At 71.6% G+C, this 55,819-nt stretch carries 53 protein-coding genes and 3 pseudogenes (2 of these 56 running past the window's edge); 31 read left to right on the top strand and 25 right to left on the bottom strand.

Annotation, left to right across the window (positions count from 1 at the left end):
• The 3 genes from CIB93_RS11230 to CIB93_RS11220 all read left to right on the top strand — a co-directional run.
• Window positions 1–879, top strand: the 3' portion of a protein-coding gene (locus CIB93_RS11230; RefSeq protein WP_179500060.1) for an asparagine synthase-related protein. 594 nt of this gene lie to the left of the window's left edge; 879 of the gene's 1,473 nt are visible here — the last part of the coding sequence; its start codon lies beyond the left edge, outside the window; its stop codon occupies window positions 877–879.
• A 26-nt stretch (window positions 880–905) separates the two neighbouring features.
• On the top strand, window positions 906–1,616 hold the full coding sequence (locus tag CIB93_RS11225; RefSeq protein WP_096626630.1) for a bifunctional 2-polyprenyl-6-hydroxyphenol methylase/3-demethylubiquinol 3-O-methyltransferase UbiG: 711 nt from the start codon (window positions 906–908) through the stop codon (window positions 1,614–1,616).
• 161 nt (window positions 1,617–1,777) lie between these two features.
• Window positions 1,778–2,329: a YcxB family protein gene (locus CIB93_RS11220; protein WP_096626629.1), complete on the top strand. Its 552-nt coding sequence runs from the start codon at window positions 1,778–1,780 to the stop codon at window positions 2,327–2,329.
• On the opposite strand, the gene CIB93_RS11215 is transcribed toward CIB93_RS11220, so the two are convergent.
• Both CIB93_RS11215 and CIB93_RS11210 read right to left on the bottom strand, forming a co-directional pair.
• Complete coding sequence (locus CIB93_RS11215; protein WP_096626628.1) at window positions 2,316–3,530, bottom strand: NAD(P)/FAD-dependent oxidoreductase; 1,215 nt, start codon at window positions 3,528–3,530, stop codon at window positions 2,316–2,318. The two genes, CIB93_RS11220 and CIB93_RS11215, sit on opposite strands and share 14 nt — an antisense overlap.
• Before the next feature lie 94 nt (window positions 3,531–3,624).
• On the bottom strand, window positions 3,625–4,569 hold the full coding sequence (locus tag CIB93_RS11210; RefSeq protein WP_096626627.1) for an RNA polymerase sigma-70 factor: 945 nt from the start codon (window positions 4,567–4,569) through the stop codon (window positions 3,625–3,627).
• Between the two features lie 86 nt (window positions 4,570–4,655).
• On the opposite strand from CIB93_RS11210, the gene CIB93_RS11205 reads away from it, so the two are divergent.
• The 5 genes and pseudogenes from CIB93_RS11205 to CIB93_RS38795 all read left to right on the top strand — a co-directional run.
• Window positions 4,656–5,546, top strand: a complete 891-nt coding sequence (locus CIB93_RS11205; RefSeq protein WP_096626626.1) for a DUF2797 domain-containing protein — start codon at window positions 4,656–4,658, stop codon at window positions 5,544–5,546.
• Window positions 5,547–5,568: 22 nt separating this feature from the next.
• The gene (locus CIB93_RS11200) at window positions 5,569–6,441 is read left to right on the top strand and encodes an amidohydrolase family protein (protein ID WP_096626625.1); all 873 of its coding nucleotides are present in this window, start codon (window positions 5,569–5,571) and stop codon (window positions 6,439–6,441) included.
• A 92-nt stretch (window positions 6,442–6,533) separates the two neighbouring features.
• Entirely contained in the window at window positions 6,534–7,280 is a 747-nt protein-coding gene (locus CIB93_RS11195) for a response regulator transcription factor (protein ID WP_096626624.1), read from the top strand.
• Window positions 7,281–7,353: 73 nt separating this feature from the next.
• Window positions 7,354–7,701, top strand: coding sequence for a sensor histidine kinase (locus CIB93_RS39590; protein ID WP_373558736.1), 348 nt, complete (start codon window positions 7,354–7,356; stop codon window positions 7,699–7,701).
• Window positions 7,698–7,935 (top strand): annotated as a pseudogene (locus CIB93_RS38795) (glycosyltransferase family 2 protein); the annotation flags it as partial. The gene CIB93_RS39590 and the pseudogene CIB93_RS38795, both read left to right, overlap by 4 nt.
• A gap of 269 nt (window positions 7,936–8,204) precedes the next feature.
• Here the strand turns inward: CIB93_RS38795 and CIB93_RS11180 are convergent.
• On the bottom strand, window positions 8,205–9,686 hold the full coding sequence (locus CIB93_RS11180) for an MFS transporter (protein ID WP_096626623.1): 1,482 nt from the start codon (window positions 9,684–9,686) through the stop codon (window positions 8,205–8,207).
• 625 nt (window positions 9,687–10,311) lie between these two features.
• On the opposite strand from CIB93_RS11180, the gene CIB93_RS11175 reads away from it, so the two are divergent.
• Entirely contained in the window at window positions 10,312–11,415 is a 1,104-nt protein-coding gene (locus CIB93_RS11175; RefSeq protein ID WP_096626622.1) for a DNA alkylation repair protein, read from the top strand.
• 60 nt (window positions 11,416–11,475) lie between these two features.
• Here CIB93_RS11175 and CIB93_RS11170 read toward each other — a convergent pair whose 3' ends face one another.
• Window positions 11,476–11,895, bottom strand: a complete 420-nt coding sequence (locus tag CIB93_RS11170; protein WP_096626621.1) for a hypothetical protein — start codon at window positions 11,893–11,895, stop codon at window positions 11,476–11,478.
• An 8-nt stretch (window positions 11,896–11,903) separates the two neighbouring features.
• On the opposite strand from CIB93_RS11170, the pseudogene CIB93_RS11165 reads away from it, so the two are divergent.
• A pseudogene (locus CIB93_RS11165) lies at window positions 11,904–12,230 on the top strand (glycosyl transferase); the annotation flags it as partial.
• Window positions 12,231–12,253: 23 nt separating this feature from the next.
• Here the strand turns inward: CIB93_RS11165 and CIB93_RS11160 are convergent.
• Entirely contained in the window at window positions 12,254–13,441 is a 1,188-nt protein-coding gene (locus tag CIB93_RS11160) for a serine hydrolase (RefSeq protein ID WP_096626620.1), read from the bottom strand.
• A gap of 116 nt (window positions 13,442–13,557) precedes the next feature.
• Window positions 13,558–14,415 (bottom strand): endonuclease/exonuclease/phosphatase family protein, encoded by an 858-nt coding sequence (locus CIB93_RS11155; RefSeq protein ID WP_096626619.1) that lies wholly within the window; start codon window positions 14,413–14,415, stop codon window positions 13,558–13,560.
• 222 nt (window positions 14,416–14,637) lie between these two features.
• Between CIB93_RS11155 and CIB93_RS11150 the strand changes: the two genes are divergently transcribed.
• A complete protein-coding gene (locus tag CIB93_RS11150) occupies window positions 14,638–16,218 on the top strand; it encodes an MFS transporter (RefSeq protein WP_096626618.1) in 1,581 nt (526 codons plus the stop codon).
• Window positions 16,219–16,303: 85 nt separating this feature from the next.
• Window positions 16,304–17,092, top strand: a complete 789-nt coding sequence (locus tag CIB93_RS11145) for a TetR/AcrR family transcriptional regulator (protein ID WP_096626617.1) — start codon at window positions 16,304–16,306, stop codon at window positions 17,090–17,092.
• Here CIB93_RS11145 and CIB93_RS11140 read toward each other — a convergent pair.
• The 3 genes and pseudogenes from CIB93_RS11140 to CIB93_RS11130 form a co-directional block, all read right to left on the bottom strand.
• A complete protein-coding gene (locus CIB93_RS11140; RefSeq protein WP_096626643.1) occupies window positions 17,086–18,030 on the bottom strand; it encodes an NAD(P)-dependent oxidoreductase in 945 nt (314 codons plus the stop codon). The genes CIB93_RS11145 and CIB93_RS11140 overlap by 7 nt on opposite strands.
• A 152-nt stretch (window positions 18,031–18,182) precedes the next feature.
• Window positions 18,183–19,847 (bottom strand): annotated as a pseudogene (locus CIB93_RS11135) (MDR family MFS transporter); the annotation flags it as partial.
• A 31-nt stretch (window positions 19,848–19,878) separates the two neighbouring features.
• Window positions 19,879–20,385: a MarR family winged helix-turn-helix transcriptional regulator gene (locus tag CIB93_RS11130; protein ID WP_096626616.1), complete on the bottom strand. Its 507-nt coding sequence runs from the start codon at window positions 20,383–20,385 to the stop codon at window positions 19,879–19,881.
• A 228-nt stretch (window positions 20,386–20,613) separates the two neighbouring features.
• On the opposite strand from CIB93_RS11130, the gene CIB93_RS11125 reads away from it, so the two are divergent.
• Window positions 20,614–20,829, top strand: coding sequence for a hypothetical protein (locus tag CIB93_RS11125; RefSeq protein WP_096626615.1), 216 nt, complete (start codon window positions 20,614–20,616; stop codon window positions 20,827–20,829).
• A gap of 84 nt (window positions 20,830–20,913) precedes the next feature.
• Here the strand turns inward: CIB93_RS11125 and CIB93_RS11120 are convergent, their stop codons facing one another.
• The 5 genes from CIB93_RS11120 to CIB93_RS37835 form a co-directional block, all read right to left on the bottom strand.
• A complete protein-coding gene (locus tag CIB93_RS11120; protein ID WP_096626614.1) occupies window positions 20,914–21,795 on the bottom strand; it encodes a hypothetical protein in 882 nt (293 codons plus the stop codon).
• Between the two features lie 75 nt (window positions 21,796–21,870).
• On the bottom strand, window positions 21,871–22,737 hold the full coding sequence (locus tag CIB93_RS11115; RefSeq protein ID WP_096626612.1) for an RNA polymerase sigma factor SigF: 867 nt from the start codon (window positions 22,735–22,737) through the stop codon (window positions 21,871–21,873).
• 234 nt (window positions 22,738–22,971) lie between these two features.
• Entirely contained in the window at window positions 22,972–23,817 is an 846-nt protein-coding gene (locus CIB93_RS11110) for an RNA polymerase sigma factor SigF (protein WP_373558735.1), read from the bottom strand.
• A gap of 222 nt (window positions 23,818–24,039) precedes the next feature.
• Complete coding sequence (locus tag CIB93_RS11105) at window positions 24,040–24,333, bottom strand: Dabb family protein (RefSeq protein ID WP_096626608.1); 294 nt, start codon at window positions 24,331–24,333, stop codon at window positions 24,040–24,042.
• A gap of 43 nt (window positions 24,334–24,376) precedes the next feature.
• Window positions 24,377–24,541, bottom strand: coding sequence for a hypothetical protein (locus CIB93_RS37835; RefSeq protein ID WP_179500057.1), 165 nt, complete (start codon window positions 24,539–24,541; stop codon window positions 24,377–24,379).
• A gap of 495 nt (window positions 24,542–25,036) precedes the next feature.
• Here CIB93_RS37835 and CIB93_RS11100 point away from each other — a divergent pair, with 495 nt between their 5' ends.
• Window positions 25,037–25,783 carry a formylglycine-generating enzyme family protein gene (locus CIB93_RS11100; RefSeq protein ID WP_096626606.1) on the top strand — a complete coding sequence of 249 codons (747 nt, stop codon included), beginning with the start codon at window positions 25,037–25,039 and terminating at the stop codon, window positions 25,781–25,783.
• Between the two features lie 23 nt (window positions 25,784–25,806).
• On the opposite strand, the gene CIB93_RS11095 is transcribed toward CIB93_RS11100, so the two are convergent.
• Entirely contained in the window at window positions 25,807–27,321 is a 1,515-nt protein-coding gene (locus CIB93_RS11095) for a glycoside hydrolase family 3 protein (RefSeq protein ID WP_096626604.1), read from the bottom strand.
• A gap of 295 nt (window positions 27,322–27,616) precedes the next feature.
• Between CIB93_RS11095 and CIB93_RS11090 the strand changes: the two genes are divergently transcribed.
• The 3 genes from CIB93_RS11090 to CIB93_RS11080 are packed head-to-tail and all read left to right on the top strand — an operon-like array spanning window position 27,617 to window position 30,952.
• The gene (locus tag CIB93_RS11090; protein ID WP_096626602.1) at window positions 27,617–29,008 is read left to right on the top strand and encodes an MFS transporter; all 1,392 of its coding nucleotides are present in this window, start codon (window positions 27,617–27,619) and stop codon (window positions 29,006–29,008) included.
• Window positions 28,995–29,990 carry a zinc-binding dehydrogenase gene (locus tag CIB93_RS11085; protein ID WP_096626600.1) on the top strand — a complete coding sequence of 332 codons (996 nt, stop codon included), beginning with the start codon at window positions 28,995–28,997 and terminating at the stop codon, window positions 29,988–29,990. Before CIB93_RS11090 ends, CIB93_RS11085 begins: the two co-directional genes overlap by 14 nt.
• The gene (locus CIB93_RS11080; protein ID WP_096626598.1) at window positions 29,987–30,952 is read left to right on the top strand and encodes a Gfo/Idh/MocA family protein; all 966 of its coding nucleotides are present in this window, start codon (window positions 29,987–29,989) and stop codon (window positions 30,950–30,952) included. Before CIB93_RS11085 ends, CIB93_RS11080 begins: the two co-directional genes overlap by 4 nt.
• Here CIB93_RS11080 and CIB93_RS11075 read toward each other — a convergent pair.
• The 7 genes from CIB93_RS11075 to CIB93_RS11045 all read right to left on the bottom strand — a co-directional run bounded on the left by CIB93_RS11075 (window position 30,933) and on the right by CIB93_RS11045 (window position 39,924).
• Window positions 30,933–32,114 (bottom strand): glycosyltransferase family 2 protein, encoded by a 1,182-nt coding sequence (locus CIB93_RS11075; RefSeq protein ID WP_096626596.1) that lies wholly within the window; start codon window positions 32,112–32,114, stop codon window positions 30,933–30,935. The genes CIB93_RS11080 and CIB93_RS11075 overlap by 20 nt on opposite strands.
• Window positions 32,115–32,143: 29 nt before the next feature.
• The gene (locus CIB93_RS11070) at window positions 32,144–33,013 is read right to left on the bottom strand and encodes a phytanoyl-CoA dioxygenase family protein (protein ID WP_096626594.1); all 870 of its coding nucleotides are present in this window, start codon (window positions 33,011–33,013) and stop codon (window positions 32,144–32,146) included.
• Between the two features lie 63 nt (window positions 33,014–33,076).
• Window positions 33,077–34,213 (bottom strand): hypothetical protein, encoded by a 1,137-nt coding sequence (locus CIB93_RS11065; protein WP_096626592.1) that lies wholly within the window; start codon window positions 34,211–34,213, stop codon window positions 33,077–33,079.
• The gene (locus CIB93_RS11060; protein WP_096626590.1) at window positions 34,210–35,427 is read right to left on the bottom strand and encodes a hypothetical protein; all 1,218 of its coding nucleotides are present in this window, start codon (window positions 35,425–35,427) and stop codon (window positions 34,210–34,212) included. The genes CIB93_RS11065 and CIB93_RS11060 overlap by 4 nt, the downstream gene beginning before the upstream one ends.
• Window positions 35,424–37,508 carry a DegT/DnrJ/EryC1/StrS family aminotransferase gene (locus CIB93_RS11055; RefSeq protein WP_096626588.1) on the bottom strand — a complete coding sequence of 695 codons (2,085 nt, stop codon included), beginning with the start codon at window positions 37,506–37,508 and terminating at the stop codon, window positions 35,424–35,426. The genes CIB93_RS11060 and CIB93_RS11055 overlap by 4 nt, the downstream gene beginning before the upstream one ends.
• Window positions 37,509–37,596: 88 nt before the next feature.
• Window positions 37,597–38,697 carry a radical SAM protein gene (locus CIB93_RS11050; protein WP_096626586.1) on the bottom strand — a complete coding sequence of 367 codons (1,101 nt, stop codon included), beginning with the start codon at window positions 38,695–38,697 and terminating at the stop codon, window positions 37,597–37,599.
• 207 nt (window positions 38,698–38,904) lie between these two features.
• On the bottom strand, window positions 38,905–39,924 hold the full coding sequence (locus CIB93_RS11045; protein WP_257002140.1) for a helix-turn-helix transcriptional regulator: 1,020 nt from the start codon (window positions 39,922–39,924) through the stop codon (window positions 38,905–38,907).
• Between the two features lie 316 nt (window positions 39,925–40,240).
• Between CIB93_RS11045 and ribA the strand changes: the two genes are divergently transcribed.
• From ribA to CIB93_RS11020, 5 genes are read left to right on the top strand one after another with little or no spacing between them, the layout of a single operon-like run.
• Window positions 40,241–40,885, top strand: a complete 645-nt coding sequence (ribA, locus tag CIB93_RS11040) for a GTP cyclohydrolase II (RefSeq protein ID WP_096626584.1) — start codon at window positions 40,241–40,243, stop codon at window positions 40,883–40,885.
• 49 nt (window positions 40,886–40,934) lie between these two features.
• Entirely contained in the window at window positions 40,935–42,011 is a 1,077-nt protein-coding gene (gene ribD, locus CIB93_RS11035) for a bifunctional diaminohydroxyphosphoribosylaminopyrimidine deaminase/5-amino-6-(5-phosphoribosylamino)uracil reductase RibD (RefSeq protein ID WP_096626582.1), read from the top strand.
• Window positions 42,008–43,213, top strand: a complete 1,206-nt coding sequence (locus CIB93_RS11030; protein WP_096626580.1) for a glycosyltransferase family 2 protein — start codon at window positions 42,008–42,010, stop codon at window positions 43,211–43,213. The genes ribD and CIB93_RS11030 overlap by 4 nt, the downstream gene beginning before the upstream one ends.
• Window positions 43,210–44,517, top strand: coding sequence for an MFS transporter (locus CIB93_RS11025; RefSeq protein WP_096626578.1), 1,308 nt, complete (start codon window positions 43,210–43,212; stop codon window positions 44,515–44,517). Before CIB93_RS11030 ends, CIB93_RS11025 begins: the two co-directional genes overlap by 4 nt.
• Entirely contained in the window at window positions 44,514–45,707 is a 1,194-nt protein-coding gene (locus tag CIB93_RS11020; RefSeq protein WP_096626576.1) for a hypothetical protein, read from the top strand. The genes CIB93_RS11025 and CIB93_RS11020 overlap by 4 nt, the downstream gene beginning before the upstream one ends.
• Here CIB93_RS11020 and CIB93_RS38790 read toward each other — a convergent pair.
• The gene (locus tag CIB93_RS38790) at window positions 45,704–45,838 is read right to left on the bottom strand and encodes a hypothetical protein (RefSeq protein WP_257002139.1); all 135 of its coding nucleotides are present in this window, start codon (window positions 45,836–45,838) and stop codon (window positions 45,704–45,706) included. The two genes, CIB93_RS11020 and CIB93_RS38790, sit on opposite strands and share 4 nt — an antisense overlap.
• Between CIB93_RS38790 and CIB93_RS11015 the strand changes: the two genes are divergently transcribed.
• From CIB93_RS11015 to CIB93_RS10975, 9 genes are all read left to right on the top strand, one after another.
• Entirely contained in the window at window positions 45,837–47,729 is a 1,893-nt protein-coding gene (locus CIB93_RS11015; protein ID WP_096626574.1) for a WD40 repeat domain-containing protein, read from the top strand. The two genes, CIB93_RS38790 and CIB93_RS11015, sit on opposite strands and share 2 nt — an antisense overlap.
• A complete protein-coding gene (locus tag CIB93_RS11010) occupies window positions 47,726–48,715 on the top strand; it encodes a clavaminate synthase family protein (protein WP_096626573.1) in 990 nt (329 codons plus the stop codon). Before CIB93_RS11015 ends, CIB93_RS11010 begins: the two co-directional genes overlap by 4 nt.
• Window positions 48,716–48,798: 83 nt before the next feature.
• A complete protein-coding gene (locus CIB93_RS11005; protein ID WP_257002138.1) occupies window positions 48,799–49,335 on the top strand; it encodes a hypothetical protein in 537 nt (178 codons plus the stop codon).
• Window positions 49,332–49,910 carry a hypothetical protein gene (locus tag CIB93_RS11000; protein ID WP_096626569.1) on the top strand — a complete coding sequence of 193 codons (579 nt, stop codon included), beginning with the start codon at window positions 49,332–49,334 and terminating at the stop codon, window positions 49,908–49,910. Before CIB93_RS11005 ends, CIB93_RS11000 begins: the two co-directional genes overlap by 4 nt.
• 50 nt (window positions 49,911–49,960) lie before the next feature.
• Entirely contained in the window at window positions 49,961–50,980 is a 1,020-nt protein-coding gene (locus CIB93_RS10995) for a phytanoyl-CoA dioxygenase family protein (RefSeq protein ID WP_096626567.1), read from the top strand.
• A complete protein-coding gene (locus CIB93_RS10990) occupies window positions 50,980–52,314 on the top strand; it encodes a DUF6271 family protein (RefSeq protein WP_096626565.1) in 1,335 nt (444 codons plus the stop codon). Before CIB93_RS10995 ends, CIB93_RS10990 begins: the two co-directional genes overlap by 1 nt.
• 20 nt (window positions 52,315–52,334) lie before the next feature.
• The gene (locus CIB93_RS10985) at window positions 52,335–53,489 is read left to right on the top strand and encodes a type III PLP-dependent enzyme (RefSeq protein ID WP_306454809.1); all 1,155 of its coding nucleotides are present in this window, start codon (window positions 52,335–52,337) and stop codon (window positions 53,487–53,489) included.
• A gap of 4 nt (window positions 53,490–53,493) precedes the next feature.
• Window positions 53,494–54,033, top strand: a complete 540-nt coding sequence (locus tag CIB93_RS10980; protein WP_096626561.1) for a GNAT family N-acetyltransferase — start codon at window positions 53,494–53,496, stop codon at window positions 54,031–54,033.
• Window positions 54,033–55,214 carry an MFS transporter gene (locus CIB93_RS10975; protein WP_373558733.1) on the top strand — a complete coding sequence of 394 codons (1,182 nt, stop codon included), beginning with the start codon at window positions 54,033–54,035 and terminating at the stop codon, window positions 55,212–55,214. Before CIB93_RS10980 ends, CIB93_RS10975 begins: the two co-directional genes overlap by 1 nt.
• Before the next feature lie 95 nt (window positions 55,215–55,309).
• Here the strand turns inward: CIB93_RS10975 and CIB93_RS10970 are convergent, their stop codons facing one another.
• Window positions 55,310–55,582 (bottom strand): hypothetical protein, encoded by a 273-nt coding sequence (locus CIB93_RS10970; RefSeq protein ID WP_096626559.1) that lies wholly within the window; start codon window positions 55,580–55,582, stop codon window positions 55,310–55,312.
• Window positions 55,575–55,819, bottom strand: partial view of a hypothetical protein gene (locus tag CIB93_RS37420; protein ID WP_143660023.1) — the 3' portion only. The gene runs 46 nt beyond the window's last position; the window shows 245 of its 291 coding nt (coding positions 47–291); the start codon falls outside the window, past its right edge — the gene reads right to left on this strand; it ends in the stop codon at window positions 55,575–55,577. The genes CIB93_RS10970 and CIB93_RS37420 overlap by 8 nt, the downstream gene beginning before the upstream one ends.

The following is a 55,819-nucleotide window of genomic DNA, read 5'->3' as shown; positions in this document are numbered from 1 at the left end:
GGCGTCGAAATCTCGGGCGGCGCGGACTCCGGGAACGTCGCCCTGGCCGTGAAGGCAGCGCGCTTTGCGCAGGTGCACAGCTTCGGCCTGCTGGTCGGAGGAAGCACCGACAGACAGCAGGGCGAGCGCAGCCAGGCGTACGCGGATCACTGCGGCTTCCGGGACACGGCCATTCCCGCCATGCAGCACCCGCCGTTCTGCCCCGGCGGCGTGCGCGCTCTGCGCCGACCGCACGATCCAGCGGGGGCGTTCTACCAGGAAGCCTTCGACGTCGTACGAGCCCAGGCAGCCGCCCGACGGTGCGAGGTCATGTTCACCGGCAGCGGAGGGGACGAGGTCAACGCCCACCACTCCAGGAGAGATGTGGAACTGCCGACCCCGGAGCCCGTTCCGTGGCTGGGTCCGAAGGCGGTCCGCGCCTTGGCCGAGGTGAACGAGCACCTGGCGCCCATCCCCGTCCTGCCCGTGCCGACCCTGATGGCGTTCGGGAAGCACAATCCCGGTTTCCTGCGCGCCGGCGTCTGGCCGGTGAGCCCGCTGGTACACCCACGGATCGTCCGGTTCATGGAGCAGCTTCCGCACGAGTGCAAGCGAGGCAAGGCGCTGTTCCGGGAGCGGATCAGGCGAGCGGGGCTGCCGGAGTCGGTGGCGTCGCCGACCGAACCGGAGAACTTCCTGGCCGTCCTGGAGAAGGGGCTGCGTTCCTACGGCTTGCCCGTGCTGGACGACATGCTGAAGGAGTCCGTCCTGGTCGATCTCGGCTACGTTGACGGCAAGGCACTCGCTCAGGCCCGCAAGGACGCCGATGCCGCTTTGACCGTCCCTGATCTGTTGTGCGATGTCCTCGCCCTTGAGGTCGGACTGCGAAGCCTCATGTGACCAGCCACCACACGGAAGCGGAACCAGTGGACGCGACGAACCTCCTCTACCGGGACCCGGCCCTGTACGACGTGATCCAGTCCGACAGCACCGGCGCAGGGATGTGTCAGACCCTGATCGAGACGCACCGGCCGGACGCCCGGACGCTGGTCGACTTCGGATGCGGCACCGGCAGGGACCTGGAGATCCTGTCCAAGCGCTACGAGTGCACCGGCCTGGACCTCCAGCCCGGCATGGTCGACTACGCCCGCCAGGTCCGGCCGGAGCTGGACATCCGCATCGGAGACATGCGCACCACCCGACTGCGGCGGCGCATGGACGTGGTGGCCTGCATGGGCAACAGCCTTGCCTACGTCCACGACAACAACGAGATCACCCAGGTCTTCGCTACCTTCGCGGCCCATGCCCAACGGGGCAGCCTGCTGATCCTCTGTTCCCCCGTCGCCCCCATCACGGGAGCCGATCCGATGACTGTCACGGTCGACACTCCGAGAGGCCCGGCGACTGTCACGATCCGCCACGAGTGGGACCTGCGGACGCAGATCAACACCGTGCACCGGCACTGGGCGCTCCCCTCAGGGGACGAGGCCCAGGACGAGATCCGCAGACGCGTCCTCTTCCCGCGCGAGCTCGAACAGTACGCGGGATGCGTCGGCTTCGAGATCCTGGACATGACCGACGGTTCCAGCGCCGGCCTCACGGGGCCGACCGCGTACACGGTCGCCAGGTACACCTGACTTCTTCAACGGACGGCGAGACGCAGAGCAGGGCGCCTTCGTGCGGATCACCACACCGGACCCGAGCCGTCGGCGGTGTGATGGATTCATGAGACCTGAGCACTGTGTGACCAGGAACCACATCTTCGCCCGCTGGGTGCCTCTGGCTAGGGTTTCTGCCTATGGACACCATGGGTGGGGATCTGTCCGAGAGCGCCACGGGACGCGGGACGGCTGTCGAGTTCGTCTACCGGCCGACGGCCGCGGACTTCGAGGAGGCGCTTCGGGCGCGTGCGCGCAGGACATGGGCGGGGCGTTCCCAGGTGTTGATGGGGTTGCTGGCGGTTCCCGCCACCGCGTGCGTCCTCGCGCTGTTCTTCGACACCGCGCCTGCCGTATGGGGCGTCACGGTGGTGCTCTCCCTGATCTTCGCGTCCGTGGGTGTCGTGATGGCGCTGCGCGCCGAGGCGCGGCGGATGTTCAGTGTCGTGGAGCCGTTCGGGCGGTGCCGCATGGTCGCCGACGAGGGCGGCGCGGTCAGTACCGGCGAGCGGATGTCGTTCACCTGCGAGTGGTCGGTGTACCGGGGCTACCTGGAGACCTCACGGCTCTTCGTCCTGTTCGGTGGTGAGCGCTCGGCCGGGGTCGCGGTGTTGCCCAAGCGGGGCGCCGAGGGCCCTGAGGATGTGGAGCGCCTCAGGGCGATCCTCGACCGGAACCTCAAGCGGCTGTAGCGGCCGCCGTCGCTCCCGCCGGCTCCTGCACGACCCGGCGGCGTCGGGCCGGCAGGCCGAAGGTGGGGTTCGCCACGCCCCAGGCCGCGCCCTTGCAGACCAGTTCCTTGTAGAGGGCGGCCGGGCGGCCGGTCAGGGCCGCGCTGACGGACCGGTCGTCGGCGGTGACGTACTGGATCAGGCCTTCCCTGCGGCCCAGGGAGATGCACTGGTTGAAGTAGCGGAGCGGGATGCTCGGGATCTTGGTGCCGGTCAGGCGGGCCGCGATGGCGTCGGCGGCCTGCCAGGCGGTGGGGACGCCGCTGGCGCAGGACATGCGCAGGGGCTTGTCGCCGGGGCCCGCTGCCAGGGCCGCGTCGCCGATGGCGTACACGTCCGGGTGCGAGACCGAGCGCATCGTGGCGTCGACGAGGATCTGGCCGGTGCCGGACGTCTCCAGAGCGGTGGCCTTCGCGACGGGGTGGACCGCGAAGCCCGCGGTCCAGACGGTGACCGCGGCCGGGATGTCCTGGTCGGTGGTCGTGACGTGGGTGGCGGTGACCTCCGTGACCGGGGTGTTCTCGTGCACGGTGATGCCGAGGCCGTCGAAGACCTTTCGCAGGTGGCGGGCGCCCTTGGGGGAGAGCCAGTCGCCCAGTCCGCCGCGGGCGGCGAGGGCGACGTCGAGGTCCGGGCGGGCCTCGGCGATCTCCGTCGCCGCCTCCACGCCCGTGAGGCCGCCGCCGACGACGACCACCGCCTCTCCGGGGGCCAGGGCGGCCAGGCGGGCGCGCAGGCGCAGGGCTCCGGGGCGGCCGGCGATGTCGTGGGCGTGCTCGGCGGTGCCGGGGACGCCGTGGGTGTTCCAGCCGCTGCCGAGGGCGTAGACGAGGGTGTCGTACTCCAGGTCCTCCCGCTTCCCGGGGTCGTTCGTGTCGGTGACGGACACCGTCCTGCGGTCGACGTCGACTCCGGTGACCCTCGCGAGCCGCAGGGCGACTCCCGTACCGGCGAACATCTTGCTGAAGGGCCGGGCCTTGAGGTCCTGGCCGACCGCCAGTTGGTGCATCCGGACGCGCTCGGCGAAGTCGGGCCCGTCGTTGACGAGGGTGATGGAGACGTCCTCGCGGTGCAGCCGCCTGGCGAGGCGCCCGGCGGCGCTCGCTCCGGTGTAACCGGCTCCGATGACGATGACGCGGTGCCGACGCTGGTTCTGGTGCATGTCCTGGCTCCTGTCTCACGCGGTTTCGCCCCTTGAACCGGGCAGCCCGCTGTTTCCTGACAGGAGGGTGGAGTGACGCGTGTCACATTCGGTGTCAGAGGGTGTGGAGCAGGGTCTCTCCGTGGTCGGCGGCCGCCCACCGCACGTTCGCGCGTTCCAGCTTGTCGGGGTTGACCTGGCTGCGGATGGCGGTGATGCCGTCGGCGGTCATCTCCAGGAGCAGCACGCCGATGATCCGCTCCCCGACCACCACCACGACGGCCGGTGCGCCGTTGGCGGTCGAGAGGTGGACCTCCGCGGAGCCGCCGAGGAGATTGCGCAGGGCCTGGTTGGGGTGGAACAGGCTCCGCATGAACGTCGCGACCGCGCGCGCGCCCTCGAACGGCTTGGCGCGGGCCGGTACCTTCCCGCCACCGTCGCCGATCGCGACCACGTCCGCGGCGAGCAGTTCGACGAGCGGTTCGGTCCGGCCGCTGGTGGCGGCCGTGAGGAACTCCTCGGCGATCCGCCGGGCGGCGGCCTCGTCGATCTCGGTGCGGGTCCGGCCCTCCGCGACGTGCTTCCTGGCGCGGTGGGAGATCTGCTGGCACGCGGACTCGGTGATGTCGAGGATCTCCGCGATCTTGCGGTGCGGGTAGGCGAAGGCCTCCCGCAGTACGTACACCACCCGTTCATTGGGCGACAGCCGCTCCATGAGGGTGAGGACCGCGTATGAGACGGATTCGCGCTGCTCGACGGTGTCGGCGGGGCCGAGCATCGGGTCCCCGGCGAGCAGCGGCTCGGGCAGCCACTGGCCCACGTACGTCTCGCGCCGGGCGCGCGCCGAGGTGAGCTGGTTGAGGCAGAGGTTGGTGAGGACCTTCGTCAGCCAGGCCTCGGGGACCTCGATGCGGTCGACGTCGGCGGCCTGCCAGCGCAGGAACGTGTCCTGCACGGCGTCCTCGGCGTCGCTCGCGGAGCCGAGCAGCCGGTAGGCGATGGCCTCCAGACGGGGCATGGAGGCCTTGAACCGGTCCACCTGGTCCTGGGTCAGCGCCATGGCCCGGATCCTAGCTGGCGGCGACGCCGTAGCATCGCCGGGCCGGTGCGGCCGGCGGTGTCAGGCCCTAGGGGAGCGGAGTCCGGGTGTCCGGTGGTGGGTGGCGGTGCGATGGGGTGCGGTGGCCGGGGGAGGCTCCTGAGCTGGGGTGGCGGCGGGGGCGTGAGCGGCGGGTGAGCGTGCTCGCGTACGGGGGCGGGCTCGGGTTCCGGGCTGTCGGGGAGCGGCGGTGTGCGGGGGCCCGGGGGAACGAGTGCCCGCTGGGGTCCGTGGTGGCCGGGCGGAGCACCGGGGGGCGGTGCGCCGAGTGTGCGCGGCTGGACCGGGCGCATTCGGTGGCGGCCGACACGATGCCGGACGACCCGCGGACGTACCGCGTCTATCTCGCCTGGTTCGGTCCCGGCCTGGTCAAGGTCGGGATCACCGGGGAGGAGCGGGGTGCCGCCCGGCTGCGGGAGCAGGGGGCCGTCGCGTTCAGCTGGCTGGGGCGCGGGCCGCTGATGGCCGCCCGGCGGACCGAAGAGGTGCTGCGGGCCGCCCTCGGGGTGCCGGACCGGATTCCGTACGCCCGGAAGCGGGCCGTGCGGGGGAAGTTGCCGGGGGCGGAGGAGAGGGCCGACGCGGTGGCGGAGCTGTACGCGCGCGCCGTCGGGCTCCAAGGGCGTGGCTGGCCCGAGTCGTTGGAGCCATTGCCGCTGGAAGTCGTCGACCAGGTGGAGGTGTTCGGGATCAGGCGAGGGGGCGGTCCTCTTCGGGCCGTGCGGGAGCTCGTCGACGGAGGTGTCGTCGCCGGGCGGCTCGTCGCTGCCGCCGGGCCTGATCTCCACCTCGCGGTGGGCGGGGGTGACGCCGTCGTCGTCCTCGACACTCGGCTGTTCACCGGGTGGGAGCTTTCCGGCGTCCCCGATGCGGCCGCGATCGTCAGTGTCCCCCTTGTCGACATCGGGGGCGGCGGTGTGCAGGGTGGGTTGTTCTGAACGACGGCGAGGGAGCCTGTGCGTGGACGACGGTAGCGAGGACGTGGTGCGGTTCCGGGAGCGGCTCGGGCTGCCCGGGATCATCGACGTGCACACCCACTTCATGCCCGAACAGGTCCTGCGCAAGGTGTGGGCCTACTTCGACGCCGTCGGGCCGCTGACGGGGCTGGAGTGGCCGATCGCCTACCGGTACGAGGAGGAGCGGCGGCTCGCCGTGCTGCGCTCGTTCGGGGTGCTCCGGTTCACCGCGATGCTCTATCCGCACAAGCCCGGCATGGCCCGCTGGCTGAACGGCTGGGCCGCGGGCTTCGCCGCCCGGACGCCCGACTGCCTGCACACCGCGACCCTCTTCCCGGAGGACGGCGTCGAGGTGTACGTGAAGGAGGCCGTCGAGGCGGGGGCCCGGGTGTTCAAGTCGCACCTCCAGGTCGGTGCGTACGACGCCAACGACCCTTTGCTGGAACCCGTTTGGGGGCTGCTCGCCGAGGCCGGGATTCCGGTGGTGATGCACTGCGGGTCCGGGCCCGCCCCGGGTGCGTACACCGGGCCCGAGCCGGTCGGGCGGCTGCTCGCGCGCCATCCGCGGCTGCGGCTGATCGTCGCGCACATGGGGATGCCGGAGTACCGGGAGTTCCTCGCGCTGGCGGAGCGCCACCCCGAGGTGCGGCTCGATACGACCATGGCGTTCACCGACTTCGGTGAAGGGCTGAGCCCCTTTCCGGCGGCGGAGCGGGGGCGGCTCGCCGACCTCGGGGACCGCATCCTGCTGGGGACCGACTTCCCGAACATCCCGTACCCGTACGTCCATCAGCTGGACGCGCTGGAGCGGCTCGGGCTGGGCGACGAGTGGTTGAGGGCGGTCTGTCACGGGAACGCCGCCGCGTTGTTCCCGTGACAGTCCCGTTCCTGTGACACCCGCCGCCGTTTCTCAGGGAAATCACAGAAACGGGTCAGGGTTCTCTCACCGGCGCCTCACAGAGTGGGCCCATGACGACGACGACCTCGCCCCAGGGGCGTACCGAACTGCTCCGGCCGGACCGTACCCCCGTGCGGGTCCTGGTCGTGGACGACGAAGCTCCGCTCACCGAGCTGCTCTCGATGGCCCTGCGGTACGAGGGGTGGGAGGTGCGCAGCGCCGGGGACGGGGCCGCCGCCGTCCGGGCCGCCCGCGACTTCCGTCCGGACGCGGTGATCCTGGACGTGATGCTCCCCGACATGGACGGGCTCTCCGTGCTGGGCCGGCTGCGCCGCGAGTACGCCGATGTGCCGGTGCTCTTCCTGACCGCCAGGGACGCCGTCGAGGACCGGATCGCCGGGCTCACGGCGGGCGGTGACGACTGTGTGACCAAACCCTTCAGCCTGGAGGAGGTCGTGGCCCGGCTGCGCGGGCTCATCCGCCGCTCGGGCTCGGCGCTCGCCGCCGGGCGGAGCGAGTCGACGCTCGTCGTCGGGGACCTGGTGCTCGACGAGGACAGCCACGAGGTGAGCCGGGGCGGGGACGCGATCCACGTCACGGCCACCGAGTTCGAGCTGCTGCGCTTCCTGATGCGCAACCCGCGCCGGGTGCTCAGCAAGGCGCAGATCCTGGACCGGGTCTGGAACTACGACTTCGGCGGCCAGGCCAACGTGGTCGAGCTCTACATCTCCTACCTCCGCAAGAAGATCGACGCCGGGCGGACGCCGATGATCCACACCCGGCGCGGGGCGGGGTATCTGATCAAGCCCGGTGCGTAGCGGGCGCGCGGGCGGGACGCCGGTCGGCTCGGACCGGTGAGGGGCCGGCCCGGGCGCCCGGCACCGCTGGCGGCTGGAGCTGCCCGACGAGCCCGTCACCGTACGCGCCGATCCCGCCCGGCTCCAGCAGGTCCTGGTCAACCTGCTGGCCAACGCCCGCACCCACACCCCGCCGGAGACCACGGTGACCGTGTCAGTCGGGCGGCCCGCCCGCGCCGGTGAGCCGGTCTGCCTGGAGGTGCGTGACGACGGGCCCGGGATTCCGGACGCCCTGCTGCCGCACGTCTTCGAGGCCGGGCCGTACGGTGTTCGCGGTCGAGCTGCCCGCCGACCGGGCGTGCGGTCGGCCCGAGAACTCACAGCGCGGGGACAGGCCCAGCACACCGGTGTGACAGCGCGGTTGGCGAACGCCGGAGCATGACGACCGACAGCCTCCGGAGCGGGCCCCTCGCAGACGGCAGCCGAGAGCGGAGCGGAGGCCTGCCGCTGCGGGAGCACCTGCCCGTCGGCCCGGACCCCGCCGCCTGCGGCGTTCCCGTGCTCGATGTCGCGGTCCCCGTCTTCGACGAGGAGGACCTGCGTCCTGCGCCTCCACGATCATCTCTCCCGCACCTTTCCGTACGCCTTCCGCATCACCGTCGCCGACGACTTCTCTGTCAAGTCCTGGGTGTTGAACGAACCCGCCTCAGTTTCAGACTCTCCTATTCAGTCGTGACCAGCGTCGATGACTCCGACCTGACGTCAGCATTGCCGCCGTTGGCGGGACGTCGAAGGTGACCCGGCCTGGCAGGCCGTCCATGACCCGGAAAGTCGGCGGTGTGCTGCGGCTCGGTGCCGAGCACGGGGGAACTGCTGATTCAAGAGGACATGCGGGCCAGGGGCTGCGGCACCCGGTGCTGGGTACCGCAGCCCCTGGGATGTGACTCAGTCGGTCTGGCTGTTTGCTCGCTTGGGCAGGCAGAACATCAGGGCCCACATCAGGGCGAGGAGGCTGCCGACCCACCACAGCACGGTGACGAACGCGTCGCGGTTGACCGCGCCGTCGCGAGAGCCGCCGGTGATGGCGAAGAACACCACGGCGGTCAGCGCGGTGCCCAGCGCGATGCCCAGGTGAATGGCGGTGTTGAACAAGCCCGAGGCCGAACCGGCGTCCTCGTGCGGGACCCTGGCCAGCGACAAATCGGCGAGCGGGCCGGAGACCATACCCAGACCGAAGCCGATCAGCACCACCGGAGCGGTCATCGCCAGCAGGGTCAGATCGGCCTGGTGGCCGGCGATCTGAAGGCCGTAGGCGACCATCGCAGCGGTCGCGACGAGGGCTCCGGCCTGCGGCAGACGGCGAGCGAAACGTCCGGCGGTCTTCGCCGCGACCGTCGCGCCGCCCAGTTCTCCCACGGAGAGCAGCACGAAGGCCACGGCCGCCTCAAGCGGGCTCATGCCGAGACCGCGCTGCAAGTACAGCGTCCAGGTCATGAAGAACAGCCCGCACAGCAGGCCGTGCAGCAGGTCCGCGGCCATGCCCCCGGAGAACTGCCTGACCCGGAAGAGGGCCAGGGTCACCAGCGGGGCGTTGCCCTGCCTGCGCAGCTGGTGACGCAGGAAGACACCGAGGACGAGGACGCCGGCGGCGAGCATGGCGAAGCACCACAGCGGCCATCGGTGGGCGTGGCCCTCGGTGAGCGGGAAGAGGATCAGGACGATGGCCAGGCCGGACAGCAGCATCCCGACCAAGTCGAGCCGGTCGGCCTTGCGGACGGTCGACTCGGGGATGAATACGCGTCCGAGGAGGAGTACGGCCAGCCCGACGGGCACATTGACCAGGAAGATCGGCCGCCAGGACAGCCCGAACAGGTCGGCCTGGGTGAGCACGCCGCCCAGGACCGGGCCCAGGACGTTGGCGATGGCCAGGACAGCCCCGTACAAGCCGAACGCCTTGCTGCGGCTCTGGCCTTCGAAGGCGACGTGCATGGTCGCCAGGACCTGCGGGATCATCACCGCCACGCCGACGCCCTGGAGCAGGCGGGCACCGATCAGCACGCCCGGGCCGGTCGCCAGACCGCACAGCAGCGAGGCGGTGGTGAACACGACGGTGCCGACCAGCAGGATCCTGCGCCGGCCGTGGATGTCACCGAGTCGTCCGCCGGTGATCAGCCCGACAGCGACGGGCAGGGAATAGGCGGTGGTCAGCCACTGCACCGCGACCGGTCCGGCGCCGGTCGACTCCTGGATCGCGGGTAGGGCGGTCAGCACGACCGACTGGTCGAGCATGTTCATCATCTCGGCGGTCAGCAGCACCAAGAGGGCGATCCAGGCCCCCATGGCCATCTTCGAGAGTCCAGGTGACGGGTGGGTCGGGGGCTGGGTGGTGGTGTGCTCTGGCTCGTTGTCGAGCGCGGAGGAAGACAAAACGGGAACTCCTGATCCAAAGGAATCGAGGAGCTCTGCCGACAGCCGCACCGGGGCCAGAGAACACGGAACCCGGGGCAGACAGCAGAGCTGCACCCGGGAAGGAAAACTGCGGGGAACGGTGACGCAACTCAGGCCAGCGCGACGTCCGCCCCCGGACACGTGCGACAACACAGCACGCGGGGAACACGGACGACTACATGGCCTGGTTGATAGGACGTCACCCCAAGATCGACACACAGAAGGAACAGGAAATCCGGTCACTGCCACCGAAACCTCGGCACAGGAACCCGCCCACGTTACGACACCCCGGGCCCCGGCGCACATCAGATAGCGGCCCGCGCTCGCCGGTCCGACCGGCGCAAGGCCGAACCGCCGCTGTCGGAAACGATCCTTCGTCCAGCATCGCAAGCCGCGCGAAGCGGGGAGCCGTCGCAGCGCAGAGCGCCTGAGGCGCCGACCGTGTCAGTGGTCAGTGGCAGACTCGAAACCATGATGCCCAGGTCGAGATTCACACCGCTCCCGGACGAACAGTGGGAGTGCATCGAGCCCCTCCGCCCGCCGGCCGAGAGCCGTACGGGGCGAGCGGTCGGGGGCCTCGACGTGACCGTGGGCGGGCGTTGAGATGGCCGATTTGAAGGATGAACTGTCGCCGGAGCTCATCGGGCGTCTCGCGCGTGACCTCGCGGGTGGCTCGACCTCGTTCGACCGGACGGCGTTCGAGCAGCTCGCGGGCACCGGTATCGGTGACCTGGAGCTGAAGGCCCGTATCGACTGGATCGCCCGTGCCCTCGCGGCGACGATGCCGACGTCCCCCGAAGAAGCCGACCGGGTGATCCGTGGTGCCCTGGACAGCGGGGGTCTTACGGGGTGGGCTTCCATGCCCGTCAACGCATACGTCGCCTCGGCGCTGCTGGACCGGCCCGATGTCGCGCTGCCGCTGCTGGCCGCGCTCACTTCTCGCTACACCGCCGAGTTCGCCATCCGCCCGTTCGTCGAAGCCCACTACGAGGTCACGATGGACCAGCTCAGGGCATGGACCACCGACCCGGACGAACACGTTCGGCGGCTCGTCTCGGAGGGCACGCGCCCGCGGTTGCCCTGGGCGTCACAGCTCTCACGGTTCATCGCCGACCCCGCTCCCTCGCTGGCGCTCCTGGAGCCTCTCGTCAACGACGAATCACTCTACGTGCGCCGTTCCGTGGCGAACCACCTCAACGACATCAGCAAGGACCACCCCGACCTCGTCCTCGTCACCGCCCGGCGATGGCTGCGTCGCAGCACGCAGGGCGATTTCGTCGTACGCCACGGCCTGCGGACACTCGTCAAGCGAGGACACCCACAGGCTCTCGCGGTTCTCGGCTTCGATCACCATGCTCCGATCGAGATCACGGACCTCGCCTGCTCGCCCGCCACCATCTCCATCGGGGAGGCGACCACCGTCACCTTCACGCTGCACGCCACTGACCCGACGAGAGCGGCGATCGACTACATAGTCCACTACCAAGGGGTTCGCGGCCCCAAAGCAGGCAAGGTGTTCAAGCTGACCGCCCGGGACCTCCCCGCAGGCCAGGCGGTCCCCTTCTCACGCCGGCACCGGTTCGCGAGCCTCTCGGTCCGCACGATCCACCCCGGCCCGCACCGCATCGAAGTCCAGGCCAACGGACGCATCCTCGGCGCGACCGAAGTCCACGTCACCGCCGCCGAAACACCGCAAGGCCCAGCCTGAACCTGCTGAACGATGGTGCTGCGGGAGACGCCGAGGAGCTTCGCGATCGAGGTGACGCTGTCATTCGCGCTGCTGAGGCGGTGGTACCGGCGTGGGGAGCATGCGGATCGTGCCGGGTCGGCTCAGTCCACGGAGTTGCTGATTCTCCAGTTGTGCGAGGTGCAGGGCCCCGACGAGGGCTTCGACGTCGGCTTTCAGCTGCTGGACCTCGGCGGCGTCCGAGGCGCGTAGTTCCTTCAGTTTCGCGATCTGCTTGCGCAGTCGCTTCTCGCTGTCGGGGGCATCGCCACGTGTGCGGATCTGTTCGTAGAACTGGTTCTTGAGGTCGGTGTGGTGTTGGGTGAGGGCGTTTCGGGGAACGTCGGACTCGACGGCGAGGGCGACGATGGTCAGGGCTCCGTTGGAGCGTTCCGGACAGCCGGTGAGGATGCGGTGGCCGGCCGCGCGGATGCGGTCGCGTTCATCAGGGGCGGGTGTCACGAGCCGGTCTCCCGGCGAAGGGGGCGGGCGACTACACCTGGGCCGCCGCGGCCATCGGCGCGCAGAACGCCACCAGCTACCAACTGGCCACCGGGGAACCGGTGATGGCGATCGGCGGCTTCAACGGGAGCGACCCGTCACCGACGCTTGACCGGTTCAAGAAGTACGCGGAGGAAGGGCAGATCCACTACTTCGTCCAGGGCGGCGGTATGGGCGGCGGAACGGGTAGGGACGGCGGGGCCTCGTCCCTGATCTCCTCCTGGGTGACGGAGAACTTCACCGAGGTCACCGTCGGCAGCTCCACCTTCTACGACCTGACGCGGCCGCTCGGTTGACGGCGGGGCGTACGCGGTCGGGCTCAGAACCCGGCCGCGTACGTCCAGAAGTCCCGCATCACCCCGGGTGCGGTGGGTCCGCTCATCTCCATCTGGGAGAGCAGGACGGCGACCGTGCCCGTGGCGGGGATGACGTGGGCCGTGGTTCCGGTGCCGCCGACCCAGCCGTAGCGGCCCAGGACGTTCCACGGGGCCGTGATCTCGACGTCCACCGCGCCGCCGAATCCCCAGCCCTGGCCCTCCGTGAACAGGCCGCTCGCGGCGCGCTGCTCCGGGGTCAGGTGGTCGGTGAGCATCTGGCGGACCGACTCGGCGGTCAGCACCCGGCGGCCGTCGTCCGCCAGGCCCCCGGCGAGCAGCATCCGTCCGAAGGCGCACCAGTCGTCGGCGGTCGAGACGAGGCCCCCGGCGCCGGACGGGAAGGCGGGCGGGCCGCTCCACTGCCCGTCGGGGCCGTCCACCAGCTCGGGCGCGCCCGGCTTCCCGTCCGGCCCCGCCGCCCCGGCCCGGTAATAGCTGGTGAACCGGTCCAGCGCGGCGGGCTCCACGGCGAACCCGGTGTCCGTCATCCCGAGGGGGCCGAAGAGCCGCTCCGCCAGGTAGGCGGGCAGCGGGCGGTCGGCGACCCGGGCGATGAGGACCCCGAGGATGTCGGCGCACGTGTTGTAGAGCCAGCCGTCGCCCGGCTGGTGGAGCAGCGGGATACGGGACAGCGCGGTCATCCAGGCGTCCGGCGCGGGTACGGCCTGCGGCTGCGGAGGGCCCTGTTTCAGCTCGGCGAACAGCGGGGCGACGGCCGGGAGCGAGAAGTCGGACGGGAAGCCGTACCCGGCGCGGAAGGTCAGCAGGTCCAGGAGGGTGATCGGGCGGACCGCCGACACCACGTCGTCGACCGGGCTCCGCGGGGTCCGCACGACCAGCGGCGAGGACAGCTCGGGCAGCCACGCCGCGACCGGGTCCGCGGGGGCGATCAGGCCGTCCTCGACGAGCGTCATGGCGGCAGCCGCCACGATCGGCTTGGTGGTCGAGGCGATGCGGAAGAGCGAGTCCCGCCGTATCGGCGCGGAACCGGCGAGGCCCGCCGTACCGGCTGCCACGACCTCGACCCGTTCGCCCCGGGCGACCAGGGCCACCGCGCCCGGCATCGCTCCCTCGGCGATGTGGGCGTCGAGAAGTGCCCGCAGATCGCGCGGTTTGTTCGGGGGGTTCATGACCGGTTGTCCTCCGGGTGCGGTGCGGTGCGGTGCGGCATGGGCTTTGTGGGCTCTGTGGGCTTTGTGGGCTGTCGGGCAGGTGGGCAGGTGGGGACTCGGCGGTCCTCAGGAACTCATCGCTCCGTCCTCCGCAGCACCAGGTCCGCCACCACCGGCCGGTGGTCCGAGGCCACGCTCTCCGGCACCCACGTGCGCCGCACCTGGGCAGCGCTCGACACCGTCACGTAGTCGATCCGCTTGACCGGGTCCCGCGCGGGGAAGGTCGGCGCGCCCGGGTCGGCGTCCGTCAGCTCCCTCCACAGCGGGGCCAGCTCCGGGGCGCCCGGCTCCGCGTTGAGGTCGCCGAGGAGGATGCGCGGGCCCCGGTCCTCGGCCATGATCCGCCGGGTGTCGGCGACCTGGGCGACGCGTACGGCGGGGTCCGGGCGGTGGTCGAGGTGGGTCGCGTACACGTGGACGGGCAGGCCCCGCACCCGCACGACGACCTCGCCGAACCCCGGGGCCGGGGCCGGGACCGGGTTCGGGTCCTGGGTCGAGAGGCGGGTGATCTCGTGGTTCTCGGCGGCCAGGACGGGGTGCCGGGAGAGGATCGCCACCCCGTACTCCGCGCGCGGGCCGCCCGGCTCGGCCGGGTCAAGGCTGTAGATCGGCGCGAAGGACACGTACATGTTCAGCCGCCGGGCCAGCTCGCCCGCGAGGTCACGCCACCGGCTGCGTGCTCCCCAGTGCCGATCGACTTCCTGAAGTCCGATCACATCCGCGTCAAGCGACCGTAGTTCGGCCACCTGGCCGTCCAGGTCGAAGACGTGGTCCATGGTCGCCCCGGCGTGGATGTTGTACGTGGCGACGCGCAGCGGCACGGCGTCGGGGACGGTCTCGGATGCGGCGGCCGGTGTCTGCGTGAGTGTCGTGCCCAACAGCGCTGCCGCCGCCAGGAGTTGCGTCGTACGGCGACGGGGGCGGGATGACATGGCTCTCCAACCGGCCGGAAAATCGCGCACTTTGTCAGGTCTGAGTCGGAAACCGTAACCGCTCGGCCGCCCCGGGACCCGCCGGCGCGGCGGCGTGGCGGCGCGAAGATTCGACTTGTACGCCGTATAAGGACTGCTCTACGGTGTACACCGACCACGTCCTATACACCGTAGAGCCGCAGAGCCGTGGGGCCGCAGCCCCCCGGAGCTCAAGGAGCCCGCATGACGACGCCCGCCGCCGCACAGCGGCACGACCTCGCCCCCCAGGGGCACCCGCAGCGCTGGCTGATCCTCGGCGTCATCTGCCTGGCCCAGCTCACCGTGCTGCTCGACAACACCGTCCTCAACGTCGCGATCCCCTCCCTCACCACGGAACTCGACGCCTCCACCGCCGATGTGCAGTGGATGATCAACGCCTACTCGCTCGTCCAGTCCGGGCTGCTGCTCACGGCGGGCAGCTCCGCGGACCGCTACGGGCGCAAGAGGATGCTGATCGTGGGCCTCGCCCTGTTCGGCGTCGGGTCGCTGGTGGCGGGGCTCGCACAGTCCTCGGGTCGGCTCATCGCGGCCCGCGCCGGGATGGGCGTCGGCGGTGCGCTGCTGCTCACCACAACGCTCGCCGTCGTGGTGCAGATCTTCGACGACACCGAGCGGGTCAAGGCGATCGGGATCTGGTCGACGGTGAACTCCCTCGGCTTCGCGGCGGGTCCGCTGTTCGGCGGGTTCGTCCTCGACCACTTCTGGTGGGGCGCGATCTTCCTCATCAACATTCCGGTCGCCCTGATCGCTCTGGCCGCCGTCGTCCGGCTCGTACCGGAATGGAAGAACGCCCGGGGGGAGCGGCCCGACCTGCTGGGCGCGCTGCTCTCCACGATCGGCATGACCGCGGTCGTGTTCGCGATCATCTCCGGTCCGGAGCACGGCTGGGCGTCCGGCCGGGTGCTGCTGACGGCGTTCCTCGGGGTCGCGGTGCTCGCCGGGTTCGTGCTGTGGGAGCTGCGCATCCCGCACCCGATGCTCGATATGCACTTCTTCCGGAACCAGAAGTTCATCGGCGCGGTTGCGGGGGCGATCCTGGTCGCCTTCGGGATGGGAGGTTCGCTCTTCCTGCTCACCCAGCACCTCCAGTTCGTGCTCGGCTACGGGCCGTTGGAGGCCGGTCTGCGGACCGCCCCGATGGCGCTCACCGTGGTCGCCCTCAATCTGACGGGGCTGGGCGCCCGCCTGGTCGGCAGGCTGGGCACGCCCACCGTCATCGCGGCGGGGATGACCTCCCTGGCGGCCGGTCTCGCGGCCGTCGCGGTGCTCGGGCGCGGCGGATACGGCGGGATGCTGCTCGGGCTGGTCGTGATGGGGGCGGGGATCGCGCTGGCGATGCCCGCGATGGCCAACGCCATCATGAGCGCCATTCCGCCGGAGAAGGCCGGGGTCGGCGCGGGGGTCAACGGCACGCTCGCGGAGTTCGGCAACGGGCTCGGGGTCGCGGTGCTCGGCGCGGTGATGAACGCCCGGTTCGCCGCCCTCGTACCGGCCGCCGTCGGCGCGGGCTCACTGCCCGCCGCCCTGGCGTCCGCCGACGGCCCGGGCGAGCGCGAGCTGATCAAGGACGCCTTCGCCTCGGGCCTGGAGGTGAGCCAGCTGGCCGGTGCGGTCGCGGTGCTGGCGGGCGGCCTGCTCGCCGCGCTGCTGCTGCGCCGGGCCGCGCGGGCGGAGGCGGCGGCGGCGAAGACGGATGCGGTGGAGGCGGTTGACCAGGTGGAAAAGGCCGGGGACCGGGCAGGATCGACGGGACCGGCGGCATAGCATCGGATGGGACGCGCGTACCGGACCGTGAGCATCCGGTGCGCCGTCCCTCCGGCAGGCCCGCGCAAGACGAGGAGAGTGCGCCATGGTGTCCGCGTCCGACGGTGTGAAGAATCCCGCGCGGACCAGCGTCTGGCTGGACCGGCGGACGCCCTCGCGCTCCCGCAGGTCCGAGTCGCCGGCCGGCCTGGACCGCAACCGGATCACCGAGGCGTCGGTACGGCTGCTGGACGCCGAGGGCCTCGCCAGGTTCTCGATGCGCCGGCTCGCCGCCGAGCTGGACGTCACCGCGATGTCCCTCTACTGGTACGTCGACACCAAGGACGACCTCCTGGAGCTGGCGCTGGACTCGGTGTACGCCGAGATCACCCCGCCCGCGGAGGACGCCGACTGGCGGGTGCGGCTGCGTGAGTTCGCCCGCAGCTACCGCGAACTGCTCGTCCGCCACATCTGGATCTCCCCGCTGGCCGGGACCTTCCTCAACATCGGCCCGAACTCGATGCTGTGCTCGTACGCCGTCCAGGACATCATCCGGGCCACCGGCCTCCCGCTGGAGCGGCAGACGGGCGCGCTCTCGGCGGTCTCCCAGTTCGTGTACGGGTTCGGCACCGTCGAGGGCCACTTCAAGGCGCGGTGCGACGCGACCGGGATGACGCAGGACCAGTACCACCAGCAGGCGATGGGCACGATCCGGTCGCTGCCCCACCTGCGGCAGATCGTCGAGGCGTCCGACGCCCTGATGGCGGCCCGGGGCGGGGACACCGTCGAGGAGATGCGCGAGCGGGACTTCGTCTTCGCGCTGGACCTGCTGATCGCGGGCATCGAGGCGATGTGCGACCGGGCCTCCGCCGCGCCGGGGGAGGCCGCTCAGTAGCCGCGCCCCACGTCCACCGCCGCCTCAGGGCGGCGGCCAGCCGCCACGGCCTGCCAGCACGCGGCGAAGTCCACGGCCACGTCCTCGTCGGCGGTGATCCCCGCGGAGTGCGAGGTGATCACCGTACGGGGCAGCCGCCAGACCGGGTCGCCGGGTGCGGCCGGTTCCTCGGGCAGCACGTCCAGCACGGCCCCCCGTACCCCGCCGCCCCGCAGCGCCTCCTCCAGCGCCCCCAGGTCCACCGTCGCGCCCCGCCCCACACCGAGGAACGTCGCACCCCGCACCGCGCCGAACCGGTCGGCCCCGAAGAAGCCCTCCGTCGCCTCGGTCAACGGGAGCGTGGAGACCACCCACCGCGCCGCGCCCAGCGCCTCCCGGTCCGCGTCGGCCCCGATCACCCGGTCGAAGCACGCCGCGGGCCGCGGCGTGCGGGCGACGCCCACCGTGTGCACCCCGCAGGCCTGCAACAGCCGTCCGACGGCCGTACCGATCCGGCCGGTGCCGTAGATCAGCGCGGTCTGCCCGGCGGCGAGCTCCGAGGGGAGCCGCTGCCACTGCGCGCGGGCGTGCTGGGCGGTGAACTCCGGTACGGACTGGCACTCGGCGAGCACCCAGGCCAGGACGTACTGGGCGATCCGCTCGCCCATCCGGCCCACGGTCCGGGTCAGCAGTGCCCCGGCGGGCCAGTGCCCAGCCGAAAGGAGGGAGTCCGTACCGGCGTTGACGCTGCGGAACCACAGCAGCCGCTCCGTCCGCAGCGCCTTGGGCAGTGCGTCCCCCACGCACAGCAGCGGGGCGCCGGGCGGTGGCGGTACGTCGGTCAGGGGCTCCGCGCTCCGGCCGGTGATCCGCTCCAACTCCCCCACCAGGGAAGCGTTCAGGGCGGGCGCGACCAGGAGGCGCGCCCGCGCGAGGGCCCGGTGGGCGTCCCCCGTCACCGGGAACCCGTCCGCCCGGGCAGCGTCTCGCCCCGCACCGCCTGGATGTCCGGCCGGGACCAGCTCGCCGAAGGCGGACTCACCGGTCGGGCCGGGCGTCCCGGTGGCCGGTGCATCGCCCTGGACGCCGGTCACCGACCATCACGCCCTCCGGCGGGGACCGCTGCCTCCGCCCCGACGGGGGTGTCCGCGGTGACCGGCTCCTCGTCCGCCGTGTTCGTCTTCAGGGCGACCTCCTTGATGAAGATCGTCACGATGAAGGCGACGAGCGCGCACGGGGCGGCGTACAGGAAGACGTCGCCCACGCCGTGGCCGTACGCGGCCTCCATGACCAGGCGGAGCGGCTCGGGCAGCTTGTCCAGGTCGGGGATGCCCCCGCCGCCCGTACCGCCGTGGCCGAACGCCGCACCCTCGGGGCCGAGTTCGGCCAGGCCGTCCTTGACGTAGTGGGTGACCCGGTTGCCGAGGACCGCGCCGAGCGCCGAGACGCCGATCGCGCCGCCGAGGGAGCGGAAGAAGGTGACCACCGAACTCGCGGAGCCGAGATCCTCGGGGGCGACCTGGTTCTGTGTGGCGAGGACCAGGTTCTGCATCATCATGCCGATGCCGAGACCCATGACGAACATGTAGACGGCGACCTGCCAGTAGGCGGTGTCGTACCGGATCGTGCCGAGCATCCCGAGCCCCGCCGTGACCAGGAAGCCACCGCTGACCAGCCAGGCCTTCCAGCGGCCCGTCTTGGTGATGACCTGGCCGGAGATCGTCGACGAGAGGAAGAGGCCCGCGATCATCGGGATCGTCATGACACCGGACATCGTCGGCGACTTGCCGCGCGCCAGCTGGAAGTACTGGCTGAAGAAGACCGTGCCCGCGAACATCGCGATGCCGACGAACAGCGAGGCGACCGAGGCCAGGGTGATGGTGCGGTTGCGGAACAGGCGCAGCGGAATGATCGGCTCACTGGCCCGCGACTCGATGAGCACGAAGATCAGGCCGAGCAGCACCGAGCCCGCGACCATCACGTACGTCTGCCAGGACAGCCAGTCGTACTTGTCGCCCGCGAAGGTCACCCAGACCAGCAGCAGTGAGACGGCGGCGCTGATGAAGAACGCGCCCGACCAGTCGACCTTGACCTCGCGCTTGACGACCGGGAGCTTCAGGGTCTTCTGGAGCACGATCAGGGCGATGATCGCGAACGGCACGCCCACGTAGAAGCACCAGCGCCAGCCCATCCAGCTGGTGTCGGTGATGACACCGCCGAGCAGCGGGCCGCCGACGGTGGCGACGGCGAACACCGCGCCCAGGTAGCCGCTGTAGCGGCCGCGCTCGCGCGGGGCGATCATCGCGGCCATCACGATCTGCGCGAGGGCGGAGAGACCGCCGACGCCGATGCCCTGGACGACCCGGCAGGCGATGAGCATGCCGCTGCTGGTCGAGAGCCCGGCGACGACCGAGCCCAGCACGTAGATGATCAGGGCTATCTGGACCAGCAGCTTCTTGCTGAAGAGGTCCGAGAGCTTGCCCCAGAGCGGGGTGGTGGCGGTCATGGCCAGCAGTGAGGCCGTGACGACCCAGGTGTAGGCGCTCTGGCCGCCGCCGAGGTCGGAGATGATCTCCGGCAGGGCGTTGGAGACGACCGTCGACGACAGGATCGCGACGAACATGCCGAGCAGCAGCCCGGTCAGCGCTTCCATGATCTGCCGGTGCGTCATCGGCGTGCTGTCGGGGGCGCCGGAGCCGCTGTGACCTCCGCGGCCGCCATGGCCTCCGTGCTTGGCGTGGCCGCCCCGCACACCGGTCGGTGTGGTCGTAGCCATTGAGTTCCTTATCCGTGCGTATTCGCTTCTGTTACACAGGTGTACGGGTGTGAGTGCCGGTACGGGTGCGGCACCCTCCGGTGTGGCTTCCGGGGGCGCAGCCGTCCGACCCGCGGCAGGCGAAGCTGTCGCGCAGCCGGGACAGCAGCGCGTTCAGCTGTCCGACGTCGTCGTCGGACCAGTCCGCGAGGTTCCGGGCGAACATCTCGGTGACCCGTCCGCTCAGCTCGTCGAGCTGCGCGCGCCCGTCGGGGGTCAGCCGCAGGATGCGGGACCGCTTGTCCGCCGGGTCCGGGGACCGTTCGATCCAGCCGTGCTCGGCCACATGGGCCACATGGCGGCTGGTCACCGACATGTCCACGGCCAGCAGCTCGGCGAGCCTGCTGATCCGCATCTCGCCGTGCCGGTCCAGGAGCGTCAGTACGGCGGCGGAACCGCCGGGACACTCGGGGGGCAGGGCGCGGGTGAGCCCCCGTTTGACGGCCCCGACGGCGCTGAGCTGCCGGGCCAGTTCCTCGTAACTACTCCGTGCGGCCACTGGAGCCCCCAACGCGTCGGCGCATAGGTGGTTGGCGCATATGTTGTTGCTTAGGGCAACCATAGAAGCCGTTGGTTGCTACAGGCAAACGAAAACGGGCTTGCAGAAGTAAAGGAACGCAAAAGCCTCCGTAGGCTGTGGGTCAAGGCCCGGCGGGGCCCTGCTGGACGGCTCCGGAGCGGCCCCGGGGGTTGGGCCGGAGGCCCGGGTTCGCTAGGGTCCTGCCCCATGGCACACAACCCCCACGCCCCCCAGCCGGGCCCCGAGGGCAACCACGACCCGGCGGGCAGCACGCAGATGTTCCGCGCTTTTGTCGACGAGGGGGAGCCGCAGCAGCGCCAGCGGCCCGCGGCGACCTCGGCCGGGCCGAGAGCCGGGGTGATCGCGGCCGTGATCGCGGCCGTCCTCGTCCTCGGCGCGGTGGCCTGGCTCGCACTGGGCTGACGAACCGTCCGGCTCGCACTGGGCTGAGCAACCGTTCGGCCTACGGGCCCCGGGCCGCGCGTACGCGTGACCCGGGGCCCGCGGTCATTTCCAGACGGCGGACACGTCCTGGGTCTCGACGCGCATCCCCAGGGGGACCCGCCAGGAATCCACGCACACGGTGTACGTCTCCGTCCGCGCCGCACCCGCGCCGATGGGGGCGGGCAGCGGCTGGGCCGTCCTGATCGTCGCCCAGTCGACACCGAGCGCGCCGATGATGTGCGTCGCGAAGGTGACGGTCCCTGAACGCGCCGGGGAGCCACCGGTGTTGCGGAACTCCACGGTCACCTTCTCGCACCACCGCCGGTCCGCCGCCGCGCGCTGCGGGGCGCTCAGCTTCAGCACGGCCGGGCCCGGGGGCGGGGCCGGGGGCGTCGGGGCGGGAGTGCTGGGCGTACCGGGCCCGGAGGGCCGACCGCCGCTGCCGCCACCCGGTTCGGGCGTCCTCGGCGGCGCCGGGGCGTCGGGCCGTCCGGCGGACGGTGACCCGGAACCGCCGCCGGAGGGCTTCGCGCTCGGCCGCCCGGCGGAAGCGCCCCCCTGGCCGCCGGGTGTCCGCGTGCTCTCACCGCCGCCGCTGTCGGGGCCGCCCTGAGCGCCCGCCTCCGGCGACGGGGGCGAGGCCCGGCCCTTACCGGAACCCGGGCCGTCGCCCGGCCCCTCTCCGGGGCGTCCCGCGCCCCGGCCGCCGTCTCCGTCGAGCGGGGTCAGCGCGACCTCCCCCGAGGGCTGCCCGGACCCCTCGGGCGGCCGCTTACCGCCCTCGGCCGCCGCGCCCACGGCCACGTAGCCCTCGTTCCCGTCCGGGCCGCCCGCGCAGGCGGTCAGCGCACCGCCCAGACACAGCGCGGCCGCCGAGGCGACGATCGCGCTGCCCCGGCGGCCGGTGAAGCCGAACGCCTGACGTGCCTGACGAGTCTTACGCATATGACGGCGCATCGCGCCAGTGTGGCTGACGGTCCGTCAAATATGAACCCTCATGAACAGGATCGGTCCACGGGCTCAGTCGGCGATGAGTCCTTCCCTGAGCTGCGCGAGCGTACGGGTCAGCAGCCGGGAGACGTGCATCTGGGAGATGCCGACCTCCTCGCCGATCTGCGACTGCGTCATGTTCGCGAAGAACCGCAGCATGATGATCTGGCGCTCGCGCGGGGCCAGTTTGGCCAGCAGCGGCTTCAGCGACTCGCGGTACTCCACGCCCTCCAGCGCCGAGTCCTCGTACCCGAGGCGGTCGGCGAGTGAGCCCTCGCCGCCGTCGTCCTCGGGCGAGGGGGAGTCGAGCGAGGAGGCGGTGTACGCGTTGCCGACGGCGAGACCGTCGACCACGTCCTCCTCGGAGACCCCGAGCGCGCGGGCGAGCTCCGGGACGGTCGGCGAGCGGTCGAGCTTCTGGGCGAGCTCGTCGCTGGTCTTGGTCAGCGCGAGCCGCAGCTCCTGGAGGCGCCGGGGGACCCGGACCGACCAGGAGGTGTCGCGGAAGAAGCGCTTGATCTCGCCGACGACGGTGGGCATCGCGAACGTGGGGAACTCCACGCCCCGTTCGCAGTCGAACCGGTCGATCGCCTTGATCAGGCCGATCGTGCCGACCTGGACGATGTCCTCCATCGGTTCGTTGCGGCTCCGGAACCGCGCCGCGGCGTAACGCACCAGCGGGAGGTTGAGCTCGATCAGTGTGTCCCGCACGTAGGTCCGCTCCGGGCTGTCCGTTCCCTCGGGACCCGAGGCGGGACCGAGCGCGGCGAGCCGCAGGAACAGGGAGCGGGAGAGAGTGCGGGTGTCGATGGCTTCCGGCGAGCTGGTGAGCACGGCGGGTGCCGGCACGCTCTTCGTGAGCGTGAGCACCTTCGAGCTGCCCTGTTCTGCGGACATGCCACCCCCTTGAGGTCGCGGACGGTCGCGGTGGCCGCGACCATCGGAGGAACGCAGCCTCCACCTGAATACCGGAGGCGGGGCTGCGGCAAACGCGCTTCGAGCAGAATGTCACATGTCGGCAACGCGCTGTAGTGACATGTCGACAAGTCAGCGCCGAATCCGCCCTGGAAACAGGGGGTGCAGGGCTTTTGTGCCGTCAGAACTTCTCTCTGGACGGTCTACCCGTTCCGGTTACGCCTCGATCCTGTTTGCGGATCTCAGTCGGGCGAAACTTCGGGCCAGGAGCCTTGACACGTGCATCTGCGAGACGCCCAGCTCCGCGCTGATCTGGGACTGCGTCAAGTTGCTGTAGTAGCGCAGGAGAAGGATGCGCTGCTCGCGCTCGGGGAGCTGGACGAGGAGGTGGCGTACGAGGTCGCGGTGCTCGACGCCCGCGAGCGCGGGGTCCTCGTAGCCGAGCCGGTCGAGGAGGCCGGGCAGTCCGTCGCCCTCCTGGGCCGCCTCCAGCGAGGTCGCGTGGTAGGAGCGTCCGGCCTCGATGCAGGCCAGTACCTCGTCCTCGGAGATCTTCAGCCGCTCGGCGATCTCGCCGGTGGTCGGGGAGCGGCCGTGAGCGGTCGTCAGGTCCTCGGTGGCGCCGGTGACCTGGACCCAGAGCTCGTGCAGCCGACGGGGGACGTGGACGGTGCGCACGTTGTCGCGAAAGTAACGTTTGATCTCGCCGACGACGGTGGGCATCGCGAAGGTGGGGAACTGGACCCCGCGCTCCGGATCGAACCGGTCGATCGCGTTGATCAGGCCGATGGTGCCGACCTGGATGACGTCCTCCATCGGTTCGTTGCGGCTGCGGAACCGCGCCGCGGCGTACCGGACGAGGGGGAGGTTGGCCTCGATGAGGGCGGCCCGGACCCGGCGGTGTTCCGGGGTGCCCGGCTCCAGGTCCTTGAGCTGGCCGAAGAGGACCTGGGTGAGCGCCCGGGTGTCCGCGCCGCGGGCTCTGGCGGGGGTGACGGAGGGATCCGGGGTCTCGGTCTGGACGTCCTGGAGGTCCTCGGTCTGGACGTTCTGGGGAGGCACTTGAGGCGCTGTACTGGCCGGCACGGTGACGCCACCCCTTTGCGGTCAACTACGGTCAACTCATCCGTCAAAAGCGGTCATAGCATCACAAGACATGTCCACTGTGTGCAAGCACCGCAAAACACCGTGTTGACCCCGTAAACCAATTAATCGCACGACAAAACCCCCCGCCTGAACGGCGAGGGGTCGACGCGGCCGGGGCGGGCCGGGGGCGGGGAGCGGTCAGAAGGGGTAGTCCGCGATCACCCAAGTGGCGAATTCCCGCCACTGTCCCGCGGCCGCCTGGTGGGCCGGGTGCTCGATGTAGCGCTTGAGGGCGTCCTCGTCGGCGACGGCGGAGTTGATGGCGTAGTCGTACGCGATCGGCCGGTCGGTGATGTTCCAGGCGCACTCCCAGAACTCCAGCTCGGGGATCTGTCCCGCCAGCTCGCGGAAGGCCCGGTCGCCGACGACCACCCGCGGGTCGTCGCGCTCGACGCCCTCGTTGAGCTTGAAAAGGACCAGGTGGCGGATCATGGCTATCCCTATTCCCGCTTCTTCTCTACGTGGGCTGCTTGAGCTACTTGACCAGTTCGGTCATGAAGTCGCCGACGCTCTGGGCGGCGCTGGAAACGCCCTCGAACCCTACCCCCACGAGCTCGGCGGACCGCTTGGGTGAGGTGATGATCGTGTACAGCACGAAGACCACCAGTATGTAGAGCGCGATCTTCTTCGCTTGCGCCACTTGTCCTTGCCTCCCCGTAGACCCCGCCGGTGCCCCGCCCGCAGCCCTGTGCGATCGGGCGATTGTATCCGCACGTTTGGCCGTATCCCGTGGCCGCTTCCCGCCGTCGGCCCGATCACTGACGCGGCCTTTAAGGACCTACGGCCCGGCCATCGAGGCCTTTTGCCCGCCCGTACGGCCCGGTGGTGCGCGGCAGGATGGATACCGAGCCCGACGGACCGGCAGGAACCGGAGGGCCGGAACGGGGCCTCTCTGCGGGTCCCCGCCGCGCGATACCCCCTGACCGCGGCGGGGGCCGGCAGGCCCTGTTCCCGCCGGGGGAAGCGGCTTGTCCCCCCGATGCCGCTTCCCCCGACCTACTCGCCGGGACCCGGGCACCTCCTCGTGCCCGGGTCCTGGTTCTCCGGTCCCTGTGGGTCTCCGCCCCTGGGCCGATGACTCCTGGGCGCATACCGGCGATCATGGTGGCCTCACTGGCCTGGCCGAGGAGGAACGATGCAGATCGCACCGGTGGACTGGGTGGAGATTCCGGCCGGAGTGCTCCGGCGGGGCACCCCGGCCGATGACATCGCGCTGGTGGCCGAGCGCTATGCCGGCACCCGGGTGCCGGAGGCGTGGTACCGCAAGGAGGCTCCGAGCGCCGAGCTCCGCGTCCCCGCCTTCCGGATCGCCCGTACCCAGGTCACCGCCGGTCAGTGGGCCCTCTTCGCCGCCGCCACCGGCAGGCCCGCTCCCCGGGGCCCCGAGGACCATCCGGTCATCGGCGTGAGCTGGGACGAGGCGAGCGCCTACTGCCGCTGGCTGGGCGAGCGGACCGGTGACCCGGGCGTCCGGCTGCCCACGGAGGACGAGTGGGAGCGGGCCGCACGCGGGGACGACGGCCGGGAGTTCCCCTGGGGCGACGAGTACCGCACGGGGCTGGCCAACCTGGTGGACCTCGGCCTCGGCACGACCACCCCGGTCGGCTCGTTCCCCGAGGGGGCCAGCCCCTTCGGCGTCCTGGACATGGCGGGCAACGCCGACGAGTGGACCTCCACGCTGTACGCCCCCTACCCCGGCGCCCCCGCGGACGTGCCGCAGGTCGAGGACTGGGCCTTCGACCCCCACATCACCCGCGGCGGCGCGTTCCGCCACGACGTGGACCTGGCCCGCTGCGCCCGCCGCCACGGCGCCTACGAGAAGGACCTGGCCACCATCGGAGTCGGTTTCCGCCTGGCGGCGTCGGCCCGCGTCGCCGGGTAGCCCCGGCCCTAGGGCCGCCCCGGTCAGCCCGCGCCGGCCAGGAGTTCGGCGGCGGCGATGCCGGAGACCCGGGTCGCGCCGTGCGTCGTCACGTGCACGGCCCCCGGGCGGTCGCCGCCGGGCACGCCCATCTCGACGACCAGCGCGTCCGGGCGGTGGCGCAGGAGACCGGTCAGGGCCTGCGACATCCAGCCGTAGCGGGCCGCGTCGCGCACCACGACGACCAGCGCGCGTCCGGTGGCGGGTGCGAGCGCGGCCCGGTCCAGCAGGTCCTTCTCGCTCCGGAGTTCCGACTCGCCGAGGCGTACGGACGTGGTGCCGGGCCGCAGCGCGCGCAGCGGCCCGGCCACGCCCCACGGGGTGGAGCCGTCGATGGCGAGGTTCGTCACGGGGGACAGCTCGACCACGTGGGCGTCCCCCACGAGCGGGAAATCGGCCCGGGCGTCCTGGTTGCGGTGGACGGTGACCGCGCGCCGGGCGGCCACCAGGCCGATGCCGGCGGTCCGGCCGTCGGGGGCGGCGTCCCGGGCCAGCTTGGCGGACCAGGCGGCGAAGTCCTGTACGCGGGAGGCCGCTTCGGTCAGCCGCTCCTCGGGAATGGTGCCGTCCAGGACGGCGCGCACGATCGCGTCGGCCAGCTCGACGGTGGTGGACTCCTCGGCGCTCTCGCCGCCGACGCACACCGCGTCGCAGCCCCCGGCCACGGCCTTCACGGTCGCGCCCGCGATGCCGTAGCGGTCGGAGACGGCGCCCATCTCGATGCCGTCGGTCACGACCAGGCCGGTGAAGCCGAGTTCGTCGCGGAGCAGGTCGTTGATGATCTTCTGGCTGAGGGTGGCGGGCAGCTCGCCGTCGTACGCCGGGGTGAGCATGTGCGCGGTCATGACCGTGCGGACACCCGCTTCCATGGCCGCGATGAACGGCGGCAGGGCGGTCCGGGCGATCACGGAGGCGTCCGCCCCGGCCCGCGGCAGACCGTGGTGGGAGTCGACGTTGGTGTCGCCGTGGCCGGGGAAGTGCTTGGCGCAGGCGGCGACACCGGCGGACTGGAGGCCGCGGATCCAGGCGGCGGTGTGGCGGGAGACGACCTCGGTGCGCGGGCCGAAGGAGCGGACGCCGATCACCGGGTTCATCGGGTTGGAGTTCACGTCGGCGCTGGGCGCGTAGTTCAGCGAGACGCCGACCTCGCGCAGAGCCCGGCCGATGTCGCGGGCGACCTGCTCGGTGAGGTCGATGTCGTCGATGGCGCCGAGGGCGAGGTTGCCGGGCCAGGAGGAGCCGTCGCGCGCTTCGAGGCGGGTGACGTCGCCCGCCTCCTCGTCGATGGCGACGATCAGGTCGGGGTTCTCGGCGCGCAGCGACGCGGTGAGCGCGGCGACCTGCTCGGGCGTCTCGATGTTGCGCCCGAACAGGACGACGGAGCCGAGGCCTTCGCCGACCCTGCGGAGCAGCCAGTCCGGTGCGGTGGTCCCGACGAAGCCCGGCTGGAGCACGGAGTTGGCCAGCCTCATGAGGGCGGGGTGGCTGTTCTCTGCCATGAAGATCCTCAAGCTCGGGCACGATGCGGGGCCGAGGGAAATGCGTACCCCCGCGGCAATGGTGCAGGATGAAGGGGATGTTGGCCTATACCAATCTTCAGTGTCAAGGCAACCGTTCGCCGAAGCGGCGGCTGACCCGCGGGTTTCCCCTTCCCGTCCACACTGCCTGATGGGTCGTCATGTCCTTTTGCGCTGTTGATCGATACGGGTTGACGCCATCGGGGGCCTGTGCAAGCCTCCCGGTGCTCCACTTCAGGCGACGGGGGACGATCATGCAAGCCGCCACGGAAACGTCATGACCGCACCGGCCCCGCCCGGGGTGTTCTCCCGCCCCTACCGGGCCCGCACGCTCGCGGTGAGCAGCACCTTCGTCCTGGTCGCGTTCGCCGGTCTGGCGCTGAGCACGGTGATGCCGATCGCTGTGCAGGATCTGGACGGACTCGGCCTGTATTCACTGGCGTTCGGCGGATTCCTCACCACCGGCATCGTGGGGACCGTGCTCGCGGGCGGCTGGTCCGACCGCCGGGGTCCCGCTCCCGCGCTCTGCGCCGGGCTGGCCCTCTTCTCCGGCGGTGCGCTGGTCTCCGGCCTCGCGGAATCGATCGTTCCCTTTCTGCTGGGGCGGTACGTGCAGGGTCTCGGCGGCGGTGCGGTCACCGTCGCGCTGTACGTGGTCGTGGGGCGCGCCTATCCGTCGGCGCTGCGGCCCCGGATGTTCTCGCTGATCACCGCGTGCTGGATCGTTCCCTCCATGGTGGGCCCGCCGATCGCCGGGGCGGTCGCCCAACGCCTCTCCTGGCACTGGGTGTTCCACGGCATCGCGGTCCTGGGGCTGCTCTCCCTGGCGCTGCTGGCCGGTCCGCTGGGGCGGCTGCGGCCCGCCGGGGACGAGGACGGCGAGAAGCCGGGCGGGCTGCGCGCGATGCCCGCACTGGCCGTCGCCCTGGGGGCGGGGCTGTTGCAGTACGCCGGGTCCCAGTCGGGCCTGCACCGTCTGGTCGCGGTGGCCGCCGGGCTGGTCCTGCTGGTGGTGTGGCTGCGCCCGCTGCTGCCCGCGCGCACGCTGCGGGCGGGGCGCGGCATCCCGTCGCTGGTGCTGCTGCGCGGCGTCTCGGCCGGGGTGTACTTCACCGTCGAGACCTACATCCCGCTGATGCTGGTCAACGAACGCCAGTGGTCGCCGGGTGCCGCCGGGATGTCGCTCACCGGGGCGGCCCTCACCTGGTTCGCCGCCTCCTGGCTCCAGGGGCACCCCCGGCTGCCCTGGCCGCGCGAGCGGGTCGTCCTGGCCGGCGCGCTGATCCACGCGGCGGGCGCGGCCGTGACCCTGAGCGGGGCGCTGCGGGCGATGCCCGCGGTGACCGTCGCCGTCGGGCTCCTGGTCGCCGGGTTCGGCATGGGGCTCCTGCTGCCCGGCGTCGGCGTCCTCACGCTCGAACACTCTCCCGTCGACGAGCAGGGCCGGAACTCGGCCTCGCTCCAGTTGTCCGACAGTCTGTCCAGCGTGCTGCTCGTGGGCCTGTGCGGGGCGCTGTTCAACGCGGCGCACGTGAGCGCGGGCCAGGACGCGACAGCCTTCGCGGCGGTCTTCGGCACCGCCCTCGCGGTCGCCGCCGCGGCCGTTCCGATCGCCCGCAGAATCGCGGTGCCGCACACGGAGGAGAAGAAGAACCATGCGACGGTATGAGCTCGTCGGCAGGCGCGACATCCGCCTGGTCACCGATGCCCCGGTGCCGGTGCCGGGGCCGCTGGAGGTCCTGGTACGGGTGCGGGCCTGCACGGTCTGCAACCGCAGTGACCTGGCGTACTACCACTACTACGGGGAGCGCGAGCACTGTGCCCAGGGCTGTTTCGGCCATGAGGTCGCCGGGGTCGTCGAGGCGGTCGGCCCCGGCGTCACCCGCGTGGCACCGGGGCGGCGCGTCTTCGTCCGCACCCCGCTGACCACCGGGTACGCCGACTTCGCGCTGGCCCGCGAGATAGCCGTGGGGCTCCTCCCGGACGAGGTGCCCTTCGAGCAGGGCGCGATCCTGCAACTGCTGCCCCTGGCCGTCCACGCCACCCGGGGGGTGCGGCTCGGGGACCGGGTCGCGGTCATCGGCCAGGGCCCGGTCGGCCTGATGGCGCTGCGGATGGCGGCGCTGCGCGGGGCCTCCCGCATCACCGCCGTCGACCTGGACGACTGGCGCCTGGACCGGTCGGCCCTCCTCGGCGCTGACACCACCCGCCGGGTCGACGGCAGCGCCGCCGCGCTGCGGGAGGTCGCGGACGGTGTCGACGTGGCGATCGACGCGGTGGGCACGCCGACGACGCTCAACGCCTGCGTCGACCTCGTACGGCAGAACGGGCTCGTGGTGATGCTCGGCACCCACCACGTGGACACCCACGTCACCCTCGACCTGGTCACCTGGGAGCGCAAGGGGCTGCGGGTCCACAGCTCCGCCGAGCCCCTCGACACCGCACGGGCGGAAGCCCTCGCCACCGCCGAACGGCTCGTACGGTCCAGGGAGCTGTACCTCCCGGAGCTCCTGACGCACACCTACCCGCTGGAGGACCTGCCCAAGGCGATGGAGCAGCTGTCTGCCAGCCGCGCGCTCTACCCGGACGGCGAGCAGGCCCCGTACGACGGTCCGCCGCACCGCACGCTGAAGGTAGCGGTCGTTCCGTGAGGTGGGGCATCGCCGGGCACGGTGATGTCGTGTCCCGGCGGGTGCTGCCCGCGCTGCGCGCGGCGGGCCAGGAGCCGGTGTTCCTGTGGGGGCGGGACGCCGGGCGCGCGGCCGCGGCCGCCCGGCGGTGGGGGGTCGCCGCGTCCGGCAGCGACCCCCGGGGCCTGCTGGCGGGCCTGGACGCGGTGTACGTCGCCACGCCCGTGGACCGCCATGTGCCGCTGGCTGCCCTGGCGTTGGACGCGGGGCTGCCGGTGCTCGTGGAGAAGCCGCTGGCCGGTTCCCTGCGGCCCGGCGGCTCCGCGCTCGCCACGGGCCGGGCGTGCGCGGGCGTCGCGTACTACCGCCGACTGGCCCCCGTCGTCGGAGAGTTGCGCCGCGCGTTGCGCGGCTGGTCGCCGGAGCGGGTGGAGGTGCGGTTCCGGTCCGCGTTCGAGCCGGGGCCCGGCCATCCGATGCGCTGGCGCACCGAGCGGGCCGTGGCGGGCGGCGGGGTGCTCGCCGACGCGGGCAGTCATCGCCTGGACCTGCTGCTGATGCTGTTCGGGAGGCCCGCCGAGATACGGGCCCGGCTGGGCCGGCGCTTCCCCGGAGGCGCCGAGCGCGCCGCCACCGTGGAGCTGGAGTGGGATACCGGGCTGCGGGCGCACTGCTCGGCGGAGTGGGGGGACGGGCCGCCGGAGGACCTGCTCTCCCTCCACGGAGGCGGGCGTTCCCTGACCCTGGACCCGCTGGATTCGGGGGAGTTGCTGGTCCGGGAGCCCGGTGGCGTCCGGCGCGTCCGGTGCCCGCCGGACGCCAACCCCCATCTGCCGCTCGTCGCCGACTTCGTCGCGGCGGTGGCGGCCGGGCGGCCACCGGTGTGCCCGGTGGCCGAGGCCGTACAGGTCGATGACGTCCTGGTGGCGGCGGAGCGGTCCGACGCCCTGGGCGGGGCGCCGGTCAGGCCGTGGCCGCCGTGAACTTCTCCCGGTCCCCGTAGCCGCGCTCCCGCGTCCAGCTCACGGGCTCGATATGGGCGTTGAAGGGCAGCCCGTCATCCCGGGTCATCGCGGGCCGGGGGTGGTCCAGGTGCAGCAGGGGGTCGTCGTAGCGGGTCAGGGGCGCGGCCGCGGCCAGCCGGGCGACCACGTCGTCGTCCTCGCCGCCCCACCCCTCGAACCGCTCGTCGAATCCCCCCACCGCGTGGAAGACGTCCGCGCGCAGCCACACACAGCCGCCCGGCGGCTCCCGCAGCAGCAGACCGCGCAGCACGGTGTCGGGCACATCGGCGGCCCCCCGGCCGTTGCGCAGCCCGATGGCGTGCAGGGTGGACGGGCCGTCGAGCGAGAGCGACCAGCGGAACGGCAGATGGGTGCCGTGGCCGCCCTCGCGCAGCCGGGCGGTGTTGCGGGCGACGAAGTGGCGGTCGACGAGGATGTCCGCGTCCAGGACACAGACGTAGGAGGCGTCGCCGGTCGCCTCGACGACTCCGACGTTGACCGCCCACGCCTTGTTGAACAGACCGTCCTTGCGGGCGAAGACGTAGCGGTCGACGACGCCTTCCAGCACCTCGCGGCTGCGCGGCTCGCTGTCGGTCTCCACCACCGTGACCCGGTGTCCGGGCCCGCCCTCCTGGTCGGCCAGGGCCTTCAGGCAGGCCAGCAGATTACGGGTCCGCAGCCCGCCGGAGCGGTCCCGGAAGGGGATCACCACGTGCACGGTCGCGGGCTCGGAGCGCGGCCGGGGCGCTGGCGGCTCCGGGGCCGCGGGGGGCTCCTGGGAGGTGTACTTCGCGCCGAGGTGGTAGTCGATCCAGATGTGCCGGTCGGCCTCGGTCACGGCGTCGGCCAACTCGTTCCGCTGTAGGGGGTGTTCCTCCAGCAGTCCGACGAGGGACTCGCGCAGGGCGTGCTGGGGCGCGGTGTGCGTGGGGTCGGTGACGACGTCCCGGTAGGCGCGCGCGGAGGCCGGGGACGCGGCCACGAGGGCGGCGAGCGCGGCGTCCACCGTGCGGTAGTGCTCCTCGCTCTTGGCCCAGTAGTCGGCGGCGATGCCCGGCACGGCGGGGTCGTGGGCGAGCACCGCGTAGGCGGTGAGGCGGGCGGCGAGCCGGGGAACGGTCGGCTCGGGTGCGTGGGACACGGGGGTGCTCCGATCGGCTGGGGTCGGGTTCATGCTCCGTCGTCGGCCGACCACGGGGCGAGCCACCGCGGGTCGGGTGTGTCGTCCGAGCGGACGAATCTGACGTCGGCGGACAGACGCATGGCGTCGGTGGTGGTGTCCAGGGACGCGTGGACGATCTGCGGGACGTGCACCATGAGGTCCCCGGCGGCGAAGTCGGCCCACAGCCACCGCCGCCCCAGATGCCGGGCGGTCAGCTCCAGGTCGTGGGAGATCGGCCGCCGGTCGCCGGGGCGGTCCCCCTTCTCGCGCAGGGGCTCGTACTCCTCGGGCGCAAGGGTGTGGGAGCCCTCCAGGTAGACCAGAGAGCCGGTGCTCGGCGGGCAGTCGCCCACGGGTATCCACAGGGTGAGCACCCGGGGCGCGGGGGAGAGGGCGTTCATGTAGTCGAGGTCCACATGGGCCCGGGAGGCGAGCTGGGAGCCCCGGTGGAAGTGGCGCAGGATCTGCCGGGGCAGCATCCAGGCGTCCTGGCCGAGCAGCTTGCTTGCGAGGTCGGCGAGCAGCGGGTCGGCCACGAACTCCTGGAAGGCGGCCGACCGGACGAAGGCGTGGGCGGGATGCCCGGCGACACCGTACGCCGGGAGGCTCTCCGGCACGCTGCCGGAGAACAGCCCGTCCTTCGCGTCGGTCCCCTCGGCCAGGTAGCCGTCCGGGAAGAGCGAGAAGTAGGCGCCGCGCAGGCGCAGCACCTTGTCCCGGTCCAGTACGCCCGGCAGGTACAGATACCCGTCGGTGCGCAGGCGCTCGCGCAGCACGGCCGGGTCGTCGGGCAGGCCCGCACCGGACCGCAGGGGCCCGAACAGGTCCGGCGAGAAGCGGATGGGTACGCCGTTGGAGTACAGCGTCGATTCCGGCATGGGGTGTCCTTCGGCACGGGCGAGCGGGCGGGGTCCAAACCGTGGCGGCGGGGAGGGGGCCGGTCAGTACACGCCCTCCACGGCTTCCTCCTCGCCGCCCTCGTCCCGCTCGAACGGGCGCACCGCCGCCACCCCGTCCCAGGGGAACCAGGGGTGCGGCCCCGTCCGGACGGCGCTGTCCCGCTCCAGCAGGTTGGGGATGAACAGGTCCTCCAGGAGCGTGGTGACCCGCACCCGGCCGCGCTCCCCGACGGGCAGTTCCCGCCACGGGTCGCCCGGGTCGACGACGGTCAGCACCGCGAAGGGCGGCGGCAGATGGTACGAGTGCGTGCTGCCGGGCGGCAGGAGGGGACCGCCCGGCACCGCGTCGGCCTGGAGGGCGTGGCCGACGAGCGTGTTGCCGTAGGTGTCGATCCACTGCACGCCCACGAGGTGCTCCTCGCGCAGGAACTGCGCCTCGGCCGGGGTGCAGGACGTTCCGCCGGTGCAGACGGCGCGGACCCCGTACGTGTGCAGAGGCTCCGGCAGCCGCATGGCCAGTTCGACGAGCAGCCGGGGGGTGGTGAAGAGGAGTGCGGGCCGCTCGGCGGTGAGCAGCGGCAGCGTCTGGGCGACCAGGTGGTCGGTGTACGTGTCCGCCTCGCCGCCCGACCGCAGTGCGGCCTTCACCCAGCGCGGGTCGAAGTCGATGGCGTGCACCGCCCCGTTCCAGGAGTCCGCGAGACCCTCCACGAAGTGCCCGTAGGCGTGCGGTCCCATCGGGGTCATCGCGAGGACGTCGCCGCCGACGAGGCCGCGGGCCTCCAGCATGAGCCGGTAGATCTCCACGTCGTACCCGAGCCGGGTGACGTTGACGATCCGGCAGGGGGTGCCGGTCGTGCCGCCGGTCTCGAAGATCCGGAAGGGGCGGTCGCGGTAGCCGCGCGGCCTGAGGTCCCGGGCGCGGGCGGCGCGGAGTGAGGCCTTGTCGAAGAGGCCGAAGAGCTCCAGGGCCGCGAAGCCGTCGACGTCCTTCTCGGGGTCGAAGCCGAGGCAGTCGCGGCGGGAGACCCAGAACGGGGAGCCCGTCTCCGGCGAGAAGTGCCACCGCATCATGCGGCGCGTCCAGGCGTCGAGGTCCACGGTGAGTTCCGGGACGCGTTCGCGCATCGCCGGGTAGGCCGCGGCGGGCCCGGTCAGGGTGTTCGGGACGGTCGTCATGGGGTTCCCCTCCGGGCTGCCGCTGCGGGCAGCGGGCGGTACACGAACAGCGACCGGGCGGCGATCGCCTCGGCGGCCGGTCCGGTGGCCCGGACGACGGCGGCGAACGGGAACGGGACCTCGTGGCCGAGCAGCGGGTGATCGGGCGGGCCGTGCCGGCCGTGCGGCTCGTGCGGTCCTCCGTCGACCAGCACCAGATGCGCGGTGACGTACGTATCGCCCTCCGCGGTCTCCACGACCGGCGGCCTGCGGGTGAGCAGCCGGTCGCCCGGCCGCATCAGGTCCGGCACGGAGCGGGCCGCCCGGGCGGCCGCCCCCGGCTCCCGGAACGCGGTCAACGGCCATGCCTCGCCCGGAAGTTCCGGGCACATCGCGTCGAGTCGGGCCGCCAGGGCGCGGGCCAGCGGTTCGGGCGGGCCCGCGGTGACGACCGTACGCACGTTGCTGCAGAACCGCCCGGAGTCGGCGGCGATCAGCGGCAGCAGCCAGTCGACCGCCGCTTCGGTCCCCAGGTCCTCGGGCACCAGCGCACAGCCCCGGCCGGGGCCGTGCAGGGTGAGACCGGCCGAGGCGCGGACGGAAGCGGCGAGCGAGGAGCCGCCGAAGACCACGTGCCGGTCGGTGAGCCGGATCAGGCCGCACAGCGCGCCCTGCTCCGTCGGGTAGAGGGAGATCCGCTCCGGCGGCCAGCCCACCGCCAGCAGGGCGGCGAACAGCCGGGCGGCGGAGAGCGGTTCGCGTCGGCTGGGGCGCACCCATACGGCCGCCGAGCGTTCGAGCTGTTCGAGGACCGCTTCCAGGCAGGTGAAGGTGTTGCCGGGCAGCGAGACGAGGGCCAGGGCGGTGTCCGGCGACGGTTCGGGGCGTGCCGTCAGGGTCGAACGGAGCATCCCGCACCAGCGCTCGGCCAGCGGGCCGGGTATCCCGGCCGTCTCCCACAGGGCGTCCCTGAAGTCCTCGCCGCTCTGCGGCCCGAGCCCCCCGATGTCGAGGGTCCCGTGCTCGAACAGATCCAGTGCGCGCAGCAGCAGTCGGCGTCGGCCCGTCGGTGCGGGCGGCAGGCCGGGGGCGACGGTGTCCCAGCGGCGGCGGTCGGCGGCGGCCACGATCTCCGGGACGAGGGCGAGGTGCGTCCCCGTGGGCCCGGGGAGCGGCGCGGTGTCGAGGGACGGATGCCAGTGGCCGCGGCGGAAGGCGTGGAGGAGGCGGGTCACGGCAGCTCGCTGCGGAGCGCCGAGACCACCCGTATCTGTTCGGCGTGGGTGAGAGAGGGGTACAGCGGCAGCGCGATGTGGTGGCGGGCGAACCACCGGCCGCGCGCGAAGGTCTCCTCCGGGTCCGTTGCGTCGTCGCGGAAATGCGGGTGGTCGCACAGGAGACGGTCGTAGACCTCGCCCGCGAGCTGGACGCCGTGCCGTTCCCGCAGCCGCTGCTTCAGCGCGTCGCGGTCCACGGAACTGTCCGGGTACACCAGGTACTTGTAGTAGTTGCTCCGGGAGTCCGCGGGCACCGCGTGCGCCCGCAGGGAGCTGACGCCGTCGAGCAGGGTGTCGTAGTGGGCGGCGAGCGACCGCCGCCGGGCCAGGGTCCCGGCGAAGCGCTCCAGATCCACGGTGCCGACGGCGGCGTGCAGTTCGCTGAGCCGCCAGTTGCTGCCCGGCCTGTCGTGCAGGGTGGAGCCCTGGGCGCTCTTGCCGTGGTCGCGCCAGCGCCGTACGTCCTCCCGGTCCTCCGGCGCGGCGGAGGTGAGCAGCCCGCCCTCACCGCTGATGGCGACCTTGGTGGGGAAGAACGAGAACGCGCCGAACCGGCCGAGGCTGCCCGCCGGGCGGTCGCCCAGAGTGCTGCCGAAGGCGTGCGCCGCGTCCTCCAGCACGGGGATGCCGCGCTCCGCGCACGTGGCGAGGACCCCGTCGACGGCCGGGGAGACGATCCCGCCGATGTGGACGGGCACCACGGCCGCCGTGTCCGGATACCGCTCCAGTGCGGTGCGCAGGGCGTCCGGGTCCATGCCGAGTCCGTCGGGTTCCATGTCGACGAAGCGGGCGCGGGCCCCGGCGCGCACGGCCGCGGCCGCCGTCGCGAAGAACGTGTTGACGGGGACGAGGACCGTGCGGCCCGCCACGCCGATGGTCCGCAGGGCGATCTCCAGGGCGGCCGAGCCGGAGGCGACGGCGACGCCCGGGGTGCCGGTCCACGTACGGCTCAGCTCCTCGAAGCGGGCGACCAGCGGGCCCTGGGTGAGGACGCCGGAGGCCAGTGCCCCGTCGACGCGCTCCAGCACGGTGCGCCGGTCGGTGACGTCGAAGCGGATGCGCTGGGCGGGCACGGGGGCCGGGTGCGCCGGGGCGTCGGCCAGTTCCCGGGCGAAGAACTCCGCCGCGTGGCCCGCGTGCGTGTTGTGTCCCATGGGGAGTTCGAGGATGTCGGGCTTCGGGGCGCCCGCCGTCTCGTAGCCCAGGCGGACCGTTTCGGCGGCGGCGCGGGTGTCGGCCGTCTCCAGATAGGGGTCCGCTGTGCCGTACTGGAGCTGGAGGGGCGCGGGGGCCAGGGCCGTATAGAGGTCGGGAAGGTCGGCGTGTTCGAGGATGCCGGGCAGGGCCGCCCCCTCGAATCCGGTGAACAGCCGCCCGTACAGTGCCGGATAGGTGCCGAGGTGACTCGCCGCGCAGACGGGGAGGGGCCGGTCGCTCAGCAGCGCGGTGTGCAGGGCGACGGCCGCGCCCAGGCTGTGGCCGAACAGCCCGGTGCGGTCCGCGTCGGCCAGCGGGTGGCTGCGCAGTACGTCGAGGGCTCCGAGCGCGTCGCCGACGAGGGCGCCGAGCAGGGAGCGGCCGGTGAGCGCGAAGGCGTGGGCGAGCAGGGCCCCTTCGTCGCGGCCCGCGAGCCGCTCAGGGTCGAGCCCGCCGCCGATGCCGTACGCGAAGGTCAGGGTGGTGAACCCGGCCCGGGCCAGCCGTTCGGCCACGTTGCGGTCGGGGTGGTCGGGGGGTGTCTCGCCGGTGAGGTGGTCCAGCCGGGCGTTCTTCCCGCCGAGGACGAGGATGCCCGGGCGAGGGGCGGTGGCCTCGTCCTCGGGGGAGAGCAGGACGGCGGGGAACTCGCCGCGTGCCGGGGAGCCGAGGGTCATCCGCTCGCGCCGCAGTCCGTTCGACACGGTGACGGTGGAGGCGGTGACGCGGACGTCGCGGTGGGCGTCCTCGACCCGGGCCAGGCGCTCGACCCGGGAGCGGAGCGGGGCGGGGTGACCGGTGGGCCCGGTGTCGAGCAGCCGGCGCAGGGAGCTGATCTGCATGGTGATGGTGGGACCGGTTTCGTGAGAGGGGAGCGGAAGGCCCTGGACACCAGGGGCTGGGCGGTCGGCCCGGCCCTGTGACGTCGGGTCAGATGAAGTCGGCGTGCAGGGTGCTGGGGACTTCCACGGCGTAGGAGTCCAGCGCCCGGTCCAGCTGGATCTGACCGCGGTGCAGATGCTCCAGCAGCTCGTTCTGCGGCCGGTAGAAGCACGACTTGCACAGGTCCGTGCGGCGGGGGTTGGCGGCCTCCCACTCGGCGCGCGGGCCGCCCTCCAGCACTTCCGCGTAACCCTGGTCCAGCACGTTGCCGATCAGATAGCGGCTGTTGAGGTGGACCTGCGGGCACGGGTAGAGGTTACCGTCGGCGCCGACCGCCGTCACGAACCGGCTGTAGTGGCACCGCTCGAAGTCGCCCTCGACATCATCGACCTGGTCCATCGGACCCCGGTCGAGCTTGGGTACGGAGACCTCGTAGTCGTCGGTGGACAGCTCCGCGGCCTCCCGGAGGGCCTCGGTGATCTCCGGCATGACCGCCTCGATGGTCTCGTGGCCGAGGGCGCTGTAGAACTCCGGCTCGAAGCGGACGTAGTGGGCCCCGGACGCCAGGCCGATGCGGGCGGCGTCGAGGATCTCCCGGTGGTTCGCCTGCGTGATGACGAAGTTGAAGCCGATGCGGAAGTCCGGCGCCACCGCGGTCTCGCGCAGTCGGCCCACGGCACCGATGAAGGACGCGAAGGTCTGCTCGCGGTCCCGGGTGATCTCGTTGAACGTGGCCTCGGTCCCGGCGTTCAGCCCGATGCGCACCCAGGTGTGGGTGTCCGCGACGGCCTCGGCGATGGCCGGGCGGCCGAGCCGGGAGCCGTTGGTGATCAGTCCGATGCGCAGCCCGGCCTCGTTCGCGGCCCGGCTGATCTGCGCGTACCCGGGGTGGATGGTGCACTCGCCGCTGCCGCAGAAGGTCACGGCGCGGCCGTCGTTGGCCGCGAACTCCCGCATCAGGGTGACGGCCTTGTCGGTCTTGATGGAGTCCTTGAACGAGAACAGGTCGTAGAACTGCTCCTCGTTGGGGGAGTGGAAGTTGCAGAAGTTGCACCGCATGTTGCAGGCGCCCATGATCCCGATCCGCATATGGATCGGTTTGAACTCGTCGCCCGCCACGAACCGCCTCAGCAGGTCGCCGTGGGCCATGACCTTCTGGGGGGAATGGGCCTGATCGAGGCTGACGGGGAGCAGCGGAACCGGATCTTCCGTAACTTTCGCAGCGCTGTCCTGAGAATCACCAAAGCTATTCACGGAACCCCCAAATATGGCTGTTCAGCCGCCTATTCGATGACCTGCTCCCGACCCTAGGAGCAGCTTCTCAGGGGTGTCAACAGTCAGGCTACGACGGGGATTTCATGGATCGATACCCTCGTCGAGAACTCCGGCTTTGGCGATGAGATAGGCGAGCTGGGCGCGGCTGCGGCTGTTGAAGATCTCCGACGCCTTGCGCACATGGGTGGCCACGGTGCGGACGCTCATGCCGAGCCGCCCGGCGATGGCCTCGTCGGTATAGCCGTTGACCATGAGCTGAAGGACGGACCTGCGTGTTTCGTCGGCGAGCAGCGGCGGTCGGTGCGCGCCGGGGGAGTACTGGAGCGGGGTGGCGCGTTCCCAGGCGTGCTCGAACATGCCGACGAGATAGCGGATCAGTCCCGGATGCTCTATGGCCAGGGCGGTCTGGCTCCGCTGTTCTCCCGGGTCGGGCACGAAGGCAATTCGCTGGTCGCACACGATGATCCGGTCGAACACCTCGTCCAGTGTCCGTACTTCCGCCCCTGCGGCCGATATTTGCTCCACGTAAAAGAGAGTGGGGCTGTGGGTGCGCACGGTGTGCTGATAGATCGTGCGCTGCCGCACCCCGCGGGCGAGCGCCGGAAGATCGGTGTCGAGCGCTTTCGCCAGCAGTTCCTGCGGTCTGCCGCCACCGGGCTGGGCGGTGAGCAGTTCCTCCTGGCAGGACTCCACGGCCGAGGCGAGCGTGGTGCTGATGATGTCCGCGCCGCTGATCACGCGGGCGGCCTGGACCCCGTCCTCGCGGTAGGTGTCGCGGTAGACCTGCTCGGCACGCTGGATCGATGTGCGTACGGCGTCGAGCGCGTGCTGCTGCCGGTCGATGGCCGCTTCCATCGGCCGCACCAGGCTGCCGGCGGCCAGCCCCGGCGGAATGGCGAACAGTCGGCCGTCCTCGGTGCGCCGCAGAAGTCCCAGGCGCGTCAGGCACTCGGGGCATTCCTGATTTATTGAGTGACCTTTCAAAAATCGCGCGTAGAACTCCAGCCCCCTCTCGCAGATCTCAGACGCCTGGACATTATTCAGTTTGTCCGTTTTCGTGCACATCTGTACATCCTTCAGGTTCTCGCGATGCATGATCATGCCACAAATTTCCCCTGTCGCAAGGTTGAAACGAGAAGCAAGATTCTCGGCAGGCAACACGACAACTCGACCCGGCGTTGACGGCGGGTAAGCACAGGGGGTAGCCGCATGTTCAGGAACGCGAATTTTCTTAAGGTTATCGGCGCGTTTGCCGTTGCCGCTTCCGTGGCTCTCGGATCGTTCACCGCGATTTCTTCCGAGCCGCAGTCCGTGGTCACCGCCTCGTCCGTCGGGACGAATGACTCGCAGTGGGGATGACCCTCCTCGGTCCGCTCGATGTTCGTCACTCGTAAATCCAGCTGCAGGGTGGTCAGGAATGCGCACAGAAGGAAATGAAGGCGTCATCGTCGCGCCCGCCGACACCGTACGGGTGAGGGCGCGGGTCGAGGTCCCGATCAATGTTCCCGGCCTGGGACGCCGGCCGAGCACCATGGTCAGTTTTCATGGGCTGCACGACAACCGCGAGCACATCGCCGTCCTCCTCCCCGGCTGGGACAGGAGGAGCGATCCGCTGGTCAGGGTGCATTCCGAATGCCTTACCGGCGACGTTTTCGGCTCGCAGCGCTGCGACTGCGGCCCGCAGCTCCACGAGGCCCTCGCGATCTGCTCGCACGAGGGCGGCATCATCCTGTACCTGCGGCAGGAGGGGCGCGGTATCGGCCTCTACAACAAGTTCGACGCCTACCTCCTTCAGGACCAGGGCCTCGACACCTTCGAAGCGAACGCGGTCCTCAACTTCGGCCACGACATGCGGGACTACCGGGTGGCGGCCGAAATGCTGCGGGCCCTGGATGTCCCCGAGATCCGGCTCCTCTCCAACAACCCCGAGAAGGGCGCCCAGTTGCGGGCGCACGGCGTCGGGATATCCGACATCGTCCCGACCGGGACCTTCGTCAACGAGAACAACCACGCCTACCTGACGGCCAAGCGCGAACGAGCCGGTCATGCCCTTGAGGTCTGAGGCGCAAGTCGGCCCCGCAGAAGACGTGACTCCGTATGAACAGGCCGCCATGCGCCGGGCATTGGAGCTCGCCGCGGAGAGGGTGGGATCGACCGGCGTCAATCCGGCGGTCGGCTGCGTCCTCCTCGACGCGGACGGCACCACCCTCGCCACGGGCGTCCACCGCGGCCCCGGTACGCCGCACGCGGAGGCCGACGCGCTGCGGCAGGCGCGGGGACGCTCCCGTGGCGCCACCGCCGTGGTCACCCTGGAACCCTGCGACCACCAGGGCCGTACGGGCCCCTGCTCCCGCGCGCTGATCGAGGCCGGGGTCCGGCGCGTCCTGTACGCGGTGCCCGACCCGAACCGGGTCGCGGCCGGTGGCGCCCGACGCCTGGCGGAGGCCGGCATCGACGTCGTCGGCGGGGTCCTGAGGGAGGAGGCCGAAGCCGTCCTGGAGATGTGGCTCACCGCCGTACGAACCGGACGGCCCTTCGTCACCTGGAAGTTCGCCACCACCCTGGACGGCCGCAGCGCCGCCGCCGACGGCTCCTCCCGCTGGATCAGCTCCGCCGAGTCCCGGGCCGACGCGCACGCACTGCGCGCCCGGCACGACGCGATCCTCGTCGGGTCCGGCACCTGGCGGGCCGACAACCCCCGTCTCGACCTGCGCCACGGCGTCGTGGGACAACCGCCCCTGAGGGTGGCGCTGGACGCCCGGGGCGAACTGCCGCCGGACTCCCGGCTGCTGGACGGAGACATCCCCACGCTCGTGGTGACCGAGCCCGGCACCGGACTCACGGGCGTCGACGAGGAGAACGTCCTGCGTCTGAAGACCGACGCACGCGGACGCTTCCCCCCGCTCGGCCTGCTCGAAGCGCTCGGCACCCGCGGCGTGCGCTCCGTGCTGGTCGAGGGCGGCCCCGCGCTCGCCTCCGCCTTCGTCACCGCGGGGCTCACCGACCGCGTCGTCGCCTACGTCGCACCACTGCTGCTGGGCTCCGAGGGCGTCAGCGCCGTCGGCGAGCTGGGCGTCGGATCGATCGGTGAGGCGCACCGGCTCCGCATCACCGCCGTGGACCGGATCGGAAGTGATCTGCGGGTCGAACTGCGGCCCGCCGCCTGGACCACCAGAGGAACACAGTGACTGGTTTTCTCCTCCCCAACGCCCGTCTCGCACCACGGGAGCAGCCCAGGGCCGACGCGTCGGAGCTGCCCCCGGTCACCCTCCTCATCCCCTTCTACCGGGAGACCCCGGAGATCCTGCGGCGCTCCGCGGGGATGCTCCAGTTCCTGGACTACCCGCACGAGAAGCTGTCCGTGCGCTGGCTCGTGGACGCTCGCCGGTCCGAGGACGTGGCGGCCGCCGAGGCGGTCGCCGGGTCTGCCCGGGCGGGCTTCGGCGGTGACCTGCGGGTGGTGGCCGTTCCTTCGATGACCCCGAAGGCGAAGGCCCTCAACCACGTGCTCCGCGAGGTCGACGACCCGTTCGTCGCCGTCTACGACGCGGACACCGTGCCGGACCCGGGCCAGCTCCGCCAGGCCGTCGCCGCGCTGGACGCCCGCGACCTCGACGTCGTCGACGCCATCGAACTGCCCGAGGCGGGCGGCGACCTGGTCAACCGGATCACCCTCGCGCAGTCGGCCGCGTTCTTCGGCGCCATGGAGTACGTCAACCGCCGCACCGGCATGCACATGCTGCTCGGCAGCTCGATCTACTTCCGCCGCAAGGCGCTGGAGGAGGTCGGACCGCTCTGCGAGGACGGCGTCGAGGAGCTGTACGAGTGGGCGGTGCGGGCCGCCGCCGCCGGCGTACGCATGGGGCGCATCGTCTCCTTCTCGTACGGCACCCGGACCTCGGTGGTCGGGCCCGCGCTGCGCCAGCGCACCCGGTGGATCCGGGGCCAGCTCGACATCGGCTTCCGGTTCCTGGGCGGGGAGCCGCTGCCCGCCCGGCCACGGACCGCCGTGACGCTGATGACCCTCAGCCTGCTCGGCCAGCTCAGTGTGCTGCCCGTGATGGCCGGGGCCGTGCGCTACCGCTCGCTCCGCCTGCCCGCCGCCGCGCTGCTCGCCGGAGAGGCGCTGCGCATCCGCAGCGTCTCCCGCGACCCGGTGTGGGAGGTCCTCCGGGTCGGTTCGGGGTGGGTGTTCCTGCTGCCCTTCGAACTCCTGGAGTCGACCTCGGCCTGGCGGGCGGTCTGGGAGCTGGCGACGGGCCGTGACACCTGGCACTCGGTCCGGCCGGAGGCGGGGAAGAGCCCGACGCCGGGGGAGGGCGCGCCGGCGACCGGGAGGGACGTGACGACGACGGGGGAGAGCCCGACGCCGGGGAAGGGCCCGACATGATCGATCTGGGTCTGCCCCGCATCCCGCAGCGCGGCCGTATCTTCTCCTCCGTCTTCATCGACACCTTCGGCTGGGGCCTGTTCGCCCCGCTGGCCTTCCTCTACTTCTCCTTCGGCACCGGGCTGTCCTTCTCGGCCATCGGCTCGGCGGTCAGCGCCGGAACGCTCGCCTCCCTGCCGGTGGCCCTGCTGGCGGGCTGGCTCGTCGACCGGTTCTCCCCGAAGTCCGTGCTGGTGGCCAGCAACCTGGTCACGGCAGTGGGCTACGGCCTCTACCCGTTCGCCTCCGAGTGGATGCTGATCGCGGTGGCGACGTTCCTCGTGATGGCGGGGGACCGGCTGTACTGGGCGAGCTGGCCGGTGATCGTGGTGGACCTGGCATCGGGCCGCAAACTCGACGCCACCTACGCGGCGGTCGGGACCATCAAGAACTTCACCGTCGCCACCGGGGCCCTGGCCAGCTCCGGACTGACCATCCTCTTCGGCCGGGGCGCCGCCGACCTGGTCCTGGCCCTGAACGTGGTCACCTCGCTCGTCGCGGCAGTGCTCCTGGCCGGGGTACGCGTCTCGTCGAACCGTCCGGCCAAGGAGGCGGGCGGCGGGGGGAAGGAGCCCGGCTGGCGGGCCGCGTTCCAGGACCACGCGTTCACCGGCTTCTGCTTCTCCTTCATGCTCCTGACCTTCGCCTGGGCGCTGCCCGCGACGATCCTGCCCGCCTATGCGGTGGAGATCATGAAGCTGCCCGGCTGGGCGCCCGCCTTCTTCCTCGGCGTCAACAGCGTCGCCATCATGCTCGCCCAGATGCCGGTGACGGCGAAGGTCTCCCACGTCCCCCGGCAGCGGCTGATCGTGCGGGCCGGACTGATCTTCGCCGTGGTCTTCGCCGGGCTGTACCTGGTGACCAAACTCCCGGCGACCACCGCGATCGTGGTGCTCGTCCCCGTGATGCTGATCTTCACGCTCGGCGAGATGATCAGCCTGCCCGCGGCCAACGCCCTGGTGGCGAGCAGTGCGCCCGCCGCGATCCGCGGCCGGTACATGTCGCTCTTCCAGCTCTCCTGGGGAATCTCCGGCCTCTTCATCCCCTTGCTCGCCGGATTCGTACTCGACCGCGGAGCCCTGTGGGTGTGCGCCGCGTTCGGCGGGATCGCCCTGCTGGCGGCGGTCGGGGTCCAGGTCACCGCGTACCGGATCGCCCCGGCCGACACGGACGAGGAGGCGGCGGAACCGCACGGCGAGCCGGCCTCCCCCGGGAGCGGCCCGGACGCCGGACTCGCCCCCGTAACCACGAAGGATGTGACATGACAGAGACGTCCCGGTACCCCGGCATCAGGGTCATGGCGCACCCCCGGCGGCGGAAGCAGGCGGAAGCCCTGCTGGCCGAGCTGGACGCCGGAGCCCGACCGCCGTACGCCGAAGGCCCGCACGCCGAGGACCGGCTCCCCGCCGACGACCCGCTGCTCGTCCTCGATCCGGACCCGGACGGTCCGCCGAGCCCCCTGCGTACGGCGGCGGCCGCCTGGGCCGGACCGTACGGCACGGCCAGCCACCGGCTCGTCCTCCAGGACGACGTCCTGCCCGCCGAGGGCTTCCTGGACCTGGTGGCCGAGGCCATCGGGAACCGGCCCCACGACCCCATCGCCTTCTACAGCAACTGGAACCACTGGAACGGTTCGGCCGTGCGGCTCGCCGCACTCAGCGGAGCCGGCTGGGCCCGGGCGATCCCGGACGAGTACGCGCCCTCGCTCGCGGTGGCGCTTCCCCGCGCCCTGGCCGAGCAATTCACCGACTACGCGAAGGAGTTGCTGCAAGGCGACACGCCTCCGGACGACGAGGCCCTGGCCGCGTTCCTGCGGGGGCGCGACACCGCCCTGGTCATCGCCGTGCCCAACCTGGTCGAACACAAGGGGGGCGACAGCCTGGTGGGCAACGACAACCAGGGGCCCAGGCTCTCGCCCTGCTTCGTGGACGACGCGCCGGGCGCCCGGCGGACCGGGACGGGCACGCTGGGGGCGCTGGACTTCTACCCCCACTTCTTCAAGGGGCACGTCTACGGCCTCACCCCCACGGGACCCGGCGGCCGTTACGTCAAGAGCTACTGGGACGAGAGCGTCCAGACGCTGGGCATCGACCCCGGCCGGATCAGGGAACTGGCCCGGTGGGAGCCGATCCCCGCGATGCTCTTCCGCGACCTGGCGGGCGCCGGACTCCAGATCCACCACGCCACCGCTGCCTGGACCGCGGCCGTGCTGTACGGGGCCACCCTGGAACGCCTCACGGCCGCCACGGGCACCGCCCCGGCCGACAGCCGGAGGCCGGACCCCGCTGTCCGCGCGCGTGCCGTCGAGACCATCCCGCTGGGCGGTCTGGCACAGGTGGTCGGGCTCCCGCTGCTGCGCCGGGTCATGGACCCGCTGCGCAGGCTGACCGAGGAGGGCCTGAACGCCGGTGCGGAACTGGCGTCGGCCGCGGCGCCCCTCGGCACCGCTCCCTAGACCTGCTCACCCCGGACCTGTTCTCCCTGGGCCCGCCCTCCTTTGACCTGCTCGCCCCTAGACCTGCTCTCCCTCTCCACCTCTTCCTTCCTCAGCCCATCCATCCGCTCTGTCAGGAGTTCGAAGATCATGCGGACAGTCGACGTATTCCACCCGCAGGCCACCGGCGACAGCACCGGCGACACCACCGCTGTGCACGCCTCCCCCCAGACCTCCGTGGCGTTCAGCCCGGACGGCGTCCACTACGCCAGCGCCGGGTACGACGGCCGGGTGGCCCTGTGGGACCGCTCCGGCACCGCCCCGCGCTGGGTCGGGCATCACTCACGGCTGGTCAACGGCGTGCGGTTCTCGCCGTCGGGCCGGCTCCTCGCCAGCGGTTCGGCCGACAAGACCTGCCGCATCTGGGACGTGGCCACCGGCCGCCAGATCCAGCTGCTCGCCCGGCAGCCCGACGACCTCAACGCCCTGGCCTGGCTGGACGAGAACCGCCTGGTCACCGTCTCGCAGGACGGCACGGGCCGCATCTGGGACATCCGTACCGGCGTACTCGAAGAGGGCGTGATCTTCCACGCCGACCACTGCATGTCGGTCGACGCCGCGCCCACCGGCGTCCTGGCCAGCTGTGGCGAGGACGCCACCATCCGCCTCTGGGACACCAACGGGGCCCTGCTGCGCGACCTGCCGCAGGCCGGGCACGCCGAGATGTGCCGTTGGTCGCCCGACGGCACCCTGCTCGCCGCCAGCTGCGACGACGGCTTCGTGCACATCGTGCGGACCGACGGCGAACTGGTCACCAAGGTCGGCCCGTACACCGCCGCCGTGAAGTCGGTCGCCTGGTCCCAGGACGGCTCCCGCATCGTCATCGGCGCCTACGACAGCACGATCACCCTCTGGGACATCGCCGACTGCCGCCCGCTGGTGCGCTGGTACGGGGCGCACCTGTGGCCCCGCTCGGTTGACTGGTCCGTGGACGGCAGGACCATCATCGCCGGTACGTTCTCGGCGCTGCCCGCAGTGATCGACGTACCCGAGGTCCCGGCGGACGACCTGCCCGGCGAGGTCCGGGAGATCACCCTCGAATCGCCGGTGTCCACGCACGGCGTCAACCACGTGTCGGCCGCCGGTGAGGTGCTGGCGGCGGGCAGCGACAACGGTACGGTCCGGGTCTGGAGCCACCGCGGGGCCACCGCGACCGAGGTGCCGGTGGGCAACGGCAGCCTGATCAACACCGTCGCCGTGTCCGACCAGCTGCCGGGGCTCGTCGCCTACGGCTCGTTCTCCGGCCGGGTCGGCGTCGCCGACGCCGTCACCGGACGCGATGTGGCCGCCGTCGAGCGCGCGCATCCCGTGAACCGGGCCGCCTGGTCGCCGGACGGCAAGCGGCTGGCCGTCGCCGACTACGAGGGCGGGCTCGACCTCTACACCTGGACGGGCAGCGAGCTGGTGCCGGGAATCCACTACGAGGGCCACGACGGGTCCATCAAGGACGTGTCCTGGGTGGACCCGGACCGCCTGGTCACCTACTCGACCGACCGCCAGGCCCACCTGATCACCGCCGAGGGCAAGCTGATCCGCTCCTTCGGCGGCCACGGCGAGCTGATCAACGGCGGCTCGGTGACCAGCGTGGCGGGCCGGGCGCTGCTCGCCACCGTCTCCCGCGACCGGACCAGCCGCGTCTACGACCTGGACACCGGGGAGCTGCTCCAGGTGCTCGTCGGCCACGACGAGTCGGCCAAGTGCGCGGCCTGGCACCCGGGCGGGAAGCCGCTGCTCGTCACGGGCTCGTACGACTACACCGGCCGGCTGTGGGTCCTCGACCCGGAGACCCTCGCCCCGCTCCACAGCCATGTGCTGGAGGGGCACGGCAGCGCGGTCAGCGCCGTGACCTGGCTCGGCGACGACGCGGTCACCGCCTCCTGGGACAGCAGGGTGGTCGCCTGGACGCCGGACGCCGACCCCACCCGGGCGCCGGCCCAGGCAGAGCTGGCGACGGACTGGAAGACCCCGGAGGACTCCCGATGAAATCCCTCAGCCTGAAACTGACCTCGCCCCCCTCCTTCGCCCTGTCCGACGCCGAGACGGCGGCATTCCGGCGGGCCGCGGAGACGGTGTGCCGCGCCGGGGGCGGCCGGCTGGACGACCCCGACACGGCGGCCGCGGCCCGTGGCGGCTGGGAGGAGCTGCCGGGCCGCTTCCGGTCGGCCGTACGCGACTTCCGCCGGGACTCGGGCGATTGCGGGGTGATGCTGTTCCGGGGCCTGCCCGTCGACGAGGCCCTGCTGCCGCCCACCCCGACGGTGGACGGCTCGGTCCGCCGGGAGGCGACCGTGCCCGCCGCCGCCCTCCTGATGACCGCCGCCGGCGGTCTGGGCGACCCGGCCGCCTACGCACCGGAGAAGTCCGGCGCGCTGGTGCAGGACGTCGTACCGGTGCCGGGCAGGGAGGACTTCGAGGGCAACGCGGGCTCCACCCTGCTCTCCTTCCACATCGAGAACGCCTTCCACGTCCACCGCCCGGACTTCGTGATGCTGCTGTGCCTGCGGGCGGACCACGACGGCACGGCGGGCCTGCGTACCGGATCGATACGCCAGGCGCTGCCCACGCTCTCGGAGCGGACCAGGGAAGTCCTCGCCCGTCCGGAGTTCAGCACCCAGCCGCCGCCCTCCTTCGGGTCGGCGGACGGGACCACTCCGCCGCGCCCGGTGCTGTACGGCGACCCGGAGGACCCCGATCTGCGGGTGGACTTCTCCGCCACGACGGCTCTGACGCTCGAAGCGCGCCAGGCGCTCGTCGAACTGGAGGCGGCCGTCAACGCCACCTCCCACACGGTCCGGCTGACGCCGGGGGACCTGGCGATCGTGGACAACCGGGTGACCACGCACGGCAGGACCGCCTTCCGGCCGCGCTACGACGGGGGCGACCGCTGGCTGCTGCGCACCTTCGCGGTGGCCGACCTGCGACGCTCCCGTAGCCATCGCCCCGGCGACGGCTACGTACTGAGCCACTGAGCACCTCGGCGGGCCGGGGCCCGGCCCCTCGGACCGGGCCCCGGCCGCTCACCCACAACAGCGGGAACGAAGGCATGCCATCCATGAGTACGGGGCTCCACGTCAACGCGGTCGTCCTCGGGAGCTCCCGCCGGATCTGCGCGATCTGGAAGGTGAGCGGGCCCGCCGACCGGCGCCGGGCCTGCGAGTTCACCTTCGCGCTCCTGCTCCGCCGCCGTGGTCCGGAGCAGGACTGGGCCGCCGAGACCGCGCTCGGCGCGTTGGAGGAGGGGTTCGACGACGGGCCGGTCTGCGTGGACCTCACCACCACGGTGCACGGCATCGAGGTGGATGCCCTGCGGCCGGGGCTGTGCGGGGCCGATCTGCTGGAGGCGTCCCGGGCGGCGCTGGGCGAAGGGCACCAGGAGTGGGCGAAGCTGGCCCATGAGGACCCTCAGGCCTTCCGTGCCGGGGCGTCCGGGAGTTACGTACTGCTGCGCCACGCGGCGGTCATGGCCGGCGTCGGCACCGGGCGTGGCGAAAGGCCCCCCGTCCATGTCGTCCACGAGCGGGAGCACCGGGTGCTGCGTGCCTATGCGGCGGCGCTGGCCGCCAAGGCCGGGGCGGAGGGGATTTCATGATCATTGCCTTCGATCTGATGGACACCCTATTGTCGGACCCCTATCGATCGGCGTACGAACAGGCATTCGGTATCACCTATGAGGAGTTCGAGCGGGTCCGGCCCCAGGGTGCCTATCACCAGCTGGAATGCGGCGAGTTGGCGGAGGAGGACTACTGGGCCGCCATGCGGGACGCCGGACTGTCCTTCGACACCGATGTCTTCCACCGCACGAGGAGAAGCGGCTACGCCTGGCTGAAGGGCATGCGCGAGCTCGTCGCGGAGTGCGCGCGCGAGCACCGGACCGTGGTCGCGTCCAACTACCCCCGGTGGATCGAGGAGATCGAGCGGGACCTGCTCGCCGGAACGGGCCTGGAGGTCTACGCCTCGTACCGGTTCGGCGTCCGCAAGCCCTCCGAGCGGTTCTTCCGCCTGCTGGGCGAGGAGACCGGCACCGGCCCGCACGACCTGGTCCTGATCGATGACATGCGGGCGAACACGGACACGGTGACAGCGCGCGGCGGTATCGGCATCCCCTTCGCATCGGCCCACGCCACCCGGCGGCAACTGCGTGCCCACGGCCTGCTGTCCGGCTGAACCACAACGCACCAACGCACCAGCGCACCATCGAAGCTTGGAGTGAGACCATGCCCGACCCCGAACCGCACCTGCACCGAGCGGCCTCGGACCTCGCGTACTTCAGTGCCGACGGCGAGACCTACGTCTCGCCCGCCCCTTTGCGCCACCTCCGCAAGTCCCGCCCCCTGCGGGTGCTGTCCGAGGAGGACTTCGCGTTCTGGCAGAGCTACGGCTACGTCATCGTGCGGCAGGCGATCGAGCCCGCCGCCGCACAGAAGCTCCTCGAATTCACCTGGGACTTCCAGGGACTCGACCCCGACCGGCCGGACACCTGGTACGAGGAGCGGGAGTTCGCCACGGACCTCGAACGCGATCTGTACGTCTACGGGTTCGTCGAGGCATACCAGCACCAGTACATCTGGGACAGCCGCCAGACCCAGCGGGTCTACGACGCGTTCGTCGACGTGTGGGACTGCGAAGAGCTGTGGGTGACGCTGGACCGGCTCAACCTCAACCCGCCCAACGTCAGGAACCGCGACCGGGCGCTGATAGCCCCGACGGACCAGGGGTTCGACATCGAGCTCCACTGGGACGTCGACACCACCCTCGCGGAGCCGCCCCAGCGGGTCCAGGGGATCATCGCCCTCAACGACACACGGCCGGAGCTGGGCGGGTTCCAGTGCTCGCCCGAGCTGTTCCACCGGTTCGAGGAGTGGGCGGCGGGTCAGCCCGCGGACCGGGACCCGATCAGGCCGGCGGCCGACCGCGCCGAATACCCGGTGGTCCGCCCCGAGCTGAACGCCGGTGACCTGCTGATCTGGAACGGCCTGCTGGCCCACGGGGTGGCGCGCAACACCTCCGAGAACGGCGTGCGTTCGGTGCAGTACCTCTCGATGATGCCCGCGCTGGAGTCGCACGAGGAGATGCGGCGCTCCCGGATCGACTCCTGGCGCCACCTCACCACCCCGGACTGGAACAGGACGCTGGTCGGCGACGCGACCAAGCACGAATCCCTGCGCTACGGCCCCGCGGAGCTGACCGGGCTCGGCGAGAAGCTGCTCGGGCTCACCTCCTGGAGGGAGCGGTGATGCGCCGTATCTGCCTGGCCCTTCCCACGAACCGGCCCTGCGCGAAGACCCTTTCGGCGGTCGGTGCGGAGGCCGACCACGCGGCGGAACACTTCGGCGTCGAGGTGCACCTGCTGATCCTGGACTCCTCCGACCGGCGGACGTTCCAGGAGCACGCCGGGGTCCTCGCCGCCGAACACCGGGCGGCGAACGTCCACGTACACCACCTCGACGAAGCAGCGCAGCGGGACTTCCTGCGGCTGGTGCTGGAGCGCTCCGGGGCCACCGCCCCGGACCGGCTGCTCGGTCTGATGCTCCCGCCCGACGTCTCCTACGGGGCGTGCACCAACCGGGCCTTCCTGATCGCCGGTGCTCTCGGCTGCGAGTCGGTGCACCGCAGGGACTCCGACAGCGCCTTCCAGGTCCAGGAGGACGGCACGCCCGTCCACCCCGTTCACCACGAACTCACCTCGCTGGGCAGGCGCGCCCGGGACGCGGCGGACGGCGTCACCGAGACCCTGCTCGACCCGTCGGACGCGGACAAGCCGGTGTTGCTGGTCGGCAGCTCCTTCGTGGGCGAACTGTCCGTGGACATCGGCGAGGTGCAGAGGCTCGACCCGGAGATCTACTACGACATCGTGAGCCTCTGGGCACCCCCGGAGTGGCCGGAGAGCAGAAAGCGGGAGCTGGTCGAGGAGTCCTTCCGCGGCGCGGGCACCGAGCCGTTTCGACAGGACCACGCGCTCCTGACCGTCGTCGACCCCATGCGGGTCGACATGTGCAACATCAGCCTCCACCGCGAGGTGTACGAGAACGTGCCGCTGCCGCCGGCGGTCAACACCATCGGCAGCGACTACTTCCTGCTCCACCTCGTGCACGACGCGCGGCTCCCCGGCGTCCTGCACAACCGCAACATCGTCAACTTCTACACCCCCGAACGCCGCACGGACGCCGGATTCAGCGCCTACCACCGGCGGCTGGTGAAGTTCTTCCTGTCGATGCTCTACTTCAACGACATCTACGACCGGATGGCGGCCGCGGGCGGCGCCCTGCTCGACGGGGACGGACTCCTCCGCCCGGCCGAGACGGCCCGGCTCGTCCGAGAGAGCACGCGCCTGGACCGGTCCGGGAACGTCCACCGGCTGGAGGTCCTGGACCGCTCCTACCGCGGACTCGGCGGTCGGTACACCGAGTTCGCCGGGCTCCTGGAGGAGGAGGGGAAGCGGCTGCTCGACGAGGCGTGCGAGGACATCGAGGACTTCGCGTTCCTGATCGAGTCGTGGGGAGAGATGGTGCGGGCGAGCCGGACCGTGCGCCTTCACGGGGCCCCCGGACCGTCGGGCCCGGGCCTGTGATCATGGACGGGACAGCACGTATGCGCGCGGCCCTGGCGGCCGCCCCCGAGGATGTGATCGTCTTCGATCTCGCGGGGATCGAGGCACAGTTCACCGCCCTCACCGAGGAGCTGCCCGGCCTCTCGGTCCGCTTCGCGATGAAGGCCTGCCCGGTGGACGGGGTCCTGCTCCGCCTCGCGGAACTGGGCTCCGGGTTCGACGCGGCCAGCCCCCGGGAGATCGAGCAGGCCATCGCGACCGGGGTTCCGCTGGAGAGGATCCACTACGGGAACACCATCAAGTCCGACCGCGACATCGCCGCCGCCCACCGCCTCGGCGTCCGGGACTTCGCCACCGACAGCCTCGAAGACGTGGCGGCGATCGCCGTCCACGCCCCCGGCTCCCGGGTCTTCTGCCGGCTGGCCACCGACGGGTACGGCGCGCTGTGGGGCCTCAGCCGCAAGTTCGGCTGCTCGGCGGCGGACGCGGTCCGGGTGCTGGAGGCGGCACGGCAGGCGGGCCTGACACCCGCGGGCCTGTCGGTCCATGTCGGCTCCCAGCAGATGACGTCCGAGGCCTGGCGCCGGGCCTTCGAGACCCTGGCCGACGTCATCGTCACGCTGAACGGGCGCGGCATCCTCCTCGACCACGTCAACCTCGGCGGCGGCCTGCCCGCGCTCGGGTACGCCGACCGGCAGGGCCGACGGCTCGACCCTCCGGTGGACAAGATCTTCACCGTGATCCGCGAGGGCATGCAGCGGCTCGGCGAGGCCTCGGAGTCACCCCTCCGCTTCCTCATGGAGCCGGGCCGCCATCTGGTCGCGGACCACGGCGCGATCCGGGCCCATGTGTCCCGGCTGACCACACGCGGGCAGCTCGACGGGGAGCGGGAGAACTGGCTGTATCTGAGCTGCGGCAAGTTCAACGGCCTGTACGAGATGGACGGGGTGCGGTACCGGCTGGTCTTCCCGACCCACGCCGGGACCGGAACCGAGCACGTGCCCGCCGTCATCGCGGGCCCGACCTGCGACAGCGACGACGCCTACGGCAGAGACCCCGTCCCCGTACCCCGGGACGCGGCGTCCGGAGACCCGGTCTGGATCTTCGCGTGCGGCGCCTACGCCACCGGCTACATGACCCAGGGATTCAACGGGTTCAGCCCCCTTCCCCACACGCTGATCGACGAAAGGGCCTGAACCGATGGGTCACGACGCGCCACGCATCCGCCGGATCGTCGAGGACGACTGGAGCGGCATCACCGCGCTGGAGGCGCGGACGTACACCGGCAGCTCTCTCTCGGAGGAGCAGGAGGCCCTGAAGTCCAGAGCCCGGGCGTCCCCGGAGACCTGCTTCCTCCTGGAACACGAGCGGCGGACCGTGGGCTACGTACTGGCCCTGCCCTACCCCTTCCGCCGGTACCCCGATCTGGGGCGGGAGGAGGACACCGTCTTCCGCTCGGCCAATCTGCATCTGCACGACTGCGTCGTCGCCGAGGAGTTCCGGCGCCGGGGCTGGGGCACGCGGCTGATCGACCACCTGTCCGCCACCGCCGGTTCGCGGAGCTACGAACGGATCTCCCTGATCGCCGTGGGAGGCAGCGACACCTTCTGGTCGGCCCGTGGCTACGCACCCCACACCGAGGTCGGGCTGCCGCCGGGCTACGGCGAGGACGCGGTGTACATGTCCATGGCGGTGAGTTCCCCGGCGCGCGGGGCGTCGCGGAAGAACGAAGTGAGCTGATGTCGGTGTTCCGGATCAACGACGATTTCCGCCGTACGCAGGTGGCGATCGCGGCCCTGTTCTGTTTCCTCGGCTTCCAGTACGCCACCTGGGCGTCACGGCTCCCCGCCCTCAAGACGGAACTCGGTCTGAGCGAGGCGGAAGTGGGCCTCCTCCTGATGGCCTGCGGGGCGGGCGCGGCGAGCTCGTTCCCCCTCGTGGGACCGCTGATGAGGAGGCTGGGCTCCCGGCGCCTCACCTTCGTCTCGGCCCTCGCCCTCGGGCTGCTCCTGCTCGCCCTGGCGGTGGCACCGAACTACCCGGTCGCCCTCCTGGTCATCTGCCTCGACGGGGTCGCCGTCGGCTGCCTCAACGTCGCGATGAACGCCCAGGGGGCCGCGCTCGAAGTCCGCTACGAGCGCACGGCACTGTCCCAGCTCCACGCCACGTTCAGCGCGGGCTCGCTGGGGGCCGCGCTCCTGGCGTCCGGTATGAACCTGTGGACCACGTCGCTCGCGGCCCACTTCGGCGTGGCGGCGGTCGTTCTGGTGCTGCTGATCGCCTACTCCCGGCCGGGACTGCTCACGGAGGACCCCCGGCCAGAAGCGGCCAAGGAGGACAAGGGCCGCCGCAAGCTGACCCTGCCGACCAAGGTGACGATCTGGATGGGCCTGGCGATGGCCTTCGGCACGGTCACGGAGGGCGCCATGAACGACTGGTCGGCGCTCTACCTGGAGGACGTGGTCAAGGCCGGTGCGGAGGTCGCCCCGCTGGGCATCGCGGTGGTCTCGATCATGATGGTCGTGGCCCGCCTCTTCGCCGACGGCTGGCGCACCCGCTGGGGCGACGGCCGGGTCGTCCGCGCCGGCAGCGTGCTGGCCGGTTCGGGCCTCGCGGTGGCCCTGCTGGTCGGTGGCGTGGTGCCGACACTGATCGGATTCGCCTGCGTCGGGCTCGGCATCGCCGCGGTGACCCCGTGCCTCTACGTCGCCGCCGCCCGCCAGGGACCGGACGCGCTGGCCCTGGTCGCCGCCATGGGCACCACGGGTCTGCTGGCCGGTCCCGCGATGATCGGTTTCATCGCCGCCGCCGGAAGCCTGCTGTGGGGCATGGGCGCGGTCGCGCTGTCGGCGCTCCTCGTGTCGGCCTGCGCGACCCGCATCCGCTGGAAGGCGCTGGGGGAGGTCCCGTCGGGCGCTTAAGGCCTGTCGTCCGGATCATGCCGGGCTCGCGGGGTCCGGCCTGATCCGAACGACAGACCCTTGAGGGCTGTCCCGCCAGGATTGCGGGGCAGCCCTTAGACCGCCTTGCCGCCGAGCAGCCCGACGATGGCCCCAAAGCCAAGGTTGGCGATGGTCGAGCACGAGTCCATCGCCGACTTGGCCGCCTCGGTCGGCTCCTCCACGAAGATGGCGATGTAGAGATTCGCCGCCAGAGCACCGACGGTTATGGCCACGACTGCGATGAAGACCATCTTGAAGTGGGATGACACCGTCGTAACGGCTGCTGCGCCATCTTGAACGGGCGCCGCTGCGAGATCCTCCGCCGGGCCGATTACCTCTTCACTCACCGGTCGCGCCCCCCGAGGTCTTCTCCGATTCACCTGCACGCGCGGCGCCGCTCCGTGTGTCGCGTAGGCGCTGGATGAGCGCCTGCACGGCTTCCGGGCTGAGTTGCTCACCGCTCAGCTCGACACGCTTGCCGTCCACCTCCACGATCACGGAGGTTTCTCGTGGGCGCCGAAAGATCGCTCGAAGAAGCCCGCGCAACTTTCCGCTGGCTATCGCAGCGACGGCCGAACCTGTGG

It is taken from the genome of Streptomyces sp. WZ.A104 (assembly GCF_002382885.1).
Classification (GTDB): Bacteria; Actinomycetota; Actinomycetes; order Streptomycetales; family Streptomycetaceae; genus Streptomyces.
Note: the sequence above shows the minus strand (reverse complement) of the source record. Positions and strands in the feature narration are given on the sequence as shown.

Bases quoted from the DNA above. Each gene is read 5' to 3' on its own strand.
- CIB93_RS11220 (WP_096626629.1), top strand. From the start codon at position 1,778: ATGGACACCATGGGTGGGGATCTGTCCGAGAGCGCCACGGGACGCGGG.
- CIB93_RS11215 (WP_096626628.1), bottom strand. From the start codon at position 3,530: ATGCACCAGAACCAGCGTCGGCACCGCGTCATCGTCATCGGAGCCGGT.
- CIB93_RS11210 (WP_096626627.1), bottom strand. From the start codon at position 4,569: ATGGCGCTGACCCAGGACCAGGTGGACCGGTTCAAGGCCTCCATGCCC.
- CIB93_RS11195 (WP_096626624.1), top strand. From the start codon at position 6,534: ATGACGACGACGACCTCGCCCCAGGGGCGTACCGAACTGCTCCGGCCG.
- CIB93_RS11175 (WP_096626622.1), top strand. From the start codon at position 10,312: ATGGCCGATTTGAAGGATGAACTGTCGCCGGAGCTCATCGGGCGTCTC.
- CIB93_RS11160 (WP_096626620.1), bottom strand. From the start codon at position 13,441: ATGAACCCCCCGAACAAACCGCGCGATCTGCGGGCACTTCTCGACGCC.
- CIB93_RS11155 (WP_096626619.1), bottom strand. From the start codon at position 14,415: ATGTCATCCCGCCCCCGTCGCCGTACGACGCAACTCCTGGCGGCGGCA.
- CIB93_RS11150 (WP_096626618.1), top strand. From the start codon at position 14,638: ATGACGACGCCCGCCGCCGCACAGCGGCACGACCTCGCCCCCCAGGGG.
- CIB93_RS11145 (WP_096626617.1), top strand. From the start codon at position 16,304: ATGGTGTCCGCGTCCGACGGTGTGAAGAATCCCGCGCGGACCAGCGTC.
- CIB93_RS11125 (WP_096626615.1), top strand. From the start codon at position 20,614: ATGGCACACAACCCCCACGCCCCCCAGCCGGGCCCCGAGGGCAACCAC.
- CIB93_RS11120 (WP_096626614.1), bottom strand. From the start codon at position 21,795: ATGCGTAAGACTCGTCAGGCACGTCAGGCGTTCGGCTTCACCGGCCGC.
- CIB93_RS11115 (WP_096626612.1), bottom strand. From the start codon at position 22,737: ATGTCCGCAGAACAGGGCAGCTCGAAGGTGCTCACGCTCACGAAGAGC.
- CIB93_RS11105 (WP_096626608.1), bottom strand. From the start codon at position 24,333: ATGATCCGCCACCTGGTCCTTTTCAAGCTCAACGAGGGCGTCGAGCGC.
- CIB93_RS11100 (WP_096626606.1), top strand. From the start codon at position 25,037: ATGCAGATCGCACCGGTGGACTGGGTGGAGATTCCGGCCGGAGTGCTC.
- CIB93_RS11095 (WP_096626604.1), bottom strand. From the start codon at position 27,321: ATGGCAGAGAACAGCCACCCCGCCCTCATGAGGCTGGCCAACTCCGTG.
- CIB93_RS11090 (WP_096626602.1), top strand. From the start codon at position 27,617: ATGACCGCACCGGCCCCGCCCGGGGTGTTCTCCCGCCCCTACCGGGCC.
- CIB93_RS11085 (WP_096626600.1), top strand. From the start codon at position 28,995: ATGCGACGGTATGAGCTCGTCGGCAGGCGCGACATCCGCCTGGTCACC.
- CIB93_RS11070 (WP_096626594.1), bottom strand. From the start codon at position 33,013: ATGCCGGAATCGACGCTGTACTCCAACGGCGTACCCATCCGCTTCTCG.
- CIB93_RS11065 (WP_096626592.1), bottom strand. From the start codon at position 34,213: ATGACGACCGTCCCGAACACCCTGACCGGGCCCGCCGCGGCCTACCCG.
- CIB93_RS11055 (WP_096626588.1), bottom strand. From the start codon at position 37,508: ATGCAGATCAGCTCCCTGCGCCGGCTGCTCGACACCGGGCCCACCGGT.
- CIB93_RS11050 (WP_096626586.1), bottom strand. From the start codon at position 38,697: ATGGCCCACGGCGACCTGCTGAGGCGGTTCGTGGCGGGCGACGAGTTC.
- CIB93_RS11045 (WP_257002140.1), bottom strand. From the start codon at position 39,924: ATGATCATGCATCGCGAGAACCTGAAGGATGTACAGATGTGCACGAAA.
- ribA (WP_096626584.1), top strand. From the start codon at position 40,241: ATGCGCACAGAAGGAAATGAAGGCGTCATCGTCGCGCCCGCCGACACC.
- ribD (WP_096626582.1), top strand. From the start codon at position 40,935: ATGCGCCGGGCATTGGAGCTCGCCGCGGAGAGGGTGGGATCGACCGGC.
- CIB93_RS11025 (WP_096626578.1), top strand. From the start codon at position 43,210: ATGATCGATCTGGGTCTGCCCCGCATCCCGCAGCGCGGCCGTATCTTC.
- CIB93_RS11020 (WP_096626576.1), top strand. From the start codon at position 44,514: ATGACAGAGACGTCCCGGTACCCCGGCATCAGGGTCATGGCGCACCCC.
- CIB93_RS11015 (WP_096626574.1), top strand. From the start codon at position 45,837: ATGCGGACAGTCGACGTATTCCACCCGCAGGCCACCGGCGACAGCACC.
- CIB93_RS38790 (WP_257002139.1), bottom strand. From the start codon at position 45,838: ATGATCTTCGAACTCCTGACAGAGCGGATGGATGGGCTGAGGAAGGAA.
- CIB93_RS11010 (WP_096626573.1), top strand. From the start codon at position 47,726: ATGAAATCCCTCAGCCTGAAACTGACCTCGCCCCCCTCCTTCGCCCTG.
- CIB93_RS11005 (WP_257002138.1), top strand. From the start codon at position 48,799: ATGAGTACGGGGCTCCACGTCAACGCGGTCGTCCTCGGGAGCTCCCGC.
- CIB93_RS11000 (WP_096626569.1), top strand. From the start codon at position 49,332: ATGATCATTGCCTTCGATCTGATGGACACCCTATTGTCGGACCCCTAT.
- CIB93_RS10995 (WP_096626567.1), top strand. From the start codon at position 49,961: ATGCCCGACCCCGAACCGCACCTGCACCGAGCGGCCTCGGACCTCGCG.
- CIB93_RS10990 (WP_096626565.1), top strand. From the start codon at position 50,980: ATGCGCCGTATCTGCCTGGCCCTTCCCACGAACCGGCCCTGCGCGAAG.
- CIB93_RS10985 (WP_306454809.1), top strand. From the start codon at position 52,335: ATGCGCGCGGCCCTGGCGGCCGCCCCCGAGGATGTGATCGTCTTCGAT.
- CIB93_RS10980 (WP_096626561.1), top strand. From the start codon at position 53,494: ATGGGTCACGACGCGCCACGCATCCGCCGGATCGTCGAGGACGACTGG.
- CIB93_RS10975 (WP_373558733.1), top strand. From the start codon at position 54,033: ATGTCGGTGTTCCGGATCAACGACGATTTCCGCCGTACGCAGGTGGCG.